Raw genomic sequence first — 53,363 nt, 5'->3', positions numbered from 1 at the left:
GCGCCTCAGCGCGCCTTAACCGAGCGCGACCAGGGTCTCGCCGCGCTGCTCGAACACCCGCGAACCCGACACCACCGGGATGACAGCCGAATTGCCGGGTTGTCGTTCCACCGGGATGTATCGGCTGGGCTCACCGCTCACCGGGTCGTACACCCCGATCGCGCCGGTCACCGGCACCAACATCTGCCCCGCCATCATCACCCCCGGCCCCAGCGGAACAGCCGTCTCACCAGCGGCGATCGTGTAACGCAGCGCCAAGCTGCTCGAATCGAACACCAGCAGCGCATCCCCGGTCCACCAGGTGACCACCCCGCCGCTCTGCGACACGACCGCCGATTCGGCCGGCGGGCCGGCCAGCAGCGTGCTCGACACCGGCGTGCCGGTGTCGTCGACGACGTCGACCCGGGGCTGTGGTGTCGGCAGATACACCGCGGTGCGGTTCTGCGAGACCACCAGCACCCGCGCGCCGGTGCCCGGTCGCACGCCGGGCTCCTGCACAACCTGCTGCACCGGTTCGTCGTCCTCCTTGCCCGGGCGCAGCAGCAGTAGGCGCATGTCGGCCTGGTTGGCGCAGGACTCGAGCACCGACACCGCCGACGAGCTGGCCGCGGCCGACTCCAGAGTGCAGCCCGAGTGCAGGCCGCGCGCCGAGGGCTTCACCCGCGCGTCGGTCTCGCCGTAGGCGAGCATTCGGACCATGTCCGACCGCCACATCTCCAGACGGGTGCTGCCCGCCGACAACACCGTGGTGCCATCGGACGACAGCCGCACCCGCGGATCGGCGTAGCTGGTGCGGGCGGGTCCACGCCGGCCCGTCGACCCGTCGATGGTGCTGACCTGCCCGCATCCGCGGTCGTCACGGTAGACCGCGACGGCGTAGTGGTAGATCCACGTCACCCCGCACAGGTCGGCGTCGCGCGAGTAGCTCCACAGCGGTTGACCGGTATTGGGGTCGCGCCCCTCCACCAGACGGCCGTTTCCGGTTGCCACGGTTCCGCCGGCCACCACCGGCACCCGAGTGGCCGGACTGGGTGCGGCCCACAGCTGACGCAGCGCGGCCGGCACTTCCCGAGCCGGAGTCGGGGTCGGGGCCGGAACGGCCGCCGGCCGGCTGATTGTGGCCCGGGCATCGCTGGTCCACCAGATCAGGCCCGCCACGACGGCGACGACGAGCGCGATTGTCGCGGCGGCCACGATGTCGGCCTTGGTGCGGCGCTCGGGTCGGACCACGGAAGTGAGTATGGCTCAGTTCGTCGCAGCAGCGGCATCCGCCGGCTTGCGCCGACGACGGCGCCGCCGGGCAGACGAGCTGGACGGGGTAGCCGAGGTGGCACCAGCGGCGGGCGGGGCTTCGGCCGCGGCTTCGCCGTTGGGGCTGACGGGGTGACCGGTGACCGGCTTGCCGCCTCGGGTGCGCTTGCGTGGTTTGGCGGTGCGACGAGCGGGACGGGCGGAACCGTCGTTGCCGGTCTCGCGGCGCTTGGCCGGCGCCATACGCGGCGCGCCGACGGCGCCGCCGGCCTCCGTCGGGATGGACAGCTCGGAGTACAGATGCGGGGAATTGGAGTAGGTCTCGGCCGGGTCGGGCGAGTCCAGTCCGAGTGCCTTGTCGATCGTCCCCCAGCGTTCCAGCTCGTCCCAGTCCACCAGCGTCACCGCGACGCCGGTGCGACCGGCGCGGCCGGTGCGACCGATGCGGTGGACGTACATCTTGTCGTCCTCGGGGCACTGGTAGTTGATGACGTGGGTGACGTCGTCGATGTCGATGCCGCGAGCGGCCACGTCGGTGGCGACCAGAACGTTGATGTCGCCGGAACGGAACGCCTTGAGGGCCTTCTCGCGCGCGATCTGACCGAGATCGCCGTGGACGGCGCCGACGGCGAAGCCGCGCTCGTGCAACTCGTCGGACACCTTCTGGGCGGTGCGCTTGGTGCGGGTGAAGATCATGGTCGCGCCGCGCCCGTCGGCCTGCAGGATCCGGCTGACCAGCTCGACCTTGTCCAGCGCGTGCGCGCGGTAGACGAATTGCTCGGTGGTGTCGTGCACGGCCAGGGAATGCGGGGCCTCGGCCCGGATGTGGGTGGGCTGGACCATGAACGTGCGGGCCAGGGTGATGATCGGATCCGGCATGGTCGCCGAGAACAACATCGACTGGCGGTCGCCGGGGATCTGCCGCAGGATGCGCTCGATGTCGGGCAGGAAGCCCAGGTCGAGCATCTCGTCGGCCTCGTCGAGCACCAGCACCGACAAACCGCCCAGCTGCAGGTGGCCCTGCTGGCACAGGTCGAGCAGCCGGCCCGGGGTGCCCACCACGACGTCGGCGCCCTTGTGCAAGGCCTCGATCTGCGGTTCGTAGGCGCGGCCACCGTAGATAGCCACCACCGACAACGGGCGCTCGCCGCCGTCGTCTTTGGCGGCGGTCAGGTACTTGGCGGCGGTCGCCAGGTCACCGTTGACCTGCAGGCACAACTCCCGCGTCGGCACGACGATCAGGGCGCGCGGGGCACCCGTGAGCGGACGGGTGGCGGTGTCGGAGGTGATGCGCTGCAGCAGCGGCACACCGAAGCCGAAGGTCTTGCCCATACCGGTGCGGGCCTGGCCGATGACATCCTCGCCGGCCAGGGCAAGCGGCAGGGTCAATTCTTGGATGGCAAAGGGGGTTTCGATGCCCTTCTCGGCCAGGGCGCGGACGATTTCGTCGCGAACTCCGAGTTTGGCAAAGGTGAGTCCAGAGGTGCTTTTGAGTGCGGTCATACGCGGGTGGAATGCCTTCCGGTGAAGTAATCGAACTTGAATCGGACTAGTTCGTGCTGTTCTGTGTCGCGGTTCACGCGCGCACCAGTTCCGACTCGACTACTTCGCCGGGCCCGCTCGGTGATATCGACAACTTTGGGCGGGCGGCTACGTGCACGCACATTTCCTCGGTGGTGGCAGCACAGATTCAGCCACTACCAATCAGTCATCATACCTGGTCGCCCAGCGGGGCCCGGCCTGTTCCCCGGCTGCCTACTACAGTGTTGCCATGCCCCCGCCCTCAGCTGCCGACGAAGTGGCGGATTCGCCCAGTCCCCGGCTGTCGGCGGACCATCCCGGCGTCAACGAACTATTCGCACTGCTTGCCTACGGCGAAGTGGCCGCGTTCTACCGGTTGACCGACGAGGCGCGGATGGCACCGGATCTGCGTGGCCGGATCTCGATGGCCAGCATGGCCGCCGCCGAGATGGGGCATTACGAGTTGTTGCACGACGCGCTGGAAAAGCGCGGCGTGGACGTGGTTGCGGCGATGTCGAAGTACGTTTCGGCGCTGGAGAACTATCACCGGCTGACCACTCCGAGCACGTGGCTGGAAGCGTTGGTCAAGACCTACGTCGGCGATGCTCTGGCCGCCGACCTGTATCTGGAGATCGCCGGCGGTCTGCCCGACGAAGTCGCTGACGTGGTCCGCGCGGCGCTGTCGGAAACCGGGCACTCGCAGTTCGTCGTCGCCGAAGTGCGCGCCGCGGTGACTTCCAGCGGCAAGCAGCGCAGCCGGTTGGCGTTGTGGTCCCGCCGGCTGCTCGGCGAAGCCATCACCCAGGCGCAGTTCCTGCTGGCCGACCACGACGAGCTGGTCGACCTGGTGCTTTCCGGGGGCGGCGGGCTGGGCCAGCTCGGCGCGTTCTTCGATCGCCTGCAGCAGACGCACAACCAGCGGATGCGCGAACTGGGGTTGAGCTGACGGGTCAACGGGTGCAGGTCGCCAGCGCCGAGTTGTTGGCGGAGGCTTTGACCAGCTGACCCTGGGCGTTGACGATCGAGCAGTTCAGCTGGCCGTAGATGCTGGTCGCGATCACCGACTCGGTCTGCACGCCGGGGTTGAGGACGACCATTTTCGACCACGGCAGCGCGACGTTGAACTCGGTCACGGGAAAGCCCCGCGCGTCGGTGTAGACGATGTTCACCATGTCGAAGAGTTGCTTGGTCCCGGTCACGCTGTAGACGACGGTGCGCGGGTTCAGTGCCGCACCGGGCGGGGCAGCGGTGGGTGCCGGTGCCGCGGTCCTGGTGGGCGCGGTGTTGGAGGGTGTCAAGGTGGTGACCGTTTCCGGCGGCAGCTGTTTGGCGCTGGGCGCAGTGGTGGTCGGCGTCGGTGACAGGCTCGGCGGGGCCGGCTGGCGCGATGTGGTGGAAATCACCGTGCGCGGGGTCGGCGCACCCACGGTGGCCTTGGTTGTCGCGCTGTCGCCGCTGTTGATGATGACCGCGGTTGCGACGGCGCCGATAGCCACCACGACGCCGATGAACAAGGCGACCGGGCGCCAGCGGTGGTCTGCCGGCCAGCCCCACTCCTCGCCGTCGTCGTCGTCCCAACTCTCGTCGTCGGCGTCGTAGCCGGCCCAGCCGTCATCGTCCGGGTAGTCCTCGGTCTCCCGGTCCATGTCGTAAAGGGTGTTACGCGTGTTACTGATGATGCCGATGGTATCGACGGTCCGATCAGTGGGGGGCGTGCCCGGCGGCGGCTAGACCGAATCGTGACGGGTTCGTTCGCTAACCGCGAACTGCCGGTCAGGGGGCGCGGGGCGCTGTCGGTCGGAGGTGTCTATTAGCCTGCTGCTGAGACGTTTACGACGCAACGCCAACGGAAGGGGACCCGTGGAGGTCAAGATCGGTATCACGGACAGCCCGCGCGAGTTGGTGTTCTCCAGTGGGCAGACGCCCGCGGAGGTGGAAGAACTCGTCGGCGCCGCGTTGCGCGACGAATCGGGGCTGCTGGCCCTCAACGACGAGCGCGGCCGTCGCTTCCTGGTCAATGCGGCCAAGATCGCCTACGTCGAGATCGGGGTCGCCGACGCGCGTCGCGTCGGATTCGGTGTCGGCGCAGTCGGTGCGGAAGTCGCGGGGAAGAGTTAGGAGCGGGTCAGCGGCACGTGCGACAGGCCGCCCCAGGCGAACTGCACGGTGCCGTCGACCGCGGCTGACTTCGAGATCGGACGGTCGGAGTCCAGCCAGTACCGGGCGCTGTCCACGCTCATGCCGACCAGCCCGACAGCGATCATCCGGGCGCGGTGCGGATCCAGCCCCGAGTCCTCGGCGATCAGCGCGAACACTGCGTCGATGCACGATTCGGTCGCGACCCGCACCTGCGCGGCGACCTCGGGCTCGGTGACGTAGTCGTTCTCGAAGATCAGCCGATAGCCCTGGCTGTCGTGCTCGATGAAGTCGAAGAACGCCTGGACCGCGGAGTGCAGTCGCTGCCGGTTGTCGGTGGTCCGGTCCAGGGCCTGTTGCACGCCGGACACCAGGTTGTCCACGTGCCGGTTCAGCACCGCCAGATACAGTTCCAGCTTGCTGGAAAAGTGTTGGTACAGAACAGGTTTGCTGACGCCGGCCCGGTCGGCGATCTCGTCCATCCCGGCGGCGTGGTAGCCGCGATCGACGAACACGTCGCTGGCGACGATCAGTAACTGGCCGCGACGCTCATCGCGCGGCAGCCGGTTGCCGCGCCGGTTGGACGGGACGGCGCCGTCGCCGGGCCGAACGCCGTCGGCCGACCTGACAGCGCGTCGCGGCGCCGCCTTGGCGAGATCGCTCATCGGTCCTCAATCCGTTGCTGGTGCGCCTATTTTGCCATCCCCGAAGTCGCACCGTATGTCGCAAGAAGACTACTACCTGCGGCGTCCCGCCGATCCGAACCGGCGTTATCCCGCGTGGCCGGGTCTGTCGCAGGCCCGTTTTCGGGCGCGCCAGGACGGGACGGCGCCCGTCGCTGTGCAATCCTGGGGAAATGACGTCCCCGCCACCTGCCCGGCCGACTGGTCGTGCGCCGGTGCTGCGCGACGAGTGGCGGGAGCCGCTGCGGGCTCAGCGCGACCCGCTCGGGCAGAACGCGGGACGGGTCCGTGCCGACCGCGACCGCCCGCGCCAATGGCGCAAACAATCCTGGCTCGGTCGGTTCGTATCGACCTACGGCTGGCGCGCGTACGCCTTGCCGTTTCTAACGGTGCTCACCGTGGTGGTGGCCTACCAGACGGTGACGGGCACCAACACACCCAAGCCGGCGGCGAGTTCGATCCACAAAGACCCGCCGACCATCGGTGCGGTCGGCACCTCGATCCTGGACACGCCGCCACGCGGCCTGTCTGCGTTCGACGCCAACCTGCCCACCGGCATCCTGCCCGAGGGCGGTCCGTTCACCCCGGCCGGGGACAAGACGTGGCGCGTGGTTCCCGGTACCACCCCGCAGGTCGGGCAAGGCACCGCCAAGGTGTTCCGCTACACCGTCGAGGTCGAGAACGGCCTGGACCCCACGATGTACGGCGGCGACGACGCTTTCGCCCAGATGGTCGACCTGACGCTGAACAATCCGAAGGGCTGGACGCACAATCCGCAACTGGCTTTCGTCCGGGTCGACAGCGGCAAGCCCGACTTCCGGATCTCGTTGGTCTCGCCGATGACGGTTCGGGTGGGATGCGGCTACGAATTCCCGCTGGAAACCTCCTGCTATAACCCGTCCTTCGGCTCGGACCGCGAGTCGCGGGTGTTCATCAACGAAGCGAGGTGGGTGCGCGGCGCGGTGCCGTTCGAGGGCGACGTGGGCTCCTACCGGCAATACGTAGTCAACCACGAAGTCGGCCACGCCATCGGCTATGTGCGCCACGAGCCCTGTGACCAGCAGGGTGGGCTTGCCCCGGTGATGATGCAGCAGACGTTCTCCACCGCCAACAACGACGGGGCGAAATTCGACCCCGATCAGGTCAAGGCCGACGGCAAGACCTGCCGGTTCAACCCCTGGCCGTTCCCGATCGCCTAAGTGGCGCGAACAGACGCAAAAGCCCCCAGTTTCGTGCCGAAACGGGGGCTTTTGCGTCTGTTCGCGGGTGTGCTCGCGGGTGTGCTGGCGGGTGTGCTGGCGGGTGTGCTCGCGGGTGCGCTGGATCGCCTAACCTCGTCTTTGTGACACCATCGCTGCCGCCTCTGGTCGCGCCCGCGGCCGCGCTCACCCGCGACGAAGTGGCCCGCTACAGCCGTCACCTCGTCATTCCCGAGATGGGACCGGACGGGCAGAAGCGGCTCAAGAACGCGCGGGTGCTGGTGATCGGCGCGGGTGGGCTGGGCGCACCGACATTGCTGTACCTGGCCGCCGCGGGTGTCGGCACCATCGGGATCGTCGACTTCGATGTCGTCGACGAGTCCAACCTGCAGCGCCAGATCATTCACGGCGTCGCCGACGTCGGGCGGCCCAAAGCACAGTCGGCCCGAGACTCGATCGCGGCGATCAACCCGCTGGTCGACGTGCGCCTGCACGAGTTCCGGCTCGGGCCCGACAACGCGGTCGAGTTGTTCGGTGAGTACGACCTGATCCTGGACGGAACCGACAATTTCGCGACCAGATACCTGGTCAACGACGCAGCGGTGCTGGCCGGCAAGCCCTACGTCTGGGGATCGATCTTCCGCTTCGAAGGTCAGGTCTCGGTGTTCTGGGAGAACGCACCCGACGGCCGCGGCCTGAACTACCGCGACCTGTACCCCGAACCGCCGCCACCTGGGCTGGTGCCCTCGTGTGCCGAAGGCGGTGTGCTCGGCGTCATCTGCGCCTCGATCGCCTCGGTGATGGGCACGGAAGCGGTCAAGCTGATCACCGGGCTCGGGGAAACGCTGCTGGGCCGGCTGATGATCTACGACGCACTGGAAATGAGCTACCGCACGATTCGGATCCGCAAGGACCCCGCCACCCCCAGGATCACCGAGCTCGTCGACTACGAGTACTTCTGCGGCGCGGTGCCCTCGGACCAGGCCGATTCCACGATTACTCCGCAGGAGTTGCGCCGGCTGATGGATTCCGGCACAGATGTGGCCCTGATCGACGTCCGCGAGCAAGCCGAGTGGGACATCGTGCACATCGACGGTGCCAAGCTGGTCCCGCTGTCGACGATCACGTCGGGGGACGGGTTGTCGCGGCTGCCCCGAGCCGGCAAAGCGGTGCTGTACTGCAAGAGCGGCGTGCGTTCGGCCCAGGCGCTGGCGGCGGTGCAGCAAGCCGGTTTCTCTAACGCGGTGCATCTGCGGGGCGGAATCATGGCCTGGGCCAAGCAGATTCAGCCCGACATGGTCATGTACTGAGCCGGCCCGCGGTGCCGTCGGGTCGGCGCGAAAACGGGTATTGAGCTGCGGCGTTGGCGGTGCCGCTGGCCAAGGCGCCCAGCAGGGCTGTCTGGCGCGCTCGGCAAGCCGGGCTGATATCAGCGCTGCTCAGCCGTCAAAGCGAGGTGCAGCATTGAGGATCCAGCGCGATGCACAACGCCTGCAACGACTCGGGCCGCACCCGGTGAAATACGGCTGCTGGCCACGAGCTCATGAGCTGGACAAATTGTTGGGTGGGACCCCGCAAGCCGCGTGCTGATCGCCCGATATGGGAACCGAAAGTCCGGCTCCCCAGCGCGTCGTGCCGACGCGCATCGCCACCCAGATAGGCTGACTCCCGTGAGTGTCGAGCCACCGCCGGAGCACGTGCTGGCGGCGTTCGGCTTGACCGGTGTGCAGCCCGCTGCCCTGGGTGCCGCGTGGGAGAACGGCTGGCGCTGCGGTGAGGTCGTCTTGTCGATGGTCGCCGACAACGCGCGTGCCGCCTGGTCGGCGCGGGTGCGGGAGACGTTGTTCGTCGACGGCGTGCGCCTGGCCCGCCCGGTGCGGTCGACCGACGGCCGCTACGTGGTTTCCGGCTGGCGGGCAGACACATTCGTCGCCGGGACCCCGGAGGCCCGGCACGACGAGGTGGTCTCGGCGGCGGTCCGGCTGCACGAGGCCACCGGCAAGCTGGAGCGTCCCCGATTCCTGACTCAGGGCCCCACCGCGCCCTGGGCCGACGTCGACGTCTTCATCGCCGCGGACCGCGCCGCGTGGGAGGAGCGCCCGCTGCAGTCGGTCCCGCCGGGAGCGCGGACCGCGCCGTCGTCCGCCGACGCCGAACGATCGGTCGAACTGATCAACGAACTCGCGACGCTGCGCAAGCCGACCCGCAGTCCCAACCAGCTGGTGCACGGCGACCTGTACGGCACAGTGCTTTTCGCCGGCACCGCACCGCCGGGCATCACCGACATCACGCCGTACTGGCGCCCCGCCTCATGGGCCGCCGGGGTGGTGGTCGTCGATGCGTTGTCGTGGGGAGAGGCTGACGACGGTCTCATCGAGCGTTGGAATGCGCTACCCGAGTGGCCACAGATGTTGTTGCGCGCCTTGATATTTCGCCTCGCCGTGCACGCGCTGCATCCACGTTCCACCGCGGAGGCGTTTCCCGGACTGGCCCGCACCGCAGCACTGGTCCGGCTCAATCTCTAGTCCTCGGAACCGAATTGATGACGGACGTCGCTGAGTGCGATCCGGCCGTCCACCGACAGCACGCCCTCTGCGCGCAGCAGTTCCAACTGCCGGGCGGTCAGATGCGCAGCGGGGCGGCCGGACGCGGTGATCACCCGGTGCCAGGGCAGGTCCGCGGAATCGGTGCGCATGATCCAGCCGACGATGCGTGGACTGGAAAGCCCTGCGACAGAGGCGATGTCGCCGTAAGTGGCGACCCGGCCCGCGGGTATGGCCGCGACCAGCGCGCGGACCCGCTCGACCTGTTCGTCGGTGATCTGCGCCACGGCTACCGCGACTTCAACATTTTGCGCACCAGCGTTGCCACGTCGTCGGGTTTGGCGTGCGGCACCATGTGATCGCATTCGTAGTCCAGCAACTGGAAGTCGTCGCCCAACTGATCCCGCAGTTCCGCGATCAGCCGGTCGCTGACGTAGGGCGGTGACGTCCACGTGGCTCGCACCAACGTCGTCGGTATGCCCTGGGGCGGCAAGACGATTTGCCGCGCAAGCTCGCTCCAGTAAGAAGTGATCGCCGGCAGGCTCATGCGCCAGCCGTACTGTCCATTCGCCATCTGCACCAGGTGCTCGTCGAGGTCGGCTGCGAGTACCGCCGGGTCCACGTCTGCCCACGACCCGGTCGACTTCTCTGCGAAGGCCTCCGCGCGGTCGGGGTAGTACGGCGACGACAGCATCGCCTCGGCGATCTCTGCCATCCATTGACCGTCCAACCCGATCGCGGGGTCGAGCAGCAACAATGCGGCCACCAGATCGGGGCGTGCCGCGGCCAGGTGCAGCGCCACCGCGGCGCCGAAGGAATGGCCGACCACCAGCACCGGACCGTCCGCCCCGGCATCCAGCAACCCGCTCAACGCCGCGACGTTGGCGTCGATGGTCCATGGCGCCGCCCACGACGACCTGCCGTGGCCGATCAGATCGGGCGCCGCGGTGGCGATTTCGGGTATGTAGTCGGTGAAGTGTTGCCACCGCCGGCCGTGGCCGGTCAGCCCGTGCAGCGCCAGCAGCTTGATCGGGCCGGGCGGTCCGAAGCGGTGTATGTGCAGGTCGGCGGTCACGCGTCGATGATGCCAGGCGACTTGTCAGACCCTCGTGGTTGCATCCCTGACATGACACACAGCTGGGGCGCGGCGCAGCAGGTTCTGCAGCCGGGGTTGGGAGGCCTGGTGCGTGTCCTGGGCGGCCCGGGCACGGGAAAGAGCCGTCTGCTGGTCGAGGCGGCGATCACCCGGCTGGCTGGTGGTGCCGAGCCGGAATCCATTCTGCTGCTTACCGGTTCGGGTCGGCTCGGAACACGCGAACGCAGCGCTCTGACGGCGGCGCTGCTGCGGTCGAGCGTCGGTCGTCCGGTGGTGCGCGAACCCTTGGTGCGCACGGTGCACAGCTATGCCTACGCGGTGTTGCGGCGGGCCGCTGAACGCGCCGGCGACGCCCCGCCCCGATTGCTGACCAGCGCCGAGCAGGACGCCATCATCCGGGAACTGCTGGCCGGCGATCTCGAAGACGGCGCATCGTGGCCCGCTCACCTGCTGCCCGCGCTGACCACCGCCGGTTTCGCCACCGAACTGCGAAACCTGTTGGCGCGCTGCGCCGAACGCGGTGTGGACCCCTACCAGCTCGAACGGCTGGGCCGCCGCAGCGGCCGGCCGGAGTGGGTCGCGGCCGGCCGGTTCGCCAAGCAGTACGAGCAGGTGATGCTGTTGCGTGCGGCCGTGGGCACCGCGGCCCCGCAGGCCACCGCACCGGCACTGAGTGCCGCCGAACTCGTCGGCGCGGCTCTGGAGGCCTTTGCCGTGGATCCCGACCTGCTGGCCGCCGAACGTGCCCGTCTCCGTGTGCTTTTGGTCGACGACGCACAACAACTCGACCCGCAGGCGGCGCGTCTGGTGCGCGCACTGGCGGTCGGCGCCGAGGTCGCGCTGATCGCCGGCGACCCGAATCAGGCGGTGTTCGGATTCCGCGGTGGCGAGCCCGCCCTGCTGCTCGATGACGACGGCGCATCGGTGACGCTGACGGTGTCGCATCGCTGCGCGCCCGCCGTGGCCCACGCGGTGAGCGGGATCGCGATGCGGCTGCCCGGTGCCGGTGCCGGCCGGCGGATCGAGGGCACCGGAACCGACGACGGCTCGGTGACGGTGCGCCGGGCCGCCTCGGCACACGCCGAGACCGCGCTGATCGCCGACACCCTGCGCCGCGCTCACCTCGTCGACGGCGTGCCGTGGTCGCAGATGGCCGTGATCGTCAGGTCGGTGCCTCGCGCCGGTGCGCGCCTGCCGCGAGCCCTGGCCGCCGCCGGTGTTCCGGTAGCGATACCGGCGGCGGGTGGGTCGCCGGCTGAGGAACCTGCGGTGCGTGCGCTGCTCACCGTCCTGGCCGCCACCGCTGACGGACTCGACGGCGACCAGGCCCTGGCGCTGGTCACCGGGCCTATCGGTCGCGTCGATCCGGTGTCGGTGCGGCAGCTACGCAGGACATTGCGACGAGACCAGCCCGGCACGTTCACCGAACGGTTGGTGCAGACACTCACCTCTGACCAGCCGGTGTCCGGTCCGCAGGCCCGCGCGCTGCGACGGCTGCGCGCCGTGCTGGCGGCGGCAGCACGGTCCCATCGCGACGGGCTGGATCCGCGTTACACGCTGTGGGCAGCATGGCACCGGTCGGGCCTGCAACGGCGCTGGTTGACCGCTATCGAACGCGGCGGTCCGGCGGCCGTCCAGGCCGCGCGGGACCTCGAAACCGTGACCGCGTTGTTCGATCTCACCGACGACTACGTGTCCAGCACGGCCGGTGCGTCACTGCCCGGCCTCATCGAACACGTGACAGCGTGGCAGCTGCCACGGCCCAACCGAGATGCGGCGTCGCCGGCCGAGCAGGTCCGGGTGCTCAGTGCGCATGCCGCCCTGGGACACGAATGGGACCTGGTGGTCATTGCCGGATTGCAGGACGGGTTGTGGCCCAACACGATTCCGCGTGGTGGCGTGCTGGCCACCCAACGGCTGCTGGATCAACTCGACGGGATCAGCGACGACGCTTCGGTTCGGGCGCCGCTGCTGGCCGAGGAACGCCGGTTGCTGGTGGCCGCGATGGGCCGCGCGCGGACCCGGCTGGTGGTGACCGCGGTCGACAGCGACGCCGACGGCCACGACGCCGCACTGCCGTCGCCGTTCTTCGCCGAGATCGCCCAATTCGCCGACGATGAAAGTGTTGCGGCGCAACCTGTTTCGACACCGCGGGTGTTGTCGACCGCGGCGGTGGTCGGTCGGCTGCGGGCCGTGGTATGTGCGGCGGACGGCGCGGTCGATGAGGCCACCCGTGCTTGTGCGGCAACACAATTGGCGCGGCTGGCCAAAGCCGGTGTGCCGGGCGCGGATCCGTCGAGCTGGCACGGGTTGGTCCCGACCAGTACCGCAGCACCGCTGTGCGGCGCCGGGGATGTGGTGACGTTGACGCCCTCGACCCTGCAGGCCCTCAACGACTGTCCGCTGCGCTGGCTGGTCGAACGGCACGGCGGGACCAACCCCCGCGAGTTGCGCTCCACGGTCGGCTCGATGCTGCACGCGCTGATCGCCGAACCGCACCGCACCGAAACGCAACTGCTGGCCGCGCTGGACAGGGTGTGGCAGCACCTGCCGTTCGACGCCGACTGGCACTCGGCCAACGAGCTGGACCGGCACCGCGCCATGATCCAGGCCTTCGTCGAGTGGCGTGCGCAGACCCGCGGTGAGCTGACCGAGGTAGGCGTCGAGGTCGCGGTCGACGGGACGCTCGAAGCATCCAGCGGGGACGGACGACAGGTCCGGCTGCGCGGCCGCGTCGACCGTCTCGAGCGCGACGCCGCCGGTCGGTTGGTCATCGTCGATGTCAAGACCGGCAAAACACCGGTCACCAAGGACGACGCTCAGCAGCACGCCCAGCTGGCGATGTATCAGCTGGCCGTGGCCGAGGGCATGATGCCCGCCGGTGCCGAGCCCGGCGGCGCCCGGCTGGTTTATCCCGGCAAGACCGGAGCCGCGGGAGCAACTCAGCGCGAACAGGATCCGCTGACCGCACAGGCCCGTGAGCACTGGCGCGACCTGGTCCGCCGGGCAGCCGAGGCGACGGCCGGCCCGCAGTTCGTCGCCCGCCGCAACGACGGCTGCGCACACTGCCCGGTCCGGCCGTCGTGCCCGGCCCACGCCGACGGGCCGGCGCAGTGAAGCCGCGCTACAGTCCCGCCGAATTGGCAACTGCGCTGGGCATTTTCCCGCCGACCGAGGAGCAGGCCGCGGTGATCGCCGCACCCCCGGGTCCGCTGGTGGTGATCGCCGGAGCCGGCGCCGGCAAGACCGAGACCATGGCCGCCCGGGTGGTGTGGTTGATCGCCAACGGCTACGCCGAACCCGGCCAGGTGCTCGGGCTGACCTTCACCCGCAAGGCCGCGGGCCAATTGCTGCGCCGGGTCCGGACCCGCCTGGCCCGGCTGGCGAGCCTCGACCTCAGCCCGGGCGGGATGGCCGAACCTGCGGGCGCACCCGCGGTCAGCACCTATCACGCGTTCGCCGGCTCGTTGCTGCGCGACTACGGACTGCTGCTGCCCGTCGAGCCCGACACCAGACTGCTCACCCAGACCGAGCTGTGGCAGCTGGCATTCGACGTCGTCACCGGGTACCGCGGCGAACTGCGCACCGACAAAACCCCGGCCGCCGTCACCTCGTTGGTGCTGCGGTTATCAGGCCAGCTCGCCGAACACCTCGTCGACACCGGGCAGCTCCGCGATACCCACGTCGAGCTGGAACGGCTGGTGCACACATTGCCGGCCGGTCCGCGGCAGCGCGAAAGCGGACCCAACCAATCGTTGCTGCGCATGCTGGCCACCCAGACCGCCCGCGCCGAACTGGTACCGCTGCTGGACGCGCTGCAGGAACGCTTGCGGGCCGACAAGGCGATGGACTTCGGGATGCAGATGGCTTCCGCGGCCCGGCTCGCAGCGCAGTTTCCACAGGTCGGCGAAGACCTACGGAGCCGCTACCGGGTGGTACTGCTCGACGAATACCAGGACACCGGGCACTCGCAGCGTGTTGCGCTGTCGTCGCTGTTCGGCGGCGGGCGCGACGACGGTTTGGCCTTGACCGCGGTCGGCGACCCGATCCAGTCGATCTACGGATGGCGCGGCGCCTCGGCGACCAACCTGCCCCGGTTCACCACCGACTTCCCGCTCGCCGACGGATCGCCCGCACCGACCCTGGAATTGCGCACCAGCTGGCGCAACCCGCCCACCACGCTGCACCTGGCCAACGCGATCTCGGCCGAGGCGAGGCGCCGTTCGGTTGCGGTGCGCCCACTGCGTCCCCGCCCGGACGCCCCACCCGGAACAGTGCGTTGCGCATTGCTGCCCGACGTAAAGGCCGAACGCGACTGGATCGCCGACCAGCTGCAGCACCGCTACCGGCAGGCCCGCGAGGATGACGCCGCCCCACCCACCGCGGCGGTGCTGGTGCGCCGCAACGCCGACGCCGCACCCATCGCGGACGCGTTGCGGCTGCGCGGGATTCCGGTCGAGGTCGTCGGCCTGGCCGGGCTGCTCGCGGTCCCGGAGGTCGCCGACCTGGTGGCGATGCTGCGGTTGGTCGCCGACCCGACGGCCGGTGCCGCGGCCATGCGGGTGCTGTCCGGTCCGCGCTGGCGGCTCGGCGGCCGCGACATCGCCGCACTGTGGCGGCGCGCGCAAGACTTGAACCGCTCGCCGTCGACGGCGCAACCGGCCACGGCCGAGGCGATCGCGAAATCGTGCGGCCCGGACGCCGACACCCCCTGCCTGGCCGATGCCATCTGCGATCCCGGCCCCGCCGAGGGCTACTCCGCCGCCGGATACCAGCGCGTCAACGCCCTCGCCGGCGAGCTGACCGCGCTGCGCGGCCATCTGGGATATTCGCTGCCTGATCTGGTCGCCGAGGTCCGTCGCGTGTTGGGCCTCGACTGCGAGGTCCGTGCCAAGGCCGCGGGGGAGTGGTCGGGCACCGAGCACCTGGACGCGTTCGCCGACGAGGTCGCAGGCTACGCCGAGCGCGCCGGTGACTCCGGTGCCTCGGTGACCGGCCTGCTGGCCTACCTCGATGCGGCAACGCAGGTCGAGAACGGCCTGGCCGCCGCCCAACCGGTGGTGGCCCGCGACCGGGTCCAGATACTTTCCGTGCACGCCGCCAAGGGTCTGGAATGGCAAGTGGTGGCCGTGGCGCACCTCTCGGGCGGGATCTTCCCGTCGACCGCGTCGCGCAGCAGCTGGCTGAGCGACCCCGGGGAACTGCCGCCGCTGCTGCGCGGAGATCGCGCCCAACCCGGCGCCCTGGGCGTGCCGGTGCTGGACACGTCAAACGTCACGAACCGGAAACAGTTGTCGGACATCATCTTCGAGCACCGCCAAGAACTCGATCGGCGACGCATCGACGAGGAGCGCCGACTGTTGTACGTCGCTGTCACCAGAGCCGAGGACACGCTATTGGTGTCCGGTCACCACTGGGGAGCTACCGGCCTCAAGCCGCGCGGCCCCTCGGAGTTCCTGGCTGAACTCAAGGCCGTCATCGATGCCTCGGCGCAGGCGGGTCAACCCTGCGGAGCGGTGGACCACTGGGCGCCCGCACCCGCCGACGGTGAGCCAAACCCGTTGCGGGACAACGTTGTCGAGGCTGTCTGGCCGGTCGATCCGCTGTCCGGCCGGCGTGGGGACACCGAACGCGGGGCGGCTTTGGTGGCCGCGGCGATGTCGGTCGAGCCCCCCGAGACCGAGCCGGCCGACGTCGAAGGCTGGGCCGCCGACGTCGACGCGCTGCTGGCCGAGCGGGTACGCGCAACGCAGGCAGTCGAGCACGCCCTGCCGGGCCAGCTGTCGGTCAGCGGACTGGTGGAACTCGCGCGCGACCCCGAGGGCGCCGCGGTGCGGCTGATCCACCGGCTGCCCGCGCGACCCGATCCGCACGCCTTGCTGGGCAACGCTTTTCACGCCTGGGTGCAGCGATTCTACGGCGCCGAGCTGCTGTTCGACCTCGGCGATCTGCCGGGCGCGGCCGACTCGGACGTCGGCGACTCGGCGGAACTGGCCGCGCTGCAGGACAAGTTCGCCGCTTCGCCGTGGGCGGCCCGCGCCCCGATCGCGGTCGAGGTGCCGTTCGAGATGCCGATCGCCAGCATCGTCGTGCGCGGCCGCATCGACGCGGTGTTCGCCGACGACGACGGCGGCACCACCGTCGTGGACTGGAAAACCGGTGAGCCGCCGCGGGGGCCGGAAGCCAAGCGGCAGGCCGCGATCCAGCTGGCGGTCTACCGGTTGGCGTGGGCTGCCCTGCACGGTTGCCCGGAATCCTCGGTGCGCACCGCCTTCCACTACGTGCGCAGCGGCACCACCGTGGTCCCCGACGTGCTGCCCGGCGCCGACGAACTGGCCGTACTGCTGACCGACTCCAGTCGCCCCCGTCCCGCCTGATCGTGGTTACATGACTCCGTGGCGAAAGGCAGCTGGCGGCTGAGACGTCTCGACGAGAGATTGACCGCCCAGCCCAGTTACGCGCTCGTCGGCGTCCTGCGTATCCCGCAGGGACAGGCCAGCCCGGTGCGCATCATCTCCCGCCGCATCGCGATTGCGCTGGCGGCGCTGCTGCTCGGTGCCGTCACCGTCTACCTCGACCGGGACGGATACCACGACTCCCAAGGCGACCGCCTGACCTTCCTGGACTGCCTGTACTACTCGGCAGTGACGCTGTCCACGACCGGCTACGGCGACATCACCCCGATCTCAGAGTTCGCGCGCGCGGCGAACGTCCTGATCATCACGCCGCTGCGCATCGCGTTCCTGATCTTGTTGGTCGGTACCACACTCGAGGTCGTCACCGAAACGTCGCGGCAGGCACTGAAAATCCAGCGTTGGAGGAGCAGAGTGCGCAACCACACCATCGTCATCGGCTACGGGACCAAGGGCAAGACCGCGATCGCCGCGATGCTCGGTGACGAGGTGGCCCCCGGCGAGATCGTCGTCGTCGACACCGACCGCACCGCCCTGGACCGCGCCGCATCCGCGGGCCTGGTCACCGTGCACGGCGACGCCACCAAGTCCGACGTGCTGCGCCTGGCCGGTGCCCAGCATGCGGCCTCGATCGTCGTGGCCACCAGCCGCGACGACACCGCCGTGCTGGTGACGCTGACCGCGCGGGAGCTGTCCCCGAAGGCCAAGATCGTCGCGTCCATCCGGGAGGCCGAGAACCAGCATCTGCTGCAGCAGTCCGGCGCTGACTCGGTGGTGGTCTCCTCCGAGACCGCCGGCCGGCTGCTCGGCCTGGCCACCACCACGCCCAGCGTCGTGCAGATGATCGAAGACCTGCTGACTCCCGACGCGGGTCTGGCGATCGCCGAGCGCGAGGTGGAGCAGGCCGAAGTCGGCGGGTCGCCGCGGCACTTGCGCGACATCGTGCTGGGCGTGGTTCGCGACGGGCAACTGTTGCGCATCGACGCACCCGAAGTGGACGCGATCGAGGGCGGCGACCGCCTGCTCTACGTCCGTCACGCGGGGCACTGATGTCGCTGGATTTCCGACTGCGCGAAGTCCCGCTACTGTCCCGGGTCGGCGCCGACCGGGCCGACCAGCTGCGCACCGACGTCGACGCCGCGATCGCCGGATGGGCGCAAGCGGCGCTGCTTCGCGTCGACGCACGCAATCAGGTGCTGGCGGTCAACGGCCAGGTCGTGCTCGGACCTGCCGCGGCGCTTGGCGACAGGCCGCCAGCCGACGCGGTGTTCCTGGGCCGGATCGAAGGCGGCCGCCACGTCTGGGCGATCCGTGCCGCGCTGGAACCCCCCGACGACGGGCCCGGCGAAGTAGAGGTGCTTGATCTGCGCCGTCTGGGCCGCATCATCGACGACACCAGCAGCCAGTTGGTGTCGGCCGCGTTGGCGTTGCTGAACTGGCATGACAGTGCCCGGTTCAGCTCTGTCGACGGCACTCCGACCAAACCCGCCCGCGCCGGCTGGTCGCGGGTGAATCCGCTCACCGGGCACGAGGAGTTCCCGCGGGTCGACCCCGCGGTGATCTGCTTGGTGCACGACGGCGGCGACCGGGCCGTGTTGGCCCGCCAGGCGGTCTGGCCGCAACGGATGTTCTCGCTGCTGGCCGGTTTCGTCGAGGCCGGCGAGTCGTTCGAGGTGTGCGTCGCGCGTGAGATCCGCGAGGAGATCGGTCTGACCGTCCGCGACGTCCGTTATCTGGGCAGCCAGCCCTGGCCGTTCCCGCGTTCCCTGATGGTCGGGTTCCACGCGCTGGGTGATCCGGACGAGGAGTTCTCGTTCAACGACGGCGAGATCGCCGAGGCGGCCTGGTTCACCCGCGACGAGGTGCGTGCCGCACTCGAGGCCGGCGACTGGACGAGCTCGACGGACTCGAAACTGCTTCTGCCCGGGTCGATTTCGATCGCCCGGGTGATCATCGAATCCTGGGCCGCTACCTGACGCGGCCGGCGATCTCGTCCATGATCGTGGACGCGATCCGCTCGGCTGGTTCGATTCCCAGGACCCCCACCGACATCAACACCGAATTCTTGGCCCGGTACTGGTGACTCCAGCCGTTGTCGGTGATCCGCAATGACAACGGCGTCGGCTTGTCCAGCGTGAAGTCGTACTTGGGGTCGTGCAGGGCGACGCAGGCGTTCAGCGAGACTTCGAGCTGATCGAGCGCGCCGCGCGCAGCATGCTCGTCGGGGTAGATCGCGACGGCCTGACTCACCGAGTCGACCAGCGCCAGCCCACCCGGGTCGATGTCGTCGGTGACCCCGCTGTAGCCGGCGCTGCGGAATTCCGTCCAGCCGCCGGCGAAGGTGAGGTCGCTGGTCCCGGCGGCCCGGCACGGCCCCGGCGCGCTGACGTCACCGACCGGCGGGTGTCGCAGATCGTTGTGGGCATGGGCGTTGAGTTCTTCGTAATTGGCGATACGCCGCACCTCTTCGACGCTGACGATCAACGCGTCCGCTCCGGTCGCGGTAGGCCTCGGCGCCGCTGATGTGCTGTGCTGCGAGCATCCCGTCAGCGCGGAGACCACGCAGCAAACGACCAAGGTCGCCCGCCCGACCAGCGCCAATGCCATGGTGCTCATCGTAAGGTCCGACAGGCCCGGGCCGGGGCACCAATTACGCGGGCAACCGGCCGTGTCCAGCCCGTGGCCTAGCCCAGCTTCGCCTTGACCTCGGCAACGCTGGGGTTGGTCAGCGTCGACCCGTCGGCGAACTTGACCGTCGGAACCGTGCGGTTGCCACCGTTGACGGAGCTCACGAACTCCGCTGCCGCAGCGTCGCGCTCGATATCCACCTCGTCGTAGGCGATGCCCTGGGCCTTGAGCGCGGTCTTGAGCCGGAAGCAGTAGCCACACCAGGTGGTCGAGTAGACAGTGAGCGCAGCGTTGGTCATGACTCGTTAACGTAACCGGGCGATGAACCATTCCGGGCGCGGCCCCCGCCGCGAACCGCTTTTGTCGGCCGGCCCTGCCATGATCGAAGCCAAGATGGACGCCATGCCGGTAGTAGTCGACCCCTTGATCGCGGACCTGGACGACGAGCAGCGCGAAGCCGTGCTGGCGCCGCGCGGTCCGGTGTGCGTGCTGGCCGGCGCCGGAACCGGTAAGACCCGCACCATCACCCACCGCATCGCCCAGCTCGTCGCCAGCGGTCACGTCGCCGCGGGGCAGGTGCTGGCGGTGACCTTCACCCAGCGCGCGGCAGGGGAGATGCGCTCGCGGTTGCGCTCGTTGGACGCCGCCGCCCAGATCGGCGCGGGCGTCGGCTCGGTGCAGGCACTGACCTTCCACGCCGCCGCGCATCGCCAGCTGCGCTACTTCTGGCCGCGGGTGGTCGGCAACACCCGCTGGGAGCTGCTGGACACCAAGTTCGCCGTCGTCGCCCGCGCGGCCAGCCGGTGCCGCCTCAACGTCGGCACCGACGACGTGCGCGACCTCGCCGGCGAGATCGAGTGGGCCAAGGCGTCGTTGATCGGCCCCGAGGACTACGCCGGCGTTGTGGCAGCCGCCGGCCGCGACACCCCGCTTGACGTCGAGAAGGTCGCGGCCGTCTACACCGCTTACGAGGCGCTCAAGGTCCGCGACGAGGACGTCACCCTGCTCGACTTCGACGACCTGCTGCTGCACACCGCCGCGGCCATCGAAAACGATCCCGCCGTGGCCGGCGAGTTCCGGGATCGCTACCGCTGCTTCGTCGTCGACGAATATCAGGACGTCACGCCGCTGCAGCAGCGGGTGCTCTGCGCCTGGCTGGGTGACCGGGACGACCTCACCGTCGTCGGCGACGCCAACCAGACCATCTACTCGTTCACCGGAGCTTCGCCGCGGTTCCTGCTCGACTTCTCCCGGCGCTTCCCGGATGCCACCGTGGTGCGGCTGGAACGCGACTACCGGTCCACCCCGCAGGTCGTGTCCCTGGCCAACCAGGTGATCGCCGCCGCCCGGGGCCGGGTGGCGGGCAGCAAACTGCAGCTGGTCGGCCAGCGCGCGCCGGGGCCGGTGCCGTCCTTCCGGGAGCACCCGGACGAGGCCACCGAGGCCGCCGCGGTCGCGTCGTCGATCGCGCGGCTCATCGAATCCGGCACGGCGCCATCCGAAATCGCGATTCTGTACCGGGTCAACGCCCAATCCGAGGCCTATGAGGAAGCGCTGACCGAAGCCGGCATCGCTTACCAGGTCCGCGGCGGGGAAGGGTTCTTCAACCGCCAGGAAATCAAGCAGGCGCTGCTGGCCCTGCAACGAGCCGCGCAGCGCGGGTCCCATATGGCCGAAGCTCCGCTGCCCGAGGTGGTCCGCGAGATCCTGGAACCGCTGGGTCTGACGGCCCAGGAGCCGACCGGTACCCGGGCCCGCGAGCGTTGGGAGGCGTTGGCCGCGCTGGCCGAACTGGTCGACGACGAAGTCGCGCAGCGTCCCGATCTGCAGCTGCCCGGCCTGATGGCCGAGCTGCGGACCCGGGCAGATGCCCGCCACCCGCCGGTGGTGCAGGGCGTCACGCTGGCTTCGCTGCACGCGGCCAAGGGCCTGGAATGGGACGCGGTGTTCCTGGTCGGGTTGGCCGATGGGACGCTGCCCATCTCGCATGCGCTGGCGCACGGCCCCGACAGCGAGCCGGTGGAAGAGGAACGCCGCCTGCTCTATGTCGGAATCACCAGGGCCAGAGTCCATTTGACGCTCAGCTGGGCGTTGGCGCGGGCCCAGGGCGGACGGCAGAGCCGCAAGCCGTCGCGGTTCCTCAACGGCGTCGCGCCCCACTCGCGCGCCGACCCGGCGCCAACCAAGCGCCGTAACCGCGGCCCGTCGCGCTGCCGGATCTGCAACAAGGACCTGACCACGCCGGCCGCCATCATGCTGCGGCGCTGCACCACCTGCGCCGGCGACGTCGACGAGGAGCTGCTGCTCAAACTCAAGGCGTGGCGAACCGAGCAGGCCAAGGAACACAAGATCGCCCCGTTCATGGTGTTCAGTGACAACACCCTGGTCGCGATCGCCGAGATGCGGCCCGCCGACGACGACGCCCTGATCGCGATACCCGGCATCGGCGCCACCAAGCTGGCGCAATATGGGCCCGACTTGCTCGAAATGATTCGGCAAGCATGAAACCGCAGGTCAGAAAATCGGTTGTGGCGACGGGCCGCGACGCATTACCCTCGAATCTCGGTATTGGCGCTCAGGCGACATGAAAGGAGGGTGGCCCGCGATGTTCAACACGATCGACGTAAATGCGTTCGGCGTAGGCGCGGCTACCCGTGTACCGAGCACCGCACATGCCGCCGCGTCGGCGGCCGCGGGTAAGCACCGTGTCGCCGCCGCGACTGACGCGTCCGTGGATTGGGGCCTCGCATAGCAAAGTAGAGCCCAGTTTCGCCGAATGGCCACGGACCCGAAGTCACCAGGATCCGTGGCCATAGCTTTTGGGAAACACTTCCCGACCTGGTCCGGATCGCCGATTTAGACAGCCAACCGACCAGGAAGCAGGTGAAGAGGACATGTCGGCATCGACGGTCCCAATAAAGACGCGGCCGGCCCTGCCATGTCATGCCGGCGATCCCGACCTGTGGTTCGCCGAAACCCCGGCCGACCTCGAGCGTGCCAAGACGCTGTGCACGGACTGCCCCGTCCGGCGGCAGTGCCTGACCGCCGCGCTCGACCGGGCCGAACCGTGGGGTGTGTGGGGCGGTGAGATCTTCGAGCGAGGCTCGATTGTCAGCCGCAAGCGTCCCCGCGGACGCCCGCGCAAGCAAGCCGCGTAGCCGAACGTGTGACGCCGCCGCGATTTCACGGATTTCGCGGTGGCGTCACCCGTGGCTCAGACCATTACGGTGTCCGGCTCGTTGAAGCCGGGAATCAGTTCCTCCGACAGCGCCTTGATCGGAACCCGCGCGTCCAGCTGGCACAGGATCGCGGCGACCGAGGCGATCACCCGCATCGGGATCGCCAGCTTGGGCGGCAGGTCCATCTGCCGCGCCGTCTTGATCTGCGCAACCGACCGGTCGAACTGGCTCACCGTCATCCGCTGCAACCACTTTCGGTTGTAGTGGAACACCTCCACCTGGATGGGCTCGACATACTGGCGCAGCATCTCGTCGATGTCGCGAACCGACACATCCTGACCGGGCTGGATGAACCCGACCTTCTCCATGGTCGGCAACAACAGGTCGTAGTTCTTGTCCCGGGCCAGCCGGATCGTCATCCCGAGTTCGATCGGGTAACCCCCCGGCAGCGGCGCCACGGCACCGAAGTCGATGACGCCCAACCGCCCGTCGGGCAGCAGCATGAAGTTTCCCGGGTGCGCGTCACCGTGCAGCATCTCCAGCCGACGCGGCGCATCGAAGGTGAGCTCCAGCAGCCGGATGCCGATCAGGTCGCGTTGTTCGCGCGTTCCGTTGCGGATGATTTCGGCCATGTGCAGGCCGTCGATCCACTCCTGGATCACCACTTTGGGTGCGCTGGCCACCACGTGCGGCACCGCGAAATGCGGGTGGTCCTCGTAAGCCTTGGCGAATGCACGCTGATTGTCGGCTTCCAACCGGTAGTCCAGCTCCATCTCGGTGCGCTCGATCAGTTCGTCGACCACGCCCTGGACGTCGGCGCCCGGCGCGAGTTGCTTGAACACACCGACCAACCGCTGCATGGTCTTCAAGTCCGCCCGCAGCGCCTCGTCGGCGCCCGGGTATTGGATCTTGACGGCGACTTCGCGCCCGTCGGCCCAGACGGCCTTGTGCACCTGACCGATGCTGGCCGAGGCCACCGGGGTGTCGTTGAACGAACTGAACCGGTCGCGCCACTTGGTGCCCAGTTGGGCGTCGAGCACCCGGTGCACCTTGGCCGCGGGCAGCGGTGGGGCGTCCTTCTGCAGCTTGGTCAGAGCGTCGCGATACGGCTCACCGAACTGCTCGGGGATGGCGGCTTCCATCACCGACAGCGCCTGACCGACCTTCATCGCGCCGCCCTTGAGTTCGCCCAGGACGGTGAACAGCTGGTTGGCGGCCTTCTCCATCAGCTCGGCGTTGACTTCGTCCTTCGACTTTCCGGTTAGCCGCTTTCCGAAGCCCAGAGCCGCCCGGCCGGCCATGCCGACCGGCAGGCTGGCGAGCTTCGCATTGCGGGCCGCGCGGCCACGCTTGATTTCTGACACGTAACTATCATCCATGACGCTCAGGGCATTCGTTGCATTGATTGCGCATCGTCCCCGCCAGCACAGACCTATGTCGTCACTGCGCCAAGGAGTGGAGCGTCCCATGTCAGCCAAGCAAACCCAGCACGACACCGCCGAGGCCCTGTTCCGGGCGATCATCGAGACCCTGGACAAGCACCGCAACGAGCGCACCCTGACCGAGGACGTGCTGGACACGTTGGCCCGGGCGTATGCGTCGGTCTGCACGAACGTCCCCGAGCAGGGCCGACTGGGCTAACACGAGCACAGCGGATGGCGCGTCCACTGGCGGGCCACGATCGCGCTGGCGTTCAGGTCGAACTCCAACGTGGCGTTCAGCGCCGATGGCGCGGCGGCTTGCTGGCCGCGCACGGCGGCTATCACCTGGTTGACCTGGCTCAGTGCCAGCGCCGCGGTCGCCAGCAGGGTGGCCCGGTCGGCCACCCCGACGGTGTCGCGTAGCTGCGCGGCGATCGCCGGCCACGCCGCGTCCCGGTCGCGACGGTGCAGATCGGCGCAGCTCAGGCAGCTGGTGACGCCGGGGATGACGAGCGGTCCGACCAGCCCGGTGCCGTCGCGCACCCGGACCGGCAGGTGCGGGACGCCCGAGGTGTGCAGGTCACGCACGATGCGCGGATCGGCCACCAGGTAGTCGGCGAGCACCACCAGGTCGACGGTGGTGGTGGACATCGTCGCGTGCGGTTGGCTGCTGTGCCCGATGCGCGCGCCCGAGCTGCGCAGCGCCGGCACCAGCAGGTCCGACAGCGGCCCCCGTCCGTGCACTCGGATCGACGCCGCTCGACCGGCGGCCTTGCGGGGCCGGCTCGTCGCGACACCATGGCTGACCAGCTGGGTGACCAGGTCGGTCAGGTCAGCTCCGCCGGCTTGGCGCTGCAGTTCGATCATCGGCACCGGTGAGCGCATGGACCGCAGCACCGCGGCCAACCCCGTCGCGGTCAGACCCGCCGTGGGCCGCACCAGCACCGCGCGCCGCGGATCCCAGCCCACCTGCACCACACCGTCTGGGCGCATCAACACTGGCATCGCCGGATTCAGCGAATACAGGCAAGCGCCGGGCCGGCTCATGACGTGTCACGCTGCCACGCCTGGCCGTAGCGCCGTATTCAGCTATCCACAGCGGTAAGCGACCACAGCAGAAATCAGGTAGTTGACTACTCAAGTTCCCTGCGGGCACCTCGCTTACGTTGCACCTACCTGACGGGCCGAGACCACCGGCCAAGTGACAGTCAAAGGTTTGCTCGGAGGTGTGCAGACGTGTCTTTTGTGATCGCGTTACCAGAGACGATGGCGGCGGCGGCAGCGGAGTTGGGCCGTATCGAGTCGGTCCTCGGCGCAGCCCGCGTGACGGCGACAACCTCGACGACACAAGTGCTGGCTGCCGGGGCTGACGAAATTTCGGTGGCGATCGCGAGGCTCTTTTCCGGTCACGCACAAGACTTTCAGGCGCTCAGTGCTCGGGCGGCGACGTTTCACAACCAGTTCGTGCAGGCCCTGAGCGCCGCCGGGGGCGCCTATTCGCTGGCAGAGGCGGCCAACGCCGCGCCGTTGGATGTGCTCGGACAACAAGTGCTGGGAGTGATCAATGCGCCCACAAACTTGTTGCTGGGGACCCCGCTGATCGGCAAGGGCGCCAATGGTGCGCCGGGAACCGGGCAGAACGGGGGTCCGGGCGGGCTGCTGTGGGGCGACGGCGGCGACGGCGGATCGGGGCGGCCCGGGCAGCCCGGTGGCAAAGGCGGTAACGCCTGGTTGTTCGGCAACGGCGGCCAAGGTGGGGCCGGCGGCGCCGGCATTAGTGGCATGCCCGGTGTCGCCGGTGGTCTGGCCGGAACCGGGGGAACCGGTGGCAACGGCGGAATGTTCTTCGGCAATGGCGGCACCGGCGGTACCGGTGGCGTGGGTGGGACGGGCGGTGCAATCACCACCGGCGGCACCGCCGGCAACGGCGGCCCCGGCGGCTCCGGCGGATCCGGCGGCCACGCTCAGGGGTTGGCCAGATTCATCGGCGGCCATGACGGCGACGGCGGCTCCGGCGGCACTGGCGGCTCCGGCGGCGCGGTCGACTTCAACGGCAATGGCGTCGTCAGCGGCACCGGCGGCTACGGCGGCTCCGGCGGCCAGGGCGGCGCCGGTTACAACGGCGGCGATGGCGGCACCGGCGGCGCCGGTGGACGAGTCGAACTCATCACCCAGGGCACCGCCGCCGGGGCTTCCGGCGGTGGTGGCGGAGGTGGCGGCCAGGGTGGCATCAGCACTGGTGGCGGCCACGGCGGTACCGGCGGCACCGGCGGCACCGGCGGTCAAGCCGGGTCGTTTGCCAACACCAACGGGTCCGGGCCCGCCGGCTTCGACTATTCCTACGGTGGCGGCGGGGGCCAGGGCGGCGGCCCGGCCGGAACTACAGGTGGTCCCGGTGGTGGCGGCGGCGGTGGCGGCGCTGCGTCATCTGGTCAGATTGCGTCGTTCGGCGCCAGTGGCCGGGGCGGCCTGGGCACAGGCGGCGGCCTGGGCGGTGGGGGCGCCTCCGGAGTCGTCACGAGCGTCCACGGCTTCGCCGGCGGCGTCGGCGGTGGGGGCGGGGGCGGGGGCATCGCGGGCGGCATCGGCGGCATCGGCGGCACCGGCGGACCTGTCGGCGGCGGCGTCGGCGGCACCGCCGGCCAGGCCGGCAGCCCCGGTGCCATCTTCGCCCAAGGCGGCGGTTCCGCCGCAGGTGGTCAGGGTGGCACCGCCGGGGCCTACGGCGGGGGCGGTGGCGGCGGCAACGGTCAGGCCGTCGGCGTCGGCACCCTCGGTCAGGGAGGCAGGGGCGGTGACGGCGGGTCTTAGTACCGGATCACGGTGCCGCGTCTGGGCACCTGCCACGCTCAGTTATCCACAGCGCCGGGATCATCGGTCTCGCGGATCTCGCGGTCCAGCTTCGCGATCGCTTCGTCGATGCCGCTGGTGTCGCCACCGATCACCCCGTCGATGAACGCCGCCGGGTCGTCCAGGTCGTCGGCACTGGGCAACAGGTCCGGGTGCTGCCAGACCGCGTCGCGCGCGTCCATCCCGGCCGCCTCCGTCAAGCGTTGCCACAGCGCCCCCGCCTCGCGCAGCTTGCGGGGCCGCAACTCGAGCCCGACCAGGGTGGCGAAGGTCTGCTCGGCGGGACCGCCGCTGGCCCGACGCCGGCGCAGCGTCTCGCTGAGCGCCGCTTCGCCGGGCAGTCGGTCGCCCACGGCCGCGGTCACCACCGTCTGCACCCAACCCTCGATCAGCGCCAGCAGGGTCTCCAGCCGCTCCAGAGCCTGGGTCTGCGCCGGTGTCGCCTTGGGCTCGAATACGCCCTGACTCAGCAGTTGTTCCATGGCGGCGGGGTCGGCCAGCGACGCCGGGTTGAAGTCCCTGGCCAGTTCCTCGATCCCGCTCATGTCGATCTGCATGCCTTGCGCGTATGCCTCGACGGCGCCCAGCAGCTGGCTGGACAACCAGGGAACATGGCTGAACAGGCGGTGATGGGCGGCCTCGCGGGTGGCCAGGAACGTCATGATCTCGCTGCGCGGCTGCTCGAGCCCGGAAGCGAAGGATTCCACGGCGTCCGGCAGGATCGCGGCCACTCCCTGCGGTCCCAGCGGCAGCCCGATGTCGGTCGACGTCAGTACTTCTTTGGACAGCCGGCCCAGCGCCTGACCCAGCTGCGACCCGAACGCGATGCCGCCCATCTGCGACATCATCTGCAGCAACGGACCCGCCATGCCCTTGGCTTCCTCGGGCAGTGAGGACACCCAGACCGACGAGATCTGCTGCGCCATCGGATCGCACAGCCGCTTCCACGTCTTCAGGGTGTTGTCGACCCAGTCGGTGGGACTCCAGCCGGTGGCTCTCGTCGTCCCGGCCGGCAGCGCCGTGGCACCGTTCAGCCAGGTCTCGGCCAAATGCACGGCGTCGGAGATCGCCGAGTTCGTGGTGGCCGGGATCGGCGCGACGAACCCGATCGAACTGGATGCGACCTGGCGGGCCAGGTCGTAGTTCACCGGGCCGGCGCCCGATCCGGCCGTGCCCGACGTCATCGCGCTGCCGACACCACCGAACATCTCACCGAGACGGGTGAACAACTGCCCGAGGTTGGCCATGTCGAAGTCGCCGCCGAAACCGAACGGGTTCGCGCCCGGTCCGGAGTCGGGATCGTTCTTCCCGCGCTTCTCACGGTCGGGGTCGTCTCCAGCGGAGAAGCCGAAGGGCAGGTCAGCCATGACGTCAACGGTACCCACCGGGGAATCGGAAAGCGCGGTGTGGCGTCACGCTCGCAGCTGAATGGGTCGCCTGGGGTGCCGATTAGTGTGTTCTGCGTGAACAGGCGGATTTTGACCTTGATGGTCGCGCTCGTCCCGATCGTGGTGTTCGGCGTCCTGCTGGCGGTGGTGACGGTGCCGTTTGTGTCACTGGGTCCGGGGCCCACCTTCGACACGCTCGGGGAGGTCGACGGCAAGCAGGTGGTGCAGATCCAGGGCACCCAGACGCACCCGACGACGGGCCACCTGAACATGACGACGGTGTCCCAGCGGGACGACCTGACCCTCGGTGAAGCCATCACCCTGTGGATCTCCGGCCAGGAGCAGTTGGTTCCGCGCGACCTGGTCTACCCGCCCGGCAAGTCGCGTGAAGAGGTGGACAGCGCCAACAACGCCGACTTCAAGAAGTCCGAAGACAGCGCCGAATACGCAGCGTTGGGTTACCTGAAATACCCCGAGGCGGTGACCGTGGCCAGGGTGCCCGACGACAGCCCGTCAGCGGGCAAACTCAAACCCGGTGACGCGATCGACGCTGTCGACCGCAATCCGGTGGCCACGGTCGATCAGTTCACCACGTTGCTGAAGAACACCAAGCCGGGTCAGGTCGTGACCATCGACTACCGCCGCAAGAACGAACCCGCCGGCGTCGTGCAGGTGACCCTGGGCACGAACAAGGACCGGGACTACGGGTTCATGGGCGTGGAAGTGATGGATGCGCCGTGGGCGCCGTTCAGCGTGGAGTTCAACCTGGCCAACATCGGTGGTCCCTCCGCCGGGTTGATGTTCAGTTTGGCCGTCGTCGACAAGCTCACCACCGGCGACTTGGCGGGTTCGAGGTTCGTCGCGGGCACCGGGACCATCAGTGTCGACGGCAAGGTCGGGCCGATCGGGGGGATCACCCACAAGATGGCGGCCGCCCGCGCTGCGGGTGCCACGGTGTTCTTGGTGCCGGCGAAGAACTGCTATGAGGCGGTCTCCGACATTCCGTCCGGGTTGCAGCTGATGAAGGTCGAGACGCTCAGTTCGGCGGTGGACGCGCTGCATGCGATGACGGCCGGGGCGCCCACCCCGAGCTGCTAGCCGGGTTGTGGGGCCGGGGTGATGCGTACAGTTGGGGCCATCGGGGAAACAGAACAGGGAGCGTAGCTAGTGGGAATGCGGCCCACCGCAAGGATGCCGAAGCTGACTCGGCGTAGCCGGATTCTGATCCTGATCGCACTGGGTGTGATCGTGTTGCTGCTGGCCGGCCCGCGGTTGATCGACGCCTACGTCGACTGGTTGTGGTTCGGTGAGCTCGGCTATCGCTCGGTGTTCACCACCGTGCTGGTCACCCGCATCGTGGTGTTCCTGGTAGCGGGGCTGCTGGTCGGCGGCATCGTATTCGCCGCGCTCCTGGTGGCCTATCGCAGCCGCCCGGTGTTCGTCCCCAGCAGCGAAAACGACCCGGTCGCGCGGTATCGCGCCGCGGTGCTGGGGCGACTGCGCCTGGTAAGCATCGGGGTCCCGGTGGGGATCGGCGTGCTGGCCGGCGTCGTGGCGCAGAGCTACTGGGTGCGGGTCCAGCTTTTCCTGCATGGCGGCGACTTCGGCATCACCGACCCGCAATTCGGCAAGGACCTCGGCTTCTACGCATTCGAATTGCCCTTCTACCGGCTGGTGCTCAGCTACCTGTTCGTTGCAGTCTTCCTGGCGTTTCTGGCAAACCTGGTGGCGCACTACTTATTTGGCGGCATCCGGCTGACCGGGCGCGCCGGCGCGCTGAGCCGGTCGGCGCGGATTCAGCTGATCACTCTGGTCGGCGTATTGGTTGTGCTCAAAGCCGTTGCCTACTGGCTGGATCGCTACGAGCTGCTGTCGCACACCCGCGGCGGCAAGCCGTTCACCGGGGCGGGTTACACCGACATCAACGCCGTCCTGCCGGCCAAGCTGATCCTGATGGCGATCGCACTGATCTGCGCTGCGGCGGTGTTCTCCGCGATCACGTTGCGCGACTTGCGGATTCCTGCCATCGGTTTGGTGTTGTTGCTGTTGTCGTCGCTGATCGTGGGTGCCGGCTGGCCGCTGATCGTCGAACAGATCAGCGTCAAACCCAATGCCGCGCAGAAGGAAAGCGAATACATCAGCCGGAGTATCACCGCGACGCGGCAAGCCTACGGGTTGACGCCGGACGTGGTGACCTACCGCAATTACAGCGGCGACGGGCAGGCCACCGCGCAGCAGGTCGCCGCCGATCGGGCGACCACTTCCAACATCCGGCTGCTCGACCCGACGATTGTGAGCCCGGCGTTCACCCAATTTCAGCAGGGCAAGAACTTCTATTACTTCCCCGACCAGTTGTCCATCGACCGCTACCAGGACCGCGCCGGGAACCTGCGCGACTACGTCGTCGCCGCACGCGAACTCAACCCGGACCGGCTGATCGACAACCAGCGGGACTGGATCAACCGGCACACGGTCTACACGCACGGCAACGGTTTCATCGCGTCGCCGGCCAACACCGTGCGCGGTATCGCCAACGAACCCAACCAGAACGGGGGCTACCCGCAGTTCCTGGTCAACGTCGTCGGCGCCAACGGCACCGTCGTGTCCGACGGTCCGGCCCAGCTGGACCAGCCCCGAATCTACTTCGGGCCCGTCATCGCCGGCGCGACCGCTGATTACGCGATCGTCGGCAAGACCGGGGCCGACCGTGAATACGACTACGAGACCAGCACCGAGACCAAGAACTACACCTACACCGGTGGCGGTGGGGTCCCGATCGGCAACTGGCTGGCGCGCAGCGTGTTCGCCGCTAAGTTCGCCGAGCGAAACTTCTTGTTCTCCAACGTGATCGGCTCCAACAGCAGGATCCTGTTCAACCGGGATCCGGCGCAGCGGGTCGAGGCGGTGGCGCCGTGGCTGACCACCGACAGCGCGGTGTACCCGGCCATCGTCAACAAGCGCCTGGTGTGGATCATCGACGGCTACACCACGCTGGACAACTACCCGTACTCCGAACTCACCTCGCTGTCCTCGGCGACGGCGGACTCCACGGAGGTGGCGTTCAACCGGCTGGCGCCCGACAAGCGCGTCTCCTACATCCGCAACTCGGTCAAAGCCGTCGTCGATGCCTACGACGGCACCGTCTCGCTATACCAGCAGGACGAGAACGACCCGGTGCTGAAGGCCTGGATGCGGGTGTTCCCCGGCACGGTGAAGCCCAAGAGTGACATCACACCTGAACTGGCCGAGCATCTGCGGTATCCCGAAGACCTGTTCAAGGTGCAGCGCATGCTGCTGGCCAAATACCACGTCAACGATCCGGTGACGTTCTTCTCCACCTCGGACTTCTGGGACGTGCCGCTGGACCCGAATCCGACGGCCAGCAGCTACCAGCCGCCGTATTACATCGTCGCGAAAAACATTGCCAAGAACGACAACTCGGCTTCTTACCAGTTGATCAGCGCGATGAACAGGTTCAAACGCGACTATCTGGCCGCCTACATCAGCGCCAGTTCGGACCCCGCCACCTACGGCAAGCTCACGGTGCTGACCATTCCGGGTCAGGTCAACGGCCCCAAGCTCGCCAACAATGCGATCACCACCGATCCGGCGGTGTCCCAGGACCTGGGTGTGATCGGACGGGACAACCAGAACCGCATCCGCTGGGGCAACCTGCTCACGCTTCCGGTCGGGCAGGGCGGGCTGCTCTATGTCGAGCCCGTCTACGCGTCGCCGGGAGCCAGCGACGCGGCCTCGTCGTATCCGCGGCTCATCCGGGTCGCGATGATGTACAACGACAAGGTCGGCTACGGCCCCACCGTGGGCGATGCGCTGACCGCGCTGTTCGGACCGGGTGCGGGTGCTGCCGCGACCGGCATCCAGCCCACCGATGCAGGCATGCCGGCTAATCCGCCCGCGAGTCCGCCCCCGGCGGCCGGTCCTGGCGTGCCGCCACCCACGGCCGCGGTGCCGCCTCCCGACGCGGCGTTGTCTCCGGCGAAATCCGCTGCGCTGCAAGAGATTCAGGCTGCGATCGGCGCGGCCCGGGAGGCGCAGAAGAAGGGCGACTTCGCGGGGTACGGTTCGGCGTTGCAGCGACTCGACGAGGCGATCACCAAGTTCAACAACACCAGGTAGCGGTCGCTGCCGCTTTCCGCCCTCGGCACTTCCGCCCCGGCCGCGAGGGTCCGCAAATGTACGCTGATACGCCGTAAACGGCGTCATTTTGCGGACCCTCGCGCCAGGCCTACTGCCCCTTGACGTTCATGATCTGCCGCAGCGAGGTCACCACATCGACGAGCGGTTCGGCATCGACCATGACCTGGTCGATGTCCTTGTACGCCTGCGGGATCTCGTCGATCCACTCCTTGCCGTGCCGGTATTCGATGCCTGTCATCGCCGCGGCCAGGTCCTGTTCGGTGAACAGTTCCTTGGCTTTGGTCCGGCTGTACCGGCGGCCCGCCCCGTGCGGGGCCGACCACAGGCCGTCCAGGTTGCCCTTGCCCCGCACGATGTAGGAGCGGGTACCCATCGAGCCGGGGATGATTCCCAGCTTGCCCTCGGTTGCGTCGATCGCGCCCTTTCGGGTGAGCCACACCGTCTCCCCGTCGATTTGGGTGCGGACCGTGTAGTTGTGATGGGTGTTGATCCTTTCCCACCTCGACCCGTTGCGCTTGTACTCCCAGCCAGTCGGCGAAGACGTGGATGAAACGGTCCATCATCTCGGCACGGTTGAGCAGTGCAAAGCGCTGCGCCCACTCCAAATCCTTGATGTAGCGGTCGAATTCGGCGCTGCCCTCGGTCAGGAAGGCCAGATCACGGTTGGGTAAGCGGATGTCGGGATTGCGCGAGCTCTGCTCCAGTGCAATCTTGATGTGGCGTTGCGCGATCTTGTTGCCGACCCCGCGCGAGCCACTGTGCAGGAACAGCCAGACGTTGTCGTCGGTGTCCAGGCAGAGCTCGATGAAGTGGTTGCCACCACCGAGAGATCCCAACTGCTGCATCCACTTCGGGCTGTGCGACAGGTCGACGTCCAGGTCGGTCTGTAGCCTGAGCAGCTCGTCGTGCTTGCGCTTGGTGAACGGAAACCGTTGCAGGGACTTGTTGTAATTGCCCGGCGACAGCGGAATCGCGTCTTCGACGCGGTGCCGCAGCGCCGACAGCTCCGGCACGTAGTCTCCGCCGAAGCGGACGGACAGGTCGTTCTCGGTGAACCGCGTCTTGGCTGCCACCATGCCGCAGCCGATGTCCACGCCCACCGCTGCAGGGATCACCGCCCCCTTGGTGGGGATAACGGTCCCGACGGCCGAACCCTTGCCCAGGTGCGCGTCGGGCATCAGCGCGACGTGCGGGTGCACGAACGGCATGGACGCGGTGGTCTTGGCCTGCTCGACGGTGTTGCCGGCGATCTCGGTGGCGAAGCTGAGCAGCTTCGGCGCGAGACGCTGAGACATGATGAACTCCTTGGCGCGTGTGGTTGTGGTGGGCGCCGAGGGGGGCGGCTGAAAGGCGAGGCTATCGAAGGCGAATGGGCTGTCGCAACGGATTTTCGCTGCTCCCCTCGGCGCCGGCACACCACTGACCGCGCGATTTGGAGAGGTTCGCACGCGTTGGGTAACCTTGCGTCTACCGACGCGGGGTGGAGCAGCTCGGTAGCTCGCTGGGCTCATAACCCAGAGGTCGCAGGTTCGAATCCTGTCCCCGCTACCAGCGGAAATGGCCCTCAGGTAGCAGCCTGGGGGCCATTTTCTATGGCTTTGGGAACACTTTTGGGAACATTCGCGACGCTAACAATTTCCGGAAGCCGATTCGGCGCAGTGAAAATCACCTAAGGTGTCGCCCCGGCCGAAGCAGATCCGCTGTCACGGCTCGGCGGCCACTGCTCGGCGGCGCCGTGCACATCGGAGACCTCGCGCTGGTTGCGGAGGTGTCGCCCGGTTTTCGATTGGTCGCTTACTGAGCGCAGACTGGCTGGACGAAGAGTTGTCCGTCGATTGTCTGGACCACACCAGCCTGCGAAGTCGTTGAGCACACGGCCTGAGCATCGCTAACTGGCCTGCGTGGCGGGTTCTCCATGGTACGAAGTTAGGGGCCTCATCACAGATGAGGGTGTAGGTGGGGTCGGCGGGATGCGACACCACTGCCTGGGCGGCGGCGAGATCCTGGAGCACCGAGTAGCGAGGCACTGCTCCCAGTCGCGGCTCTCCGCCGGTCTGCGGGCATAGACGCCCGCTGTCGGAAGGTGATGCCGACGGTTTGTCGGTGTGCGTCGCTATGTTGGGCCGATGGATTGGTACGCCCGACCGGAAGGTGCCGCATATCAGCTCAGGGTTGCGCCTCGACTAGCGTCGTGGAATAAGGCTGGCGATCCCGACCAAGTCCGATTGCAGGCATACCTGGACGACACCGAAGCGCTCTTGGCGAGTTCGCGAATAGAGGGCGCATGGGCGCTCCGACTCGACGTCGGCCTGCCTCGATCGCGGGATCTGCTTGATGCGGCTGATCTCGACAACTATGCGTTTCCGCTCGCCTACCGTCTAGCGAATACCGGTCTGGTGTCGGTGTGGTGCACCAAGCAGCACGCTGAACAGTCATTCGAAGGAATTGAAGCTGCCGAGAAGGTGGCTGCGCCTCGCACGGGGGTGCTGATTGCACGTCCCACGGCGTCAGCGTCGACGGTTGGTTACAAGGAGCAAATCCGCGCCGCTGTCGCAAAATCGGGAGAGCTGCCGCCTGGGCCGGTGAGGCTCGAGCTGTCCTTCGTTGTCGGCCCCGACCGGAACTGGCTGAACCTATGGAAGCAGACGATCGACGCACTCGACCCCCTGCTTGGCCGTACCCACCCGAAGCGTCCGTGGCATCCACGCGACGGCAGGATAACGGAGCTCGGAATGCACGTGAGGGTTGAGCCCGCCTTCGGTCACCGGGTTGCAGTCGGCATCGCTGCCACCACCCCAGGCGGCGTGCCCGAACGCAAGATCGCGTGGCGCAACTACGGGGGCGGTGTCATCGTCAAATATGAATTGCCGGGAGGGGCACCGACAGGTTGGGGCATCATGTGCCCGTCCTGGGACACGGAGATGCCGCTGTCAACGGATGAAGCCCTCTGGCTGCGCAACGCCCTCAACCATGCGCTCGACGAAGCCACGATAAACCGGCGCCAAAGCCGCTCGGGGAATAACAGGTTCTGGCACCGCATGCTCTCAGTCCGACTGCCGTGCGCCTGCGTTCGATCTTGTCATCGTGATCGATCTCGACGTAGGGCTACGGTGACCTTGCCAACTACTCGCCAGATAACTCCTGGAGGCCGGCGGCTCAAGACAACAACTACACCCGCATTTGCGAAAAGCCAGTTACGGTCATTCAAGGTCAATGGACGGAGCGACGCATGAGGTTCAAAAGGTTAGAGATAAGAAACCTTCGAGCCGTCGAAAACTTCACGGTTGACGACTTGGGAAGTTTCGTTGTAGTCGCCGGCCAGAACGGATGCGGGAAATCTTGTGTTTTTGATGCTATTCGTCTGCTAAAGTCACTGTACGGTGGGTATCAGGCCAACGAGCATCTACAATGGTTTGGCGAATTCGCCATCAACGTACAAGACCAAAGTGCCCTTGCGCGAATTTTTAGAAATCCCGAGTCTCGAATGCTCGTTTCTGCAGAGCTAGAATTCAGCCCCGATGAAGTGGCTTACCTCGCCGCAAATGTCAACACACTGGCGTTACCGATTGCTTGGCAAATTGTCACCGGTCAAGCCTTTGACTACTTTTCATTCAATCAAATGTCAGTCGCAACTCAATTCGCGCACATGAAACCTCGAGTGGATCAGGAACTCGCGACGCTTGTCGCAGAATTTTCCGGAGCGTTAGGCCAGTCGACGCACGAATTGAGCGTGTCGGTAGATATCAATGGTGCTCTCCAGTTAAAACGATGCTTACCCGCGCAAATCGCCTTTCAAGCATACGAACCCGACCATCTAGGCATTATTGAATACCATAGTGCATCGCGCGCCTATACGCGGCAAGATGTTGGCGGCATTAACTTGGATGCCCGTCAATTTCAAGAGCAGCGGCGTCACCATGGACTCTACAACTGGCAAGCAAAATATCAGAATATTAAGACGGAGCTTGCCTCAGCATACGTACGCGGTTTAATAACTAATGAGGCAGGCGGCGAGTCGACGGCCCGCGACAATCTTGAAGCTACCTTGATAGATCTATTCAGTACGTTTTTTCCGGAGAAGAAGTACTTGGGAGGGCGTCCTCTGCCTAACGGAAACCTAGAATTTCCAGTAGAGCTTGCGAGCGGCCGAACGCATGACATTGATGATCTTAGTTCCGGCGAGAAGGAGATCCTGTACGGCTACCTGCGACTGCGTAACTCCATACCAAAGGGATCAATTATCCTCCTAGACGAGCCGGAACTGCATTTAAATCCCAGCCTGCTTCAAGGATTCGCAGACTTTTATTACCGACATCTGGGCGTTGCTCAAGGAAACCAGATTTGGATGGTCACGCACTCCGACGCGCTCCTGAGGCAGGCGGTCGGTAATGCAAACTATCACGTATTTCATATGACGCCCGCGTCCTCTGGCGATTCTGGGGCGAATCAAGCGTCCAGCATCTTTCTCGATGACGAGCTAGAGCGGGCTACCGTCGATCTAGTTGGCGACCTTGCTACTTATCAACCTCACTCAAAGGTAGTTATTTTCGAAGGTGAGGGGACTACTGGCTTTGATGTGACCATGGTTCGTCGGTTGTTTCCCGAGTTTTCACGCAGGATAAATCTTGTGAGCGCTGGAAATAAATCGGGTGTTCGAAACCTGTACGCAATATTGGAAAGTTCGACGCACCAGATGGGTGTTTTGGAGCGATTTTATGCTGTAACCGATCGAGACCACGAACATGTCAAACCGGAGGCTTTGGCGTCCAGGCTATACAGCTGGGACCGGTACCACATCGAAAATTATCTACTCGACCCGAGCGCTCTTCGCGCGGTTGTGAAGTCTGCAGGCCAAGGTACTGTATTCGGTTCGGATGACGAGGTAGTGGCAGCACTTAAGATTTGTGCAACACAGCTAACTGATGGACTTGTGCTTGAGCTGCTTCAAAAGGAGGTCAATGATGCAATAATTGCTATGATTAATGTCCGCGGCAACCCGTCAACGCAAAATTATGTCGAGGCGGTCTACCCTTCAATAAAAGCAAGTATCGGCCGTGTGAAGGATGCGTCTTCTCAGTTTACCGAAGACAAGCTGTCTGAGATGGGAAAGAGACATGAGGCCAGGTTCCAAGATTCGCTAGACAATGACACGTGGCTCAGCGACTTCCCGGGTCGAAAAATCCTTAAGCGCTTTGTTGGTGCACATGTTAGTGGTATCAGCTACGAGCCTTTCGTCAACCTAATCCTGGACAAGCTGGCCGAAGAAAGCCGCCAACCAGTTGGGATGAAGAATGTCCTGGACCAAATCATGCATGCGGGAACTTGAGGCAACTTCAGTTGCTAAACAGCTCTTAGATTGGTGCTGTGGTCAGCTCCACCACGACTCCCTCGAAGTCGGCTACCACGCGTAGTCGCCCTCCCAGCGCGGCCACATAGGACTGCAGAGTTCCGAGCTCAGTATGCGATAGATCGCCTCCTTCCAGCTTCGATACCCGGGCTTGGGAAACGCCCATGATGGCAGCGACGTCCGTCTGGCGAGCGTGTCCATGCGCCTTTCGAATATCGGCGAGGCGCTGCGCCAGGACCGCGTCATACATCTCCGTACGCGCGGCATTGGCCCGAGTCGGGTCTATTCGCCCCTGCGCGATGGCTTCGGCTCGGATCTCACGCCAGTTACGTGCCATGTTCATTCATCTCCCTCGGTCGCCAGCCAGTTCTCGTATCGCCGCTCAGCTTTCGGAATGTTCTTGTCGTACCAGCTCTTCCAATTGCCCGACTTGTCGCCGCCGAGCAACAGGATTGCCTGCCGCTCAGGATCAAAGATGAACAGAATCCGGATGCTGGTGCCGGCTGGCCGCAGCTCCTTCATGCTGTGAAACTTCGATCCCCTCACCTTGTCCACCGTCGGACGGCCCAAGGTTGGTCCTTCCAGCTCGAGCAGGTCGATAGCCCCGGTAACGGCGACGATCGCGTCCTCGTCAAGCGTGAAATACCAGTTCTCGACCTCCTATAGCAAGATCACTTCCCAGGACTCCGACATTAATATAACTTCAGGGTTATATGCAACACTCTGAGCCGAAGACGTCTCATGCGGAGCCCGCTCCGTCATCCCAGGCGTCGCCGAGCAAAAACTCAGCGGCTTGTTCTGCTGCCTCGCGGTCGTCGTTACCCAGCACGTGGGCATACGTCTCTAGGAAGAAACCAACATTCGCGTGGCCAATCCGCTCGCTGATCACCTTTGGGCTGACACCGGCCCGCAGCGCACCGGTGGCGTACGAGTGGCGCAGATCGTGAAAAGTGATGCGAGACAGGCCCGCTGCCGCCGCTAAACGATCGAAGCGTTGACGAATGGTATCGGGATGCGGTGGCCGGCCGTCCTGGTAGGTGAACAGGTAATCGCCGGGATGGTATGCGTCGCCGAAAAATTCGCGCTCGCTGTCCTGGAGTTCGCGCCAACGGCGCAGCGCCGCCACGGTAGTGCGGTCGATCGAAATCGTCTGGTCAGCGTTGCGGGTCTTACCGCCGGCCTTGTCGAGTGCCCGCCCGCCGACGACCACGCGATTGTCGTGGACGGTTATCGCACCGGCATCGAGGTCGACGTCGGACCACTTCAGGCCACACACCTGGCCGCGCCGAATACCGGTAGTGAGTTCCAGCAGGAAGAGTGCCGCGAACCGGTCGTCGCGGATCGATTTGAGGAATGTGCGGATTTCCTCGGCGCTCCAAACTGTCCGGCGGGTGCGCGGCCGCCGCGGTGGTTTCACATTGCTTGCCGGGTTGTCAGTGAGGTACTTCCACGCAACTGCGTCGACGAGCGCCCGATGAAGGAAGGCGTGGACGTTGCGGACGGTCTTTGGCGCCAAGCCCGGCGAAACCGGTTTAGGCACAATGCCTATCCGATAGCGTCGTACGGCGGTGCGGGCGGCATGGATCGTTGTCCCGCAGGCCTGCGACAGCTGTCGTGGTGTGGGTGGGGCGCCGGCAGTGTTGCGTTCGGACCAATAGGCATACATCACGGAGTCGTTGTCGCGCTTGACTCGGCCCTCGCTGAGCAGTTTGGCGTAGAGCTTCAGGAGTTGAGGCTCGTCGAGTCGCTGCAGGCGCTCGGCGCCAATATGGGGAATGACGTATGTGCGCGCGTAGTCGCTCCAACTGCGCCATGTCGTGGCATCGAGTGCAGGTTCGACGGCGGCGAGCCATTCGTTGAGGAACTGCGCAACCGTACGGGTCGAGGGTTTGACGACTCGGCCGCGGTCAGCGTCACGCATTGCTTCGCGGCAGGCTTTCCAGGCCTCACGCTCGGTGTCGAACCCGCCCTTGCTGATCCAGGGGTATCGGCCGGTTGCCGGGTCCCTCTCCGGCAGGCGGAATTTGTAGTACCACACCGAACCACGCTGATGGACGGTCCCTTTCACGATGCCACCAGCTCACGCAACCCAGCCGTTACGACATAGATCCGGCCGCCGAGCCGGCGAACGGGCAGCTCGTCAGAGGCCACCAGTCGGTAGGCTGCCGCCCGGCTGATTCCCAGTAGCTGTGCGGCGTGTGGAACGGCAAGCAGCAGAGGGAGATCATTGAACACGTTGTTTTCCAAGATAATTCACCACCTTTCCTCAGAGTTGACGGAATTTTGCACAGCTGTGCGGTCTTCGTGGGCCTGTGGGCTGCACCGTGGACAAAAACGTGCGGCCTCCGATCCATCGGCCCCAGCGACCGTGATCGTGCGTGAGTACGCATCCTCGCATTCACCGCACCAGGGCACTGTTGGCGCGGATGAGCTTGGCGGCATCCACGCTTGCGTTAGACGTCGGGCTATCACACGGATTGGATGACGTGCACCGTCAGGATTCCGGATCAGGTGGGCGGCGAGGTCAGCGGCTGGCCAACCGCGTGCCAGAGCGGACTCGATGGCCGGCAGGAGACTGTGCACGTCGCGCTCACCGAGCCGCCACGAATCGCTGACGGCGTGCAGGATTTGTGCTGCAGAACCACCCGGTTCGGATGGGGATTCTATTGATGGTTTCAAGGGGTCCCGATCTGGGACCCCCGTAGGGTGCCGCTGTGACACCGCCCCAGTCCCACTGCGGGACGGCTCCCGTGCCAATACGGGACCGGGGGGTCCCGTATTGGGACTAGGGGGTGTCGGATCGGGACCGGGTGGAAGATGAGGTGCCCGAGGGTGATTCAGGTAGTAACGGGTGGAGCGGCGAGCGCCGGAATCGTGGAATTGCGGGCGTCGGGTCATGAAGCCCCGGGTCTCCAGCAAGCTCAGCGCGCGTAAGACCGTGCTCCTTCCGGCGCCGGATTCAGTCATCAGCGTACGGATTGACGGATAGCACGAGAAGTTCTCATCCGCCTTATTTGCCAGTAGCACGAGGATGAACTTCGCTACCGGTTGGGCGATGTCCGAGTCTTTTGCCCAGGCGAGGGCCTCCCAGCTCATGTGGACGCATCGATAAGGCGGTGCCCACCGGCAGCCGTTTCGGCGGACTGCACCGAGCGGCAATCCCTGTCGCGTCGTTTCATTTCTAAACGGTAAGTCCGCCTAGGTGCCTAGCGCGACGGGCAAGCAGATATTTTTCTGGTGAGTTTTGCTGCGGCACAGCCGGATTACCGCCAATTCCCTCCACGGCACCACAAATCGCGAAACGCGCTGCCTCGAAGGGCGCATCGCGTGCATGGCCGCGCCGGCGTGCGTGGATGCGTCGGATGTCACGGAGCTGCCGATGTAGTTCTATTTGCCTCAGTAGGAGCTACCGTGCTGACGCCCGGCTCGCCTCCTGATCCGGACCGTGGCGGTCAGACTGTTCGGCACATCGCCGCGATGCTGCCTGTTTCTGGCATAGAGGCCGCGGGCGCGGTTTACTCTCGACGAGTGTCCGAGGTGCCGCAACATACGACGGGCGACGAGGTCGCGCTCGGCGCATTTTTGGTGTTGCTGCACGACGCTGCCGACTCGTTTCGCACCGTTCATGCGACCTACCGCTTTTGGCGCCATAACGAGCGCGTTCACATGGCCTTCCGCGCAGACATTGAGGAGCAGAAGCGCAGCGGCGCTTCGGTCAGCAGCATCAGCAGCATCTATACGGGCGCCAGCGGCGACCCCGCACCCGTGGAGTCCGAAGAGACGGTGGATTTTTGGCGCGATGGGCAGCGCTTGCGCGAGGAGCGTCACGGAGGACTTCGGGACGGCTATTACGGCGTCGCTGATGGCCCGCTGTGGTGGTTTTGGGATGCGCGCATGGGCGCGATGAGCAACCAGGACGATCCACGAGCGGGCAGCGGCATCGGTCAGGAACTCGAGGTGATGCTCAATCCGACACCACTGCTGAGTTCATTGCGTTTTAGCGTGACGGGGACCTCCCGGGTTGCCGGCCGAGCCACCCTCACCGCGGCCGCCACACCTCGCCCATCCGACCCACGCCACCACAACCCCTTCGGCCAGCTGCACGGCTTGGGCACCGGCGCCCAGCACTACCGATTCGAGGTCGACCAAGAACGCGGAGTTCTGCTGTCCGTCACCGCGATCCGCGACGAGCAGCCCTTCCACCAGATCAGCGCACTCGCCATCGGTTTCGACGCGCCGATCCCCGCTGAGACCTTCCAATTCCGGCCGCCCGACGGCGAAGAGATCCGGCCAACCCAAGCTCGCCAGCAGCTGCAGCACACCACCCTCACCGAAGCCCAGCAACGCGCGCCCTTCACCGTGTTGATGCCAGACCGGATACCTGACACCTGGCGGGTGCACTGCGTGTTCATGGAAGCCTCGCAGCGCCCACCCACTCCGGCGCTGGTCGCGCTGAGCTACCGCTCCGATGACGGCCACCACAGCATCTCGGTTACACAACTGGCCGCGGCTAACGCGTCCCGCTACTACGGGAGCCTGCTCGACGACCAAAACTGGCAGCAGGCAGACAGCAATGGGACGTCGATTCGGGTCGCCCCAGTCGACTCGCCGCACGCCCAAGCCCACCTCGAACGACACGGAACATTCGTATTCCTCGTCTCCGACACCCTGACACGCGATGAGCTCGTCTCGATCGCAGCCGGCCTTCGAGCCGCACCGAGCACCGGCGACATCTGAAATCGGAGCCCGCTTTGGGACCGGCTCGCACCCGGCGAAGGTTAGGGCCGAAGGGCGGTGGAGCCGACCGGCAACCTCCGCGATGATCGGCGATGCCGGTCGGAATTAGCGACCGCCGCCTCAAGCGCTTTGGTGTAGGTGGTTTCAGCCGGCGCCTGCGGCGGATCAGCGCACTAGTAACCGCTTGGACGACACCGTCGCGGCAGCGCCATCGTCTCCTGGTTTTCACTGTTTCGCCCACCTCGGTTGTCACCCGGAGATTTGCCAACCGCCTGGCGCGGTACATCCTGCCTCCGCCTCCGCCAAATTTGACGCCTCCAAACACATCACACCTCTTGCACTCAGGGTAACGAGTTAATAACATAACGTCCGGACGAATTCTGGGACCGTCATTTGTCTGACATCGGGAAGCGGGTGTTGCGTGAGCGGCAAAACTCTGCTGTTGGAAGCCCGAATCGACTCCGTGCGGAAATGTCCGCGGTGCGGGGAGGCCTTCGATATGCCGCAGAGGGGGCCGGGTCGGCGTCCGATTTGGTGCTCGCCGCGATGCCGACGACTGGCCTCCGCAGAGCGCGCCGCGGCCCGCAACGCCGGCGCGGCCGTGCGAGTGGTGGAGGTGCCTCGCGCCCATCGCCCCGACCCCCATGCGCGCGTGGAGCTACCTTCCATGCACACGCTAGAACGACTGTTCTTGAGCTCCGACCACCAATGTCGAGAGCTCTTGAACACCCTTCTGCAGCGCTACACCGACGGCGAATTGAGCGCCGAATTGCGTACGGCTATGGAGGCATTCGGAGCCTCAATAAGCCAGCACCACGCGCTGACCAAAGACCCTGACTACCAAGGTGCAATGTACGACGTTCGGCGTCTTCGTAAGCATCTCCGATTCGAGGCCCAGCATGCGGCGGATCGTCGACGAGAACTCAGCGCGCTGCGTGCCGAACTCATCTCGCAAAACACCGTCATCGCCCAGCTGCGCAGCGACCTCACCCGGCTGGAAGCGCACCATGTAGACGGCTACAGTGACGCCCTGATCAGTGCTCCCAGCGACGCTGGCCCAGGTCCCCAATTGAGTCGCCAACAACGGCGCGCTGCCCAGCGTAGTGCTCAAAAGAACAGGCAACAGTCCACCGGCTGATCGCTTGGCCGTATGCGGGGCGGCATCATGCGATTCCTGGCCTGCAACAGGCCCGGGCCTGGTTGACGTTGAGTCCACGGTCAAGTTCCTTCCGCCACCGATAAGGAGAGCCAAAACCGTTGTTCCCAAGCCTGTTTCTTCGCCACCTGCAGTGAAAAGTCAACCGTGTTGGGCTGGAGGCGAAACCCTGCGTCGACGGCACGAGGTTCATGAGAGTGAACGGCGTCTCGTCGGGGACGTACCCGGGTGGTTCGACCGCATCGCTCCCGGATGCCGGACCAAGAGTCGGGGTGTTATGCGGGTGCGCGACAGTCAGGCGGACGCAACCTTATTCGACTTCGTCCGGTTGCATAGCCAGTACAAAATCTGCAGATTGTCGGGCGCAGACAAACCCCCCTTTGACACTGGGACGATGTGGTCCAACTCTAGGAGGAGGTGGGCTCCGCAGCGAGCGATCCTGAGCATTAAGGGCAGGCGTGATTATCACGCGACTTGATGAAGTTGCGCAGCCTAGACGTCATCAGCGAGCGCTGGCCCGCAGCACTTTTCCTCCAGCGGATCTTCTGCGACAAAACGTCGATCAGCGCGTCGATTGTGGGGGTGTTCAAGGTGACGGTCGATCGCTGCGAACTGTTCCCGCCGGCACTGACCTACTCACAAAAGCTACTGGGCGTAATGCCTCCTGATGAATGCGGGTACGCGCTTCCGGAAATAGGAATTCGTCAGGCAAGCCCGTAAATCAGGATGGCGCCGCCGACGATGACAAAAGTTGCAGCTGTAGCAGTGTCTTGCCGCTGTTGAATCCACTGCCTGAAGTGTTCGAGCTTGGAATCGATGCGTGGTCCGACCACGAGATAGGTGATGATGGGCGCAGCCACAGTCGATGTTGCCAGCACGACGTAGTAGGCGAGAGCTGCCGTGGCGCCGACAGTCGACCGCAGGGTGGCGATGGAGGCTTCCGCAGCTACGCTGGCCGCCAACACCTTCGGGTTGATCAGCGCCGGAAACAACCCTATCGCCGCCGACAACAATGGTCCTATGCCGCCGATTTTGCTGTATCGGTCGGGATTGCCGTTCACGTTGCCGCGGCGTCGCCAAGCAAGTATTCCGAGGATGACGAACGCCGCACCGATCGCTGCGACTAACCAATGGACCCACTGGGGGAGGGGCCGGTGAGCGGCGTCATGCAAACCGGGCGTGGTTCGAAACGCCAATGTCGGCACCGCGAGCGCCGTCGCTCTGCCCATGAGGTAGGCCATGCTCGATGCGCGTGGCCGGTCGTTGTGGACGAGTAGCACTAAAGCGATGACGATCGGTATCGGTGATATTGCGACTGATAGAGCAGGTGCAGTCAGTCGGGCCAGGAACGGAGTCAAGTCCATCGAAACGGCAGGGCCTTCCGGATCGAATGCCGGGTTCAAGGAATTCCGCTCCTGACGTGCCGGCTAGCCATGATGCTCGGCCCCTTAATCCGTCAAAGTAGTCAGTTCCCTTTCTATTCGTGCATGTGACTCAGTCTGCCTGTGAGGGAACGCCCTCCCACTCAACGCGCCAGTCGCGTTCTTCGTCTTGCTTGTCGTGGTGCAGCTTCTGCGATGGCTGACTGAGGTGTATGGCGGGGTGGGGCATGGTGAAGAAATCGCCGCTCCCGAGGGCCGATTCGCCGTTGCCTGTGTCGATGTAGCAGTACCCCTCGCCGGAAAGTTGGGTGTGGGTGTCGGTCTTGCCCAGGTGCCGCAGTGCGTTTGCCGCCGCGGCTTTGGCGCCGTTTTTGGCGAAGATCGCGGCTTTGGGCAGCGGTCTGCCGGACGGGGAGGTGATGGCGGTCGTGTCGCCGATCGCGAAGATGCCGGGATGCTTGGTCTCCATGGTCGCTGCGTCGACACTGATCCACTCTGAACCGTCCAAGGCCACGGCGGGTTCGTGCGGGGGCACGAACACCAGTAAGTCGAACGAGATAGTGACGCCGTTCTCGAAGTGAATCTCCTGGTCCTCGGCGTCGAGGCGGGCGACGGTATGTTCACCGAAAAACTCGATGTCATGCTCATTGAGCAGGTCAATCAGTTCGGGCCCGGCGAACGGTCCCGCTGACGGCATCGGGTGCTTTTCGGGGCTGTAGACTGAAATCTGTGTAACGTCACGTGATCCGTTGTCGCGCAGTAGATCTGAGGCGAGAAGCGACCCTTCGTACGGCGCGACGGGGCACCGGTAGGGTTGCGAGGTCACCAGGAAGACCAGCTTTCCGCCGGTGAATGCCTGCAGTGCTAAGTGAGCTTGCGCGGCCGCCTCGGCGCTGTAGTAGTGCACCGCTGAACCAGAGTCGACCGCGTCGCGCAGTCCGGGGATGTTGTCGATGGCGTTGCGCGCGCCCGTCGCGATAATAAGGGCGTCAAAACCAAGCTCGGTCTTGTCGGCGAGTGTCACGGTGCGTGCCGCCGGGTCGATGGCACGAACCGTCCCAGTGACCCGATGGGCTCCGGCTAATGCCGTGGCGCTGGGTGTGATCGGCACGCTGTCGCGATCACGCCACCCACGCATCACCCACGGAAGGGTGAATCCCAGGAAATGCGAGAAGTCTTCATCGACCACCGTGACGGCGAGATCATCGAGGCTGACACCCGATTCAGCGAGTTCTTTGATGACGCTCAGACCACCGATACCGGCGCCGAGAATGAGTAGATCTTTTGTCATGGCCGTTTTCCTTCCGTCTTTCCTGCTCGCCTATTCGGATGCGAGTCCTTAATGGCTGCGCTGCGCCGTCGCGGGGGTGACTGTCACACCACTGCACTGGATCCACCGCCCGTTTGACTGCTGCGACGTGTCGGCCGCATCCCCGCTCAGGTCGTCTCGCCGCAAAAACGGCAGCGTAGGGGGCAACTCACGGCGATGGTCCGTCCCGGACGCTGCTAGTGAGTACGAGGACGGTTGAGTTGGCTGAATTCTGTTGTGCGCACCAACGTGGCAACGGCGTCGAAAACTGCCAGCGTCTCGTCGGCGGCGGGCACGGCGGTGAAGACCGGCCCAAAAACGGTGCGGCCATCGATCGTGACCAGAGGACTGCCGCCGGTGTCCCCGAGCGCGTCCTGGCTGTGCTGATGCGACTCTGCGACTGCAGCATCGAGAGAAGAATCGCCCAACGCGCCCACGCCGACGTGTTGGGCACCGACTACCCGGACAACATGATTGACGAGGTCGTCGTCCACTGCGGCTGACTGATCAAAGTACCGCTGAGCAAATGCGAAGTATGCCTTGCTCGTCACGTCGGAACCAAGCTCGTCGTGTAGCGCGGCCATGAGTCGCCCGACTTGTCGTGAGTCGTTCATGCGAGCCCGCTGAGGTGCGGGCAGTTCTTGGCCCGAATTGAGGATGGCGAGATTCATGAATTGCCAATCAATGTCAAATCCGGCCTTCTCGGCGGCGGCGGTCAGCCAACGAGCCGTATTCCATGAAAACGGACACACCGGGTCCAGCCATAGAGTGACCGTGTTCGTGCTCCGATCGGGTACCTGTGCCTCGGTCAATGTTTGCTCCCTCCTCCGACTACGTAACAACTATCGCGAGACGCCGCGGTTGACTGCGACTCACTGAAAATGCTTGGAATTCAGGCGATCTTGTCTTCAGTATGTCGTCATCTGCTCACAACAAAGTTGCCTTCGGCCCCCTCGGCGGCTAACCAAGATGGCTACTGGATACCATACCCCCTAGTGTATCTACCGTCGGCGATGGGAGCAATATCGCGACTGGCGACCTTGCCGGCGTGGTCCGGCTACCAACTCGCGCGCGGGGAGCCGACTTGCCGAGGGCGTGCTCGAGAGATCTAGGTCGGTCGCTGTTGCCTGGCGCGTTTCAATGTGCCAGCATAGGTGATATACCCCTACCCGTACCTGTACCCTGCATGGAAACATCTGGAAGCGAGGTCGACCCGCGCGTCCTTAAGCGATTGGCCGGGCAGGGGCGTGTGCGGATCGTGCCGGTGCTGTGGGTCGGTGCTGCCTGAGGTGTCAACGCTCCGATTGCCGCGCACCGCGTTGGCGACAAGTGAAGGGAATTGCGCTTCTTGCTGAAATTTCTGAGGAAGCTGTGGGTGCCGCTGATTGTCCTGATTGCGTTGACTATTGGCGGGGTGTCGGTTGATCGGCTGCGCGGAGTTTTTGGCTCGGATGAGATTTTTTCTGCTACTGGCAGCAGCGCCGGACCGCTCGAAGCATCGCATGTCAAACAGGTGATATACGAGGTGTACGGACCTGGTGGAACTGCGGGAAGCATCAGCTATCTGAATAGGGACGCCCAGCCGAAACAGGCGTCCTTCACGGGTTTGCCGTGGTCATTTACGGTCACGACGACAGTGCCTGCGGTGATCGCTAGTTTGGTGGCTCAAGGCGATAGCGACGAAATTGGTTGCCGCATCACTGTCGACGGTGTCGTCAAGGACGAGCAATCTTCGACTGGACACCACGCGCAAACTTCCTGTTTGGTCAAGGCCGCATGAGCACCGACACCGAGGGCCATCCGGCATTCATGCGGTTCGTCCGGGTGTTCGCCGTGCCGATACTTATCGCGTGGCTGCTGCTGACCGTCGCCTTGAATGTGCTTGTGCCGCCAATTGAGTCGGTGGCACGAAACCATGCGGTGACCATGTCGCCCCAAGACGCGCCCGCGATGATCGCCGCGAAACGCATTGGCGCGCAGTTCCACGAGTCGGATTCCGACAGCATCGCCATGATCGTCCTGGAAAGCGATCAACAACTCGGTGAGGCGGCGCATCGGTACTACGACGGACTGGCGAATAGGTTGCGGGCCGACTCCAAGCACGTGCAGCACGTGCAGAACGTGTGGGGAGATCCGCTCACGGCGGCGGGCGTGCAGAGTCGCGACGGCAAAGCGGCGTACGTTCAAGTCAATCTCGCCGGTAACCAGGGCAGCACGTTGGGCAACGAGTCCGTGAAGGCGGTGCGAGAGTTCATCGATGCGTCCCGGCCTCCGAGTGGTCTCAAGGTGTATGTCACTGGTCCAGCAGCGCTCAGTACGGACATGAATGAAGCTGCCGACAAGAGCATGCTGACCATGATGGGTGTGACCGGCGTCGTCATCATGATCATGCTGTTCCTGGCCTATCGCTCAGTCAGCACAGTGCTGTTGATACTGCTCATGGTCGGTTTTGAGATGGGTACGGCCAGAGGGCTCGTCGCGCTCCTGGGCAACTACGATCTGTTGGGGTTTTCGACGTTCGTTGTGGCCATGCTGTCTTCGCTGGCGATCGCGGCGGGAACCGACTACGCCATCTTCCTGATCGGCCGTTATCAGGAGGCCCGCCAGGCCGGGCAGGATCGAGAAGCCGCCTACTACGCGATGTTCCGCGGGACCTGGCATATCATCCTGGGCTCGGGGCTCACGATCGCCGGAGCGACCTTCTGCCTACACCTGGCGCGACTCTCGTACTTCAAAGCACTCGGCATCCCGTCAGCCCTCGGACTGCTCGTTGTCGTCGCGGGAGCGCTCACCGCGGCGCCGGCCGTCGTCGCGGTCGCCGGCCGTTTCGGTTGGCTCGACCCCAAGCGGGCGGTCAAAGTCCGCGGCTGGCGGCGGATCGGGACTGCCACGGTGCGCTGGCCGGCTCCGGTGTTCGCCGCGTCACTGGTCATCGCCGTGGTCGGCATTTTGATCATGCCAAGCATGAAAATCAGCTACAACGACCGCTTCTATATCCCCGATACGCTGCCCTCCAGCGTCGGATATGCAGCCGCAGAGCGCCATTTCAGCGCCGCAACAATGAATCCCGACATCCTGATGGTCGAAAGCGATCACGACATGCGCACCACCGGCGACATGATCATCCTGGACCGCATCGCCAAGGAGGTGTTCCGCGCACCGGGTATCGCCATGGTGCAAAGCATCACCCGACCGCTGGGTGGTCCGGTCCAACACACGTCGATACCGTTCCAGATCAGCGCTCAATCGATTCCTATCCGCGAGAACCTGCAATTCATGCGCGACCGGGCCGCCGACATGCTCACCATGGGAGATGATCTGGGCGCCATGGTCACCTCGATGCAGAAAATCTATGCCGTGATGCGCGAGATGGCCACCACCACCCACCACATGCTTGGCGACATGGGTCAGATGAAAGCCACGCTCGATGAAATCCGGGATCACCTGGCGGATTTCGACGACGTAGCACGACCTTTCCGGAGCTATCTGTACTTCGAACAGCACTGCTTCAACATCCCCGTCTGCTGGGGAGCCCGATCGGTGTTCGACGCGATCGACGGCGTCGACACATTCAGCAGCAACATGAACGCGTTGTTGAAGGACGTGGGGAATATCGATGCGCTCCTGCCGCAGCTGCTGCAGCAATTCCCGCCGATCATCACCGTCGCCCAATCGATGCGGGGCAGTTTGCTCACCATGCACAGCAGCTTCTCCGGCCTCGTCGAGCAGATCTCGCGGATGACCGACACAGCCAGTGCGATGGGCGAAGCGTTCGACTCCGCCCGAAGCGGCGACTACTTTTACCTGCCGCCGGAAGCCTTCACCAACGCCGACTTCCAGCGCGGCCTTCAGCTCTTCCTGTCACCGGACGGCAAAGCGGCGCGCTTCATCATCACCCACGACACCGACCCCGCGACACCGGCCGGAATCGACTCCGTCATCCCCGAACTCGACTCCGCACACCAAGCCGTCAAGGGAACCGCACTCACCGACGCGAAGTTCTACCTCGCTGGCACCGCCGCCATCTACCGAGACATCCAGTCGGGATCCCAATACGACCTACTGATCGTCGGAATCGCCGCCATGACACTTATTTTCATCGTGATGATAATTATCACCCGCGCGCTCGTGGCCTCACTGGTGATCGTCGGCACCGTCCTGTTGTCGCTGGGCGCCGCATTCGGACTGTCGGTCCTGGTCTGGCAACACCTGTTCGGTCTGGAATTGAACTGGATCGCACCAGTATTCGGCATGATCATCCTGCTCGCGGTCGGTTCGGACTACAACCTGCTCCTCGTGTCACGATTCCAAGAAGAAATCGGCGCAGGACTCAAGACCGGCATTATCCGCTCCATGGGGGAGACCGGAGGAGTCGTCACCGCGGCAGGCCTAGTGTTCGCGTTCACCATGATGTCCATGGTCGCCAGCGACCTGCGCTCAATTGGCCAGGCCGGCAGCACCATTGGCCTGGGGTTGCTATTCGACACCCTCATCGTGCGCTCCCTGATGACGCCATCAATCGCAGCCCTACTCGGACGCTGGTTCTGGTGGCCCCAAAGAGTGCGACCACGCCCCGTTAGCCCCTACGCCTCGAGTCGTCAGCGCACCCAGCGCGACTCGCACGCTGCCACTGGCCGCCAAGCCAACCCAGCAGCGACTCAAGCCCACTAAGCGTTGGCAGAGAGTGACTCAGACCGTGCCACCAAAGCGCGCACGCTTCGCCCCATCCCCAGTCGCTGCCGCGCAACAACATACCCCCCCGGGTAGAATGGACCTTCCAGCTAACCCTCGTGGAGGACCCGTGATCGACGACATCGACCGTATGAACGACGTGCTCAGCAGATTGCGGCGCGCTCACGGCCAACTAGGCGGCGTCATCTCCATGATCGAGCAAGGCCGTGACTGTAAAGACGTCGTCACCCAACTCGCCGCGGTGTCGCGTGCGCTCGACCGCGCCGGCTTCAAGATCGTCGCCTCGGGTATGCGGCAATGCATCACCCACAACGAATCAGGGACTCAGCCACCCCTGACCGAAGACGAACTAGAAAAACTCTTCCTCTCGCTGGCGTAAGGCGCTTTGCTAACGGGTCGCCAGGAGCTCGCTGGCTTTCTGGCGCGCCGACAGCCCGTCGTCGAGATTTGGGAACAAATTTGGGAACCAAACACCGCGAAACCACCCCAAATCAGTGTGACACGACGCAACCGACCGAACGCCATACCCCCGCTGAACTGCACAAATGAGACCACCCGAACACCCGAAAATCCCTGACCCGTAGCTCATAACCCAGAGGTCGCAGGTTCGAATCCTGTCCCCGCTACCAACGGAGATGGCCTTCAGGCAGCAGCCTGGGGGCCATTTTCATGTCCGTTGGGAACACTTCCGGGAACATTCGCGTGGCTAAAGACTTACGAGAGCGCGCTGCGCACGGCTTGGCTCGGGAACCGTTGGTGAGTGGGAAAGCCAAGGCGTCGAGTGAAGGTACCTTCGCTGCGCAGACAAGTGTTGTCAGAGGCCGCTGTGAGAATCGGTGCAAACGTTGCTGCTGGTGAGGGCAGAATTGATTCGGGACGCGCGCCATACCGGAGTGACGACTCGTCGGTGATGAAATTAGGGAGGTAGCTGCGATGATGAAGGAGATTGAGCTCCGTCTTGTTGACGCTCCAACCCCGAGCGGGGAGATTCCGGTCAAGGACCTAGCCGCCCTTGCGACTGCCCTGCAGGAATTGACGACTCGAATTAGCCGTGAAGTAGTCAATACGCCTGGCCGCGGCCGCACGAAGCAGTTCACGGAGGAGTTTTCGCAGCTGCGACTCCATGCGATTGAGCCTGGAAGCACCGTGCTCCGATTCAGCAAGGGTCCTACTGACAAACTTGACGTCGACGTGCCTGAACAAGCCGTGGCGGATGACCGTTTGTGGGAAATTGTGCGGGCTATGGGCGAGGATCGTCGCCCCGATTGGGCGACTGACCTGATCGCGAAGAGCGTCGGCAAGTTGGTCAACGCCATTCAAGCAGCGGCACCGACCGTAATCCTCGGTGCGCCTTCACGGCTGGAAGTGCGGATTGCGTCATCGGCGATGCATGTCGAAACTTGGACACCGATGCGTGTCCGTACAGGAACCGACATGACCGCCGCTGGCCGACTCGAGAAGGTCGATCTACGGTCACACGAGTTCCGTCTCCGCGACGACGTCGATAACACCGTCGAACTCAAGCGCGTCGTAAACGACACCGTCGCAGCACAACTCGTTGGCCAATGGGTGGTTGCGCAAGGTACAGGGATACAACATGCGTCTGGCCGGCTTGTCGCTCTCCAGAATGCGCGCGTACTTCCAGCGGACGATCCCGCGGCCGACTACGTCGGTCCCAAAGTCGTTACCCTCGAAGAGATTTTGGCCAGCGCTCCCGGGCCGGACCCGAATGGTGGGCTCGACCTCACCGACGACGAATTTGCGGCATTCCTCGAGGCAGCGCGTTCGTGAGCGAAATCGCGGCGACGGTAGTCGATACCGATGTGTTCAGTCTGATTACCTTCGCGACGCTAGCCGTGATCCGCGCGTCCCTGGCTGGGGCGAATACCTGACGGGGCGGCGCGTACTCATGTCCTTCCAGACCAGGGCTGAGGTGCTTGCCGGTGCGCGAAGCGCCCGCTGGGGCGAGCGGCGGATGGCAACGACGATTGATCGCGGATTTGATCGACACAGAGAACTGGTCGGCTTCGGGTACAGATCCTCAAGGGCGACGCCTACGAGGCGCTGCTGTCCAAGGGCGCATCAGACAAATCAGGCTACGACAGCCGGCATGCTGTCCCATCCGCGCACAGTAGACGTGCGCGATCGCCGCGCTTGGGCCATATCCACATCCCATTCGGGCCAACGTTTGAGCACCTCTTCGAGCGCCACGCGGCCCTCTAGGCGAGCCAATGGAGAACCTACGCAGAAGTGCGCCCCGCGCCCAAAAGTCAG

General features: G+C 65.7%; 41 protein-coding genes, 1 tRNA gene and 6 pseudogenes. 25 read left to right on the top strand and 23 right to left on the bottom strand.

Going from position 1 to position 53,363, the window contains the following annotated elements; all coding sequences use genetic code 11:
• Nucleotides 1-15 precede the first annotated feature (15 nt).
• On the bottom strand, nucleotides 16-1,230 hold the full coding sequence (locus AC5Y47_RS21050) for an Rv3212 family protein (protein WP_499946191.1): 1,215 nt from the start codon (nucleotides 1,228-1,230) through the stop codon (nucleotides 16-18).
• A gap of 15 nt (nucleotides 1,231-1,245) precedes the next feature.
• Nucleotides 1,246-2,754 carry a DEAD/DEAH box helicase gene (locus AC5Y47_RS21045; RefSeq protein WP_499946190.1) on the bottom strand — a complete coding sequence of 503 codons (1,509 nt, stop codon included), beginning with the start codon at nucleotides 2,752-2,754 and terminating at the stop codon, nucleotides 1,246-1,248.
• Nucleotides 2,755-3,022: 268 nt separating this feature from the next.
• Here AC5Y47_RS21045 and AC5Y47_RS21040 point away from each other — a divergent pair, with 268 nt between their 5' ends.
• Nucleotides 3,023-3,718 carry a ferritin-like fold-containing protein gene (locus tag AC5Y47_RS21040; protein ID WP_499946189.1) on the top strand — a complete coding sequence of 232 codons (696 nt, stop codon included), beginning with the start codon at nucleotides 3,023-3,025 and terminating at the stop codon, nucleotides 3,716-3,718.
• A gap of 4 nt (nucleotides 3,719-3,722) precedes the next feature.
• Here the strand turns inward: AC5Y47_RS21040 and AC5Y47_RS21035 are convergent, their stop codons facing one another.
• On the bottom strand, nucleotides 3,723-4,418 hold the full coding sequence (locus tag AC5Y47_RS21035) for an MmpS family transport accessory protein (RefSeq protein ID WP_499946188.1): 696 nt from the start codon (nucleotides 4,416-4,418) through the stop codon (nucleotides 3,723-3,725).
• Between the two features lie 214 nt (nucleotides 4,419-4,632).
• Between AC5Y47_RS21035 and AC5Y47_RS21030 the strand changes: the two genes are divergently transcribed.
• Entirely contained in the window at nucleotides 4,633-4,890 is a 258-nt protein-coding gene (locus AC5Y47_RS21030; RefSeq protein ID WP_499946187.1) for a DUF3107 domain-containing protein, read from the top strand.
• Here AC5Y47_RS21030 and fasR read toward each other — a convergent pair.
• The gene (fasR, locus tag AC5Y47_RS21025) at nucleotides 4,887-5,573 is read right to left on the bottom strand and encodes an HTH-type transcriptional activator FasR (RefSeq protein ID WP_499946186.1); all 687 of its coding nucleotides are present in this window, start codon (nucleotides 5,571-5,573) and stop codon (nucleotides 4,887-4,889) included. The genes AC5Y47_RS21030 and fasR overlap by 4 nt on opposite strands.
• 191 nt (nucleotides 5,574-5,764) lie before the next feature.
• Here fasR and AC5Y47_RS21020 point away from each other — a divergent pair, with 191 nt between their 5' ends.
• The 3 genes from AC5Y47_RS21020 (at nucleotide 5,765) to AC5Y47_RS21010 (ending at nucleotide 9,315) form a co-directional block, all read left to right on the top strand.
• The gene (locus AC5Y47_RS21020) at nucleotides 5,765-6,790 is read left to right on the top strand and encodes a DUF3152 domain-containing protein (protein ID WP_499946185.1); all 1,026 of its coding nucleotides are present in this window, start codon (nucleotides 5,765-5,767) and stop codon (nucleotides 6,788-6,790) included.
• A gap of 143 nt (nucleotides 6,791-6,933) precedes the next feature.
• Nucleotides 6,934-8,100 carry an adenylyltransferase/sulfurtransferase MoeZ gene (gene moeZ / locus AC5Y47_RS21015; protein WP_499946184.1) on the top strand — a complete coding sequence of 389 codons (1,167 nt, stop codon included), beginning with the start codon at nucleotides 6,934-6,936 and terminating at the stop codon, nucleotides 8,098-8,100.
• Nucleotides 8,101-8,460: 360 nt separating this feature from the next.
• Nucleotides 8,461-9,315, top strand: a complete 855-nt coding sequence (locus AC5Y47_RS21010; RefSeq protein WP_499946183.1) for a TIGR02569 family protein — start codon at nucleotides 8,461-8,463, stop codon at nucleotides 9,313-9,315.
• Here AC5Y47_RS21010 and AC5Y47_RS21005 read toward each other — a convergent pair.
• Complete coding sequence (locus AC5Y47_RS21005; protein ID WP_499946182.1) at nucleotides 9,312-9,620, bottom strand: MGMT family protein; 309 nt, start codon at nucleotides 9,618-9,620, stop codon at nucleotides 9,312-9,314. The genes AC5Y47_RS21010 and AC5Y47_RS21005 overlap by 4 nt on opposite strands.
• Before the next feature lie 2 nt (nucleotides 9,621-9,622).
• The gene (locus AC5Y47_RS21000) at nucleotides 9,623-10,408 is read right to left on the bottom strand and encodes an alpha/beta fold hydrolase (RefSeq protein ID WP_499946181.1); all 786 of its coding nucleotides are present in this window, start codon (nucleotides 10,406-10,408) and stop codon (nucleotides 9,623-9,625) included.
• Between the two features lie 51 nt (nucleotides 10,409-10,459).
• Here AC5Y47_RS21000 and AC5Y47_RS20995 point away from each other — a divergent pair, with 51 nt between their 5' ends.
• Genes AC5Y47_RS20995 through nudC form a run of 4 tightly spaced genes read left to right on the top strand, consistent with a single transcriptional unit; the run spans nucleotide 10,460 to nucleotide 18,818 of the window.
• Nucleotides 10,460-13,546, top strand: coding sequence for an ATP-dependent helicase (locus AC5Y47_RS20995; protein WP_499946180.1), 3,087 nt, complete (start codon nucleotides 10,460-10,462; stop codon nucleotides 13,544-13,546).
• The gene (locus AC5Y47_RS20990; protein ID WP_499946179.1) at nucleotides 13,513-16,806 is read left to right on the top strand and encodes an ATP-dependent helicase; all 3,294 of its coding nucleotides are present in this window, start codon (nucleotides 13,513-13,515) and stop codon (nucleotides 16,804-16,806) included. Before AC5Y47_RS20995 ends, AC5Y47_RS20990 begins: the two co-directional genes overlap by 34 nt.
• 18 nt (nucleotides 16,807-16,824) lie before the next feature.
• Entirely contained in the window at nucleotides 16,825-17,892 is a 1,068-nt protein-coding gene (locus tag AC5Y47_RS20985) for a potassium channel family protein (protein ID WP_499946178.1), read from the top strand.
• Nucleotides 17,892-18,818, top strand: coding sequence for an NAD(+) diphosphatase (gene nudC, locus AC5Y47_RS20980; protein ID WP_499946177.1), 927 nt, complete (start codon nucleotides 17,892-17,894; stop codon nucleotides 18,816-18,818). Before AC5Y47_RS20985 ends, nudC begins: the two co-directional genes overlap by 1 nt.
• Here the strand turns inward: nudC and AC5Y47_RS20975 are convergent.
• Together AC5Y47_RS20975 and mrx1 are read right to left on the bottom strand one after the other, a co-directional pair.
• On the bottom strand, nucleotides 18,811-19,449 hold the full coding sequence (locus AC5Y47_RS20975) for a sensor domain-containing protein (protein WP_499946176.1): 639 nt from the start codon (nucleotides 19,447-19,449) through the stop codon (nucleotides 18,811-18,813). The two genes, nudC and AC5Y47_RS20975, sit on opposite strands and share 8 nt — an antisense overlap.
• A 77-nt stretch (nucleotides 19,450-19,526) precedes the next feature.
• On the bottom strand, nucleotides 19,527-19,769 hold the full coding sequence (mrx1, locus tag AC5Y47_RS20970) for a mycoredoxin Mrx1 (RefSeq protein ID WP_499946175.1): 243 nt from the start codon (nucleotides 19,767-19,769) through the stop codon (nucleotides 19,527-19,529).
• A gap of 103 nt (nucleotides 19,770-19,872) precedes the next feature.
• Between mrx1 and AC5Y47_RS20965 the strand changes: the two genes are divergently transcribed.
• From AC5Y47_RS20965 to AC5Y47_RS20955, 3 genes and pseudogenes are all read left to right on the top strand, one after another.
• Nucleotides 19,873-21,975 (top strand): ATP-dependent DNA helicase UvrD2, encoded by a 2,103-nt coding sequence (locus AC5Y47_RS20965; RefSeq protein WP_499946174.1) that lies wholly within the window; start codon nucleotides 19,873-19,875, stop codon nucleotides 21,973-21,975.
• A gap of 100 nt (nucleotides 21,976-22,075) precedes the next feature.
• Nucleotides 22,076-22,389: pseudogene (locus AC5Y47_RS20960) on the top strand (hypothetical protein).
• Nucleotides 22,365-22,628, top strand: coding sequence for a WhiB family transcriptional regulator (locus AC5Y47_RS20955; protein WP_499946173.1), 264 nt, complete (start codon nucleotides 22,365-22,367; stop codon nucleotides 22,626-22,628). The pseudogene AC5Y47_RS20960 and the gene AC5Y47_RS20955 overlap by 25 nt, the downstream one beginning before the upstream one ends.
• 56 nt (nucleotides 22,629-22,684) lie before the next feature.
• Here AC5Y47_RS20955 and AC5Y47_RS20950 read toward each other — a convergent pair whose 3' ends face one another.
• Nucleotides 22,685-24,028, bottom strand: a complete 1,344-nt coding sequence (locus tag AC5Y47_RS20950; RefSeq protein WP_499946172.1) for a macrolide-binding ATPase MABP-1 — start codon at nucleotides 24,026-24,028, stop codon at nucleotides 22,685-22,687.
• 88 nt (nucleotides 24,029-24,116) lie between these two features.
• Here AC5Y47_RS20950 and AC5Y47_RS20945 point away from each other — a divergent pair, with 88 nt between their 5' ends.
• Nucleotides 24,117-24,290, top strand: coding sequence for a hypothetical protein (locus AC5Y47_RS20945; RefSeq protein WP_499946171.1), 174 nt, complete (start codon nucleotides 24,117-24,119; stop codon nucleotides 24,288-24,290).
• Here AC5Y47_RS20945 and AC5Y47_RS20940 read toward each other — a convergent pair.
• Nucleotides 24,287-25,117: a TOMM precursor leader peptide-binding protein gene (locus AC5Y47_RS20940; protein WP_499946170.1), complete on the bottom strand. Its 831-nt coding sequence runs from the start codon at nucleotides 25,115-25,117 to the stop codon at nucleotides 24,287-24,289. The genes AC5Y47_RS20945 and AC5Y47_RS20940 overlap by 4 nt on opposite strands.
• A 189-nt stretch (nucleotides 25,118-25,306) precedes the next feature.
• Between AC5Y47_RS20940 and AC5Y47_RS20935 the strand changes: the two genes are divergently transcribed.
• The gene (locus AC5Y47_RS20935; protein WP_499946169.1) at nucleotides 25,307-26,881 is read left to right on the top strand and encodes a PE family protein; all 1,575 of its coding nucleotides are present in this window, start codon (nucleotides 25,307-25,309) and stop codon (nucleotides 26,879-26,881) included.
• A 38-nt stretch (nucleotides 26,882-26,919) separates the two neighbouring features.
• Here AC5Y47_RS20935 and AC5Y47_RS20930 read toward each other — a convergent pair whose 3' ends face one another.
• Nucleotides 26,920-28,305 carry a zinc-dependent metalloprotease gene (locus AC5Y47_RS20930; RefSeq protein ID WP_499946168.1) on the bottom strand — a complete coding sequence of 462 codons (1,386 nt, stop codon included), beginning with the start codon at nucleotides 28,303-28,305 and terminating at the stop codon, nucleotides 26,920-26,922.
• Nucleotides 28,306-28,383: 78 nt separating this feature from the next.
• Between AC5Y47_RS20930 and AC5Y47_RS20925 the strand changes: the two genes are divergently transcribed.
• Nucleotides 28,384-29,406, top strand: a complete 1,023-nt coding sequence (locus tag AC5Y47_RS20925; RefSeq protein ID WP_499946167.1) for a YlbL family protein — start codon at nucleotides 28,384-28,386, stop codon at nucleotides 29,404-29,406.
• A 69-nt stretch (nucleotides 29,407-29,475) separates the two neighbouring features.
• Nucleotides 29,476-32,445, top strand: coding sequence for a UPF0182 family protein (locus AC5Y47_RS20920; RefSeq protein WP_499946166.1), 2,970 nt, complete (start codon nucleotides 29,476-29,478; stop codon nucleotides 32,443-32,445).
• 109 nt (nucleotides 32,446-32,554) lie between these two features.
• Here AC5Y47_RS20920 and AC5Y47_RS20915 read toward each other — a convergent pair.
• Nucleotides 32,555-33,761, bottom strand: a pseudogene (locus tag AC5Y47_RS20915) (RtcB family protein).
• Nucleotides 33,762-33,940: 179 nt separating this feature from the next.
• On the opposite strand from AC5Y47_RS20915, the gene AC5Y47_RS20910 reads away from it, so the two are divergent.
• The 3 genes from AC5Y47_RS20910 (at nucleotide 33,941) to AC5Y47_RS20900 (ending at nucleotide 37,792) form a co-directional block, all read left to right on the top strand.
• Nucleotides 33,941-34,017 (top strand) — tRNA-Met (locus AC5Y47_RS20910).
• A gap of 575 nt (nucleotides 34,018-34,592) precedes the next feature.
• A complete protein-coding gene (locus AC5Y47_RS20905; protein WP_499946165.1) occupies nucleotides 34,593-35,699 on the top strand; it encodes a hypothetical protein in 1,107 nt (368 codons plus the stop codon).
• Nucleotides 35,696-37,792, top strand: a complete 2,097-nt coding sequence (locus AC5Y47_RS20900; RefSeq protein ID WP_499946164.1) for an AAA family ATPase — start codon at nucleotides 35,696-35,698, stop codon at nucleotides 37,790-37,792. Before AC5Y47_RS20905 ends, AC5Y47_RS20900 begins: the two co-directional genes overlap by 4 nt.
• 25 nt (nucleotides 37,793-37,817) lie before the next feature.
• Here AC5Y47_RS20900 and AC5Y47_RS20895 read toward each other — a convergent pair whose 3' ends face one another.
• The 5 genes and pseudogenes from AC5Y47_RS20895 to AC5Y47_RS20875 form a co-directional block, all read right to left on the bottom strand.
• A complete protein-coding gene (locus AC5Y47_RS20895; protein WP_499946163.1) occupies nucleotides 37,818-38,156 on the bottom strand; it encodes an XRE family transcriptional regulator in 339 nt (112 codons plus the stop codon).
• Nucleotides 38,153-38,473: pseudogene (locus AC5Y47_RS20890) on the bottom strand (type II toxin-antitoxin system RelE/ParE family toxin); the annotation flags it as partial. The gene AC5Y47_RS20895 and the pseudogene AC5Y47_RS20890, both read right to left, overlap by 4 nt.
• A 79-nt stretch (nucleotides 38,474-38,552) precedes the next feature.
• A complete protein-coding gene (locus tag AC5Y47_RS20885; RefSeq protein ID WP_499946162.1) occupies nucleotides 38,553-39,851 on the bottom strand; it encodes a site-specific integrase in 1,299 nt (432 codons plus the stop codon).
• Between the two features lie 26 nt (nucleotides 39,852-39,877).
• A complete protein-coding gene (locus tag AC5Y47_RS20880; RefSeq protein ID WP_205876824.1) occupies nucleotides 39,878-40,060 on the bottom strand; it encodes a helix-turn-helix domain-containing protein in 183 nt (60 codons plus the stop codon).
• A gap of 6 nt (nucleotides 40,061-40,066) precedes the next feature.
• Nucleotides 40,067-40,909, bottom strand: coding sequence for a helix-turn-helix domain-containing protein (locus tag AC5Y47_RS20875; protein WP_499946161.1), 843 nt, complete (start codon nucleotides 40,907-40,909; stop codon nucleotides 40,067-40,069).
• 315 nt (nucleotides 40,910-41,224) lie between these two features.
• On the opposite strand from AC5Y47_RS20875, the gene AC5Y47_RS20870 reads away from it, so the two are divergent.
• On the top strand, nucleotides 41,225-42,550 hold the full coding sequence (locus AC5Y47_RS20870) for a hypothetical protein (protein WP_499946160.1): 1,326 nt from the start codon (nucleotides 41,225-41,227) through the stop codon (nucleotides 42,548-42,550).
• 799 nt (nucleotides 42,551-43,349) lie between these two features.
• Here AC5Y47_RS20870 and AC5Y47_RS20865 read toward each other — a convergent pair.
• From AC5Y47_RS20865 to AC5Y47_RS20845, 5 genes and pseudogenes are all read right to left on the bottom strand, one after another.
• Nucleotides 43,350-43,766 (bottom strand): hypothetical protein, encoded by a 417-nt coding sequence (locus AC5Y47_RS20865; RefSeq protein ID WP_499946159.1) that lies wholly within the window; start codon nucleotides 43,764-43,766, stop codon nucleotides 43,350-43,352.
• 234 nt (nucleotides 43,767-44,000) lie between these two features.
• Nucleotides 44,001-44,338: pseudogene (locus tag AC5Y47_RS20860) on the bottom strand (HNH endonuclease); the annotation flags it as partial.
• A gap of 72 nt (nucleotides 44,339-44,410) precedes the next feature.
• Nucleotides 44,411-45,109, bottom strand: a complete 699-nt coding sequence (locus tag AC5Y47_RS20855; protein WP_499946158.1) for a GAP family protein — start codon at nucleotides 45,107-45,109, stop codon at nucleotides 44,411-44,413.
• Nucleotides 45,110-45,200: 91 nt separating this feature from the next.
• A complete protein-coding gene (locus AC5Y47_RS20850; protein WP_499946157.1) occupies nucleotides 45,201-46,379 on the bottom strand; it encodes an NAD(P)/FAD-dependent oxidoreductase in 1,179 nt (392 codons plus the stop codon).
• A 215-nt stretch (nucleotides 46,380-46,594) separates the two neighbouring features.
• Entirely contained in the window at nucleotides 46,595-47,209 is a 615-nt protein-coding gene (locus AC5Y47_RS20845) for a mycothiol-dependent nitroreductase Rv2466c family protein (protein WP_499946156.1), read from the bottom strand.
• A gap of 536 nt (nucleotides 47,210-47,745) precedes the next feature.
• Between AC5Y47_RS20845 and AC5Y47_RS20840 the strand changes: the two genes are divergently transcribed.
• The 5 genes and pseudogenes from AC5Y47_RS20840 to AC5Y47_RS20820 form a co-directional block, all read left to right on the top strand.
• A complete protein-coding gene (locus AC5Y47_RS20840; RefSeq protein WP_499946155.1) occupies nucleotides 47,746-48,177 on the top strand; it encodes an MmpS family transport accessory protein in 432 nt (143 codons plus the stop codon).
• A complete protein-coding gene (locus AC5Y47_RS20835) occupies nucleotides 48,174-51,068 on the top strand; it encodes an MMPL/RND family transporter (RefSeq protein ID WP_499946154.1) in 2,895 nt (964 codons plus the stop codon). The genes AC5Y47_RS20840 and AC5Y47_RS20835 overlap by 4 nt, the downstream gene beginning before the upstream one ends.
• Before the next feature lie 130 nt (nucleotides 51,069-51,198).
• A complete protein-coding gene (locus tag AC5Y47_RS20830; RefSeq protein ID WP_499946153.1) occupies nucleotides 51,199-51,468 on the top strand; it encodes a metal-sensitive transcriptional regulator in 270 nt (89 codons plus the stop codon).
• A 554-nt stretch (nucleotides 51,469-52,022) separates the two neighbouring features.
• Nucleotides 52,023-52,238 (top strand): annotated as a pseudogene (locus AC5Y47_RS20825) (hypothetical protein); the annotation flags it as partial.
• A 540-nt stretch (nucleotides 52,239-52,778) separates the two neighbouring features.
• Nucleotides 52,779-52,880, top strand: a pseudogene (locus tag AC5Y47_RS20820) (hypothetical protein); the annotation flags it as partial.
• Between the two features lie 300 nt (nucleotides 52,881-53,180).
• Here the strand turns inward: AC5Y47_RS20820 and AC5Y47_RS20815 are convergent.
• The coding region (locus tag AC5Y47_RS20815) for a cytochrome P450 (protein WP_499946152.1) at nucleotides 53,181-53,363 on the bottom strand (183 nt) is incomplete at its 5' end.

Source organism: Mycobacterium sp. NGS22, assembly GCF_059813095.1.
This window is presented reverse-complemented; position numbering and strand designations above follow the sequence as displayed.

Excerpts from the sequence above, each read along its gene's own strand:
- AC5Y47_RS21045 (WP_499946190.1), bottom strand. The coding sequence starts at position 2,754 with ATGACCGCACTCAAAAGCACCTCTGGACTCACCTTTGCCAAACTCGGA.
- AC5Y47_RS21040 (WP_499946189.1), top strand. The coding sequence starts at position 3,023 with ATGCCCCCGCCCTCAGCTGCCGACGAAGTGGCGGATTCGCCCAGTCCC.
- AC5Y47_RS21035 (WP_499946188.1), bottom strand. The coding sequence starts at position 4,418 with ATGGACCGGGAGACCGAGGACTACCCGGACGATGACGGCTGGGCCGGC.
- fasR (WP_499946186.1), bottom strand. The coding sequence starts at position 5,573 with ATGAGCGATCTCGCCAAGGCGGCGCCGCGACGCGCTGTCAGGTCGGCC.
- AC5Y47_RS21020 (WP_499946185.1), top strand. The coding sequence starts at position 5,765 with ATGACGTCCCCGCCACCTGCCCGGCCGACTGGTCGTGCGCCGGTGCTG.
- AC5Y47_RS20995 (WP_499946180.1), top strand. The coding sequence starts at position 10,460 with ATGACACACAGCTGGGGCGCGGCGCAGCAGGTTCTGCAGCCGGGGTTG.
- nudC (WP_499946177.1), top strand. The coding sequence starts at position 17,892 with ATGTCGCTGGATTTCCGACTGCGCGAAGTCCCGCTACTGTCCCGGGTC.
- AC5Y47_RS20975 (WP_499946176.1), bottom strand. The coding sequence starts at position 19,449 with ATGGCATTGGCGCTGGTCGGGCGGGCGACCTTGGTCGTTTGCTGCGTG.
- mrx1 (WP_499946175.1), bottom strand. The coding sequence starts at position 19,769 with ATGACCAACGCTGCGCTCACTGTCTACTCGACCACCTGGTGTGGCTAC.
- AC5Y47_RS20965 (WP_499946174.1), top strand. The coding sequence starts at position 19,873 with ATGCCGGTAGTAGTCGACCCCTTGATCGCGGACCTGGACGACGAGCAG.
- AC5Y47_RS20955 (WP_499946173.1), top strand. The coding sequence starts at position 22,365 with ATGTCGGCATCGACGGTCCCAATAAAGACGCGGCCGGCCCTGCCATGT.
- AC5Y47_RS20950 (WP_499946172.1), bottom strand. The coding sequence starts at position 24,028 with ATGGATGATAGTTACGTGTCAGAAATCAAGCGTGGCCGCGCGGCCCGC.
- AC5Y47_RS20945 (WP_499946171.1), top strand. The coding sequence starts at position 24,117 with ATGTCAGCCAAGCAAACCCAGCACGACACCGCCGAGGCCCTGTTCCGG.
- AC5Y47_RS20940 (WP_499946170.1), bottom strand. The coding sequence starts at position 25,117 with ATGAGCCGGCCCGGCGCTTGCCTGTATTCGCTGAATCCGGCGATGCCA.
- AC5Y47_RS20905 (WP_499946165.1), top strand. The coding sequence starts at position 34,593 with ATGGATTGGTACGCCCGACCGGAAGGTGCCGCATATCAGCTCAGGGTT.
- AC5Y47_RS20900 (WP_499946164.1), top strand. The coding sequence starts at position 35,696 with ATGAGGTTCAAAAGGTTAGAGATAAGAAACCTTCGAGCCGTCGAAAAC.
- AC5Y47_RS20895 (WP_499946163.1), bottom strand. The coding sequence starts at position 38,156 with ATGAACATGGCACGTAACTGGCGTGAGATCCGAGCCGAAGCCATCGCG.
- AC5Y47_RS20875 (WP_499946161.1), bottom strand. The coding sequence starts at position 40,909 with ATGAGCTGGGAGGCCCTCGCCTGGGCAAAAGACTCGGACATCGCCCAA.
- AC5Y47_RS20850 (WP_499946157.1), bottom strand. The coding sequence starts at position 46,379 with ATGACAAAAGATCTACTCATTCTCGGCGCCGGTATCGGTGGTCTGAGC.
- AC5Y47_RS20835 (WP_499946154.1), top strand. The coding sequence starts at position 48,174 with ATGAGCACCGACACCGAGGGCCATCCGGCATTCATGCGGTTCGTCCGG.